The following is a 47,236-nucleotide window of genomic DNA, read 5'->3' as shown; positions in this document are numbered from 1 at the left end:
TCTGAAGTTTTTTCCCGCTGCTGCTCACGGGGTATGTGCTATTGACCGCATTACTTCTCTGGAGCGAGGTTCGGCCTCTTGTTCAACTGAAAAAAACCGTATACGCAGCGTATACGGGTGTGGCTTTGCTATTAATCACCTATAACATACTCAACCTGTCTTCGCGTGAAGCTTTTACGTCCGGCTTGTGTAGAATTGCTGTTCGTTTCGACTTGCTTTATCCGAGCGCCTCCATGTAGAAAACCGACAAAAACTTTCTGACGTTGATCCGGCATTTCGTTGATTTCACATCGGCTTCCAGCTCATGCATGCGTAAGCGGATCTCCTGGAAATCGAACAGCCGAGGCGCAAAATGCTCGAAGGTCGGATTCGCATAATCCGCCAGCCCCATCGACGACAGATGCGTGAAGGCTTGCAGCACCATGCGGCGAATTCGCTGCTCCATCGCGCGCACCTCGCGCTGCACGACCGGGTCGTCTTCCTTGTGACCGTGCAGTTTGTGCAGCACCTGGATGTAAATTTCCTTGAGCTGCAGCTCGAACAGCAGCTCCTCCCCCCGTTCGTCCTGATGCAGCCACTGCATCATCAGCAGCAGGTCCGGGGCCCCGGCTTCCCCGGCGATGCCGAGCTGCAGCAGCATCTGACGAACCTTCTGCTCAAGCTTGTTTTGCTCGTAGGTGCCGTAGCCGAGGCCCGATTCGCTTCTGCCGCCTCCGGGCTCCGTCTGTTCTTTGCCCTTCTCATCCAGCAGCTGCAGCGACTTGCGTATCGAATGGAGCGATACCGCGAGCGTAATATGATTGGCCACCCGCTTCAAGACCGACAGCACTTCCAGGCGGTTGATCGGCTTCTGGATGAACGTATCGATGCCCTGCTGGTAAGCCTCCCCGATCATTTCTTTGTTTTCCACCTGGGAAATCATAATAAACCGGCCGGCAAATCCCCCCGACTGCAATTTCCGGATCGTTCGAATGCCGTCCAGTCCTGGGAGCAGCAGATCGATCAGGACGACATCTATCCCGTATAGCTGATCCGCCGAAACGTGAAGACCATCCTCCGCCTGACCCGCAATCTCTCCCAGCCCGCTTTCGTTTATGATGCGCTCGAGCATTCTTCGTACGACCGCATCGTCTTCAATCAGGTAGAAACGGAGCATGCGACCACCTCCTTACTGAGCAATTGATCGATAGGAATCCTTACCTCGAAACGCGTCCCTCTGGAGCTCGGGAGCAGCCTTAGCGTTCCGTTCAAGCTATGTACAATCCCGAGCGCATGCGTCAGCCCGATTCCCGTCGAGGCATTCCCTTCCGTATCGTATTTCGTCGTGTATCCGGATTGAAACACCCATTCCTGCTCCTCCTGCGGGATGCCGGGACCGGTATCGGCAACGAGAAATACGAGATCCCGCCCGTCCACATGAACCGCAAGCTCGATCCGGCCCGCATGCCCGATAGCCTCCACGGCGTTGGCGACCAGATTGTTCAATACCGACAGCAGCGCGTAAATTTGCGACGTGACCAATGGAATACCGCACGATTCATGAAAAGCGATCGGCTTGCCTAACATTTCCGCATACTTCCGATTCGTGCGAATGACCAGGCCGCACAGTTCCATGACGGTGATTCGGGAAGCCAGCTCCTCTTGATGCATCAGCTTGGATAAGCCTGCCAAGATCCGCTGCGAGTCTTTCTTGACTTCATGCACATTTTCCGTAACGTGCAGGGCTGTAGAAGCGTCCTGATGATCCGTCTCGCACAACCGCTTATACAACTGATAGCTTTTACGCGTAATTTCCTCGAGGTGGGCCATCGATTTGCGCAAATAAAAGGTTTCTTCATAGAGATTCGTATTAATCATCCGAAGCCGTTCCAATTCCTGCTGACGAACCTTGCCTACGGCGCGCAATTGGCGAATGGAGAAATTGTTATACAGCCCTACAACGAACATGCTGCGCAGGGACGCGAAGAGCAGCAGAAGCGAGATGCTTTGCCAGGTCGGCGAGATATGATCGCCCAGCGAGTAGCGGACCAGCAGTTCGACCATGTTGGAAGTAAAATCGACCGCCGTGCCGATTAACCCGACCCGAAACGGAAATTCCAGGTGCCGTCGCGCCCGGCTCATATGGATCAACAGCGTAAAACTGACGTAATAAACGGCCGACGGCAAGTGGGCTTGTAAACTGTCCGTATAGGCGATACCGTAAAAAAATTGATCGAAACTGAGACGAAAGCACAAGATGAACGCGCCGGTCAGCAAGCCGGTGGGGATAACGGGAACGGAACGAAACCACAGTAAGCCGAAGAAGAAGGCGGCGATGCCTAACGAGAACCGGAACGAGCCTCCGAACGGATTTACTTTCATTTCCCCGAAGAACGCCGTCGCGAACATAATGATGGTTAAGATGGCAAGTCGCTCGCGCACATGCTCCCTCTTTTCGATAAAAAATAAGACCCCCATTCCTATATTACTAAGAAATGGCGATCTTTAACACCAATGAAATTTAGGAAACGCGTCGCTCGAGCCGCCTGGACAGCACCGACAAAGCATAGTTAACGGCAAAATACATGACCGCTACGCATACAAAGATCGGAATCACATAGTTTACATTGCGGCCGTTAATGATTTGCGCATGGTTCATCAGTTCCGGCAGGGCAATGACGACCGCCAGCGAGGTGTCCTTGAGCAAGGAGATGAACTGGCTGACGATCGGCGGCACCATGCGCCGCAGCGCTTGCGGCAGTACGATATGCCACAGCGTCTGGACATTGTTCAGCCCCGACGACCGGGCCGCTTCGATCTGCCCCTTCTCGACCGACTTCAGCCCGCTTCGCACGATCTCGGAGATCATCGCCGACTCGAAAATAACGAGGGCCAGCACGGCGGCGAACATCTTATCCAGCTTAAAGCCGATTTCCGGCAATGCGAAGTACGTGAAGAAGATGATCAACAGCAGCGGCAGGTTCCGTACGGTTTCCACAGCCAATACCACCGCCTGCGAGAGGACGGGAATTTTGGCGTAACGCACAACGCCGAGCACGGTCCCGACGATAAAACTAAGCACGATCGAGTAGAAGGCTACTTCCAGCGTGACCCCAAATCCTTGGAGCAAGAACGACAGATGCTCGGGAGAGTACGCTCCTGTAAAATCCATGGATCTCCCCCCTTAGCGGTTCGTCTCTAAACGCCGCTCCAGGTACCCGACCATCAGGCTGAGCGGAACGGTTAGAACGAGATAGAATAAGCCGACAATGATGTAGACGTCAAACGTAATGAACGTCCTTGTAGAGATAAGATCGCCGAAGTACATCAAGTCGAGACCGGCGATGACGCCGAGAATCGAGGAGTTCTTCACCAGGTTAATAAACTGGTTGCCGATCGGAGGAATCACGATTTTGATGGCCTGCGGCAAAATGACATGAAGCATCGCTTGGATGTACGTCAGGCCCGACGATCGGGCCGCTTCCATCTGGCCTTTGGACACGGAGAGAATCCCCGCGCGAACCGTCTCGGCGATGAAGGCCGCCGTGTATACGGTAAGCCCGAGCGTTCCGGCTGTGAACGAATCAAGCCGGACGCCTACGGCGGGCAAGCCGACGAAGAATACGAATACGACGAGAATGAGCGGGATGTTTCGAACAAATTCCACATAAGCGGTACCCGCCCAATTCAACACACGGTAAGGCGCTATGCGGAATACGGCGAACACCGTTCCGAGAACGAAGCTGCCGATCAGCGCCAGGACGCTTGCCTTGACCGTGTTGCCGAACCCTTCCGCGTACATCCCCCAATGCTCTGTCAGCACGGTAAGATCAAGCATTCGTCAAGCTCCCTTCTCCTTCTGCATCACATCTTTACATTATTTCGCAGGCTTCGATCCGATCCATTTCTCATAGATCTTGTCGTATTCGCCGTTATTCTTCAGCTCTTTCAACGTATCGTTGACGAGCGTGACGAACTCCTGATCGCCTTTCTTGATTGCAATGCCATACGGTTCTTCGGTAAATGCGCCTTCCGTGACACGGTAGTTCGGATCTTGCTTGGCCATCCCGTAGAGCAGCGCGTTATCGGTCGTCAGCGCGTCGCCTTGCCCGGCCTTGAGCGCCGTGAACGCTTCCGCATAGTTTTCGAACTCAAGCACCGTGGCGTCAGGCGCCTTGGCGCGAACATTCACAGCGGATGTCGAGCCTTTAGCCGTCACAACCTTCGTGCCTTTCTTGATATCGGCGATTCCGTTGATCGGGCTGTCCTTCTTCACGAGGAACGACTGGCCGGCCATGAAGTAAATGTCGGAGAAGTCGACCTCTTGCTTGCGTTCTTCCGTAACCGTCATCGTCGCGATGATCGCATCGATCTCGCCGTTGCGCAGCATCGGAATCCGCGTCTTGGACGTTACTTCCTTCAGCTCGATTTTGTTCTCGTCGCCGAGCACCTTCTTCGCGATCGCCTTGGCGATGTCGATATCGAAGCCTTCGACCTTGCCGGTGCCCGGATCCTTCAGCCCGAACAAGTTCAGATCGTACTTGACCCCGACGACGAATTTGTCGCGCTTCTTCATTTCAGCGAGCGTGCCTGCCGCAGGCGTAACCTGCGCTTTGTCTTCCGGTTTCGCGCTTGGCGCCGGCTCCACCCGCGTACATGCGGCTAATGCCGTCGCGCTTAAGACAACAGCCAAACTGAGACCTACCATGCTTTTCCACGTTTTTTTCATCGTTCATCCACCCTTTTCTCATGAAATTAGTGATTGAGGATACGGCTAAGAAATAAACGCGCCCGTTCTTCCCGAGGTTGGGAGAAGAAATCGCGCGGATGCGCTTCCTCCAAAATTCGCCCTTGATCCATGAAGACGATGCGGTCGGCCACTTCGCGGGCAAAGCCCATTTCATGCGTCACGACAACCATGGTCATCCCTTCCTTGGCCAGCGTCTTCATAATATCGAGCACTTCTCCGATCGTCTCGGGATCGAGTGCCGAGGTGGGCTCGTCGAACAGCATGATCTTCGGCTTCATCGCCAGTCCCCGGGCGATCGCCACCCGCTGCTGCTGGCCGCCCGACAGCTGCGCCGGATAACTGCCGGCCTTCTCGGCGATGCCGACCTTCTGCAGATAGAACATCGCCGTTTCTTTCGCTTCGGTCTCCGATACCCCAAGCACCTTGACGGGTGCCAGCGTAATGTTCTGCAGAACCGTTTTGTGCGGGTACAAATTAAAGTGTTGAAACACCATGCCGATCTCCCGGCGCAGCTTGTTCAAGTCGGTGCCCCTGCCGTTCACTTTCACGTTATCGACAATCAGGTCGCCGCTCGTAATCTTCTCCAACTGGTTGATGCATCGAACCAATGTGCTTTTGCCGGAGCCCGAGGGACCGATGACGACCACGACTTCCCCTAGGTTGACGCGCAGATTAATATCCTTTAAGACGTGAAAGCTGCCGTAATGCTTCTGAACCTGATGAAAACTGATCAACCGGATCCCCCCCCTCTTGGATGAATCGACTTTCTGATTATTTAACCTCTTGTAAAGCTAGTGTAAACACCAGCCTACCAGTTTCTACCGGAAACGACGAAGAAAATCGGAATCGCATGTTATCCGCATCACCTTTCATATAATGGAGAAGACGATCAACTGCGAACGTATGCGATGCTGATTGGCGCGATTGGTTCAAGGGGAACGAGGGGACAAGGGAGGGTGGATGCTCGGATGGATACGATGAGCGAGACAAACTCGGAAATCCAGCGCCTGACGGAAGAGCTTTTGCGGCTGCAGAAGGAAGACGGGTCATGGCGCTTTTGCTTTGAGAACGGAACGGTAACAGATGCCTATATGATCGTTGTCCTGCGAACCTTGCAGGAGCCCGACGAAAGCCTGATCCGGCAGCTGCACGACCGGATTGCAGCTGCCCAGCAAGCCGACGGTTCCTGGAAATTGTTTCACGATGAAGAGGAAGGGAACTTGTCCGCCACGGTGGAAGCTTACTATGCGCTTTTGTATTCGGGATACAGTGCCACATCGGACGAGTCGATGAGGAAAGCCAAGCAGTACATCTTGTCAAAAGGCGGGGTCCGCAGCATCGACAGCCTGCTGACCATCGTGCTGCTCGCGGCCACCGGTCAATATCCATGGCCGGCTTCACTCTTCATTCCTCTTGAATTTTTGCTGCTCCCTCCGTCTTTCCCGCTTAACTTTTTCGATTTTTCCGCTTATGCGAGAGTGCATCTTGCTCCCATTCTTCTCATGGCCGATCGCCGATTCGCTATGAAAACGCAAGCCTCCCCCGATTTGTCCGACTTGTCCGACTTGTCCGACTTGTCGGCCGCCCGGTCAGGCAGCCTGGACCCGTCGGGCCCGGCCGGTCAACGACAGCCCGCAGACGGCTTTCAAGCCTTGCTTGATGAAATCAGGGCGGGCCTGGGGAAGCTCGTCGGCATCCCTGGCAAGCTGCATATGGCCGCTGCCAAACGGGCGGAGCAATACATGCTGGAGAGGATCGAGCCGGACGGAACGCTCTACAGCTATGCAAGCTGCACATTTCTGATGATCTTCGCACTGCTCGCGCTCGGCTATGACAAGCAGCATCCGGTCATTACCCGTGCGGTTCGGGGCTTAACGGCCATGGTCTGCAGCTCGGACGGGAAGATGTTTCTGCAAAACTCGCCATCGGCCGTCTGGGATACCGCATTACTGTCCCACGCGCTGCAGGAAGCCGGGGTTGCCCCCGAAAGCAAGGCGATCCGGAGCGCCGCCTCTTATATCGTTTCCAAGCAACAGCGGACTTTGGGCGATTGGAGCCTGCATAACCGGAATCCCGTACCGGGTGGTTGGGGGTTTTCGGACTCCAATACGATCAATCCCGATGTGGACGATACGACAGCAGCGTTAAGAGCGATCAAGCGGTTGGTGCAGAGCGATCCCCCCAGCCGGGATGCATGGAACCGCGGACTGAATTGGCTGTTGTCGATGCAAAATCGCGATGGAGGATGGCCCGCATTCGAACGAGACACGGATAACAAGCTGCTCGCTTGGCTGCCGATCGACGGAGCCCAAGCGGCGGCTATCGACCCTTCGTCAGCCGATTTGACGGGACGAACCTTGGAATTTTTGGGGAATACGGCAGGGCTCGGCCTAAAGCACCCTTTCGTTCGCCGCGGAACGGATTGGCTGATCGATCATCAGGAAGAGGACGGCTCGTGGTACGGACGTTGGGGGATTTGCTATATATATGGCACATGGGCCGCGATGACGGGAATGATCTCGGCGGGGGTAGACACGGGCCATCCCGCTGTGCAAAGAGGCGTCAGCTGGCTAAGCAGCATCCAGAATCCCGACGGCGGCTGGGGAGAATCCTGCAGAAGCGATCGGCTTATGCGGTATGTGCCGCTCGGGGCCAGTACGCCGTCGCAAACCGCATGGGCGCTGGACGCCCTGATCGCCTTTCATCCGAAGCCGGTTCCCGAAGTGGAGAAAGGCATGCAAAGGCTCCTCGCCCTATTGAGCGAGGACGGTTGGGCCGCCGCTTATCCTACCGGGGCGGGCCTTCCGGGTGCATTTTATATGCATTACCACAGCTATCGGTACATTTGGCCGCTTCTGGCCTTAAGCCATTACAGGAAAAAATACAGCGGTTAGGAGGCCGGCGACAGCCATTTTACACGCGCTGAGCCGGTCGTTTGCCGGGTGGCGCATCGGAGTTGCCCCGGGCCATATAAATCCCCCTGGTTCTTCGGCTTTTAACGCTTCCGGCCCGAATAAACGATGGGTAAAAGGCCTGCCGCGATGACGCTGTGCCCGTTATCGTTCGGATGCACCGCTGTGATTCCGCGGGGAACCTCCTCGACGCTGCCGCTCCGGTAGCCGTCAATCAAATGCGGCTCGTTACCGGAGAACCATTGATCCACACGGGCAACGCAGCAGCCGGTTCGGGCAGCCGTTCCGCTGATGACCTGATTCAGCAAGTTTATGCCGGTCACGGCGATCGGACTGTTCGGAAACGGGTTATACTGGGTGCAGCAGACCACGTCGCACGATCCGGCCGTGCGGATGTGGCGGAGTATGGCACCGAGTCTTCTTTCATATTGGCGAATCATCGCTTCCAAACCAGACTTGCCGGAGCCTTGAAGCATTTGCAAGCCGCCGCTAATGAGATCAACCCCGCCGATCCATACCGTCACCGTATCGACGAAACGAAACGGATAAGGATCCGTATCCAATGCATCTACCAGATCAGCGCTTGTCCATCCCGGACGAGCGAGCACGATTCGTTTGGCTTGTATGCCTTTGGAACGCAGCATGGAAATGATCAGGCTGGGATACATTCGCTCGACGGAACTTGCATTTTGACCAAACGTAATGGAATCGCCTAATGCCGCATATACGAACATGCCGTTCCTCCCTCTCTTATTGTGATGTACTATCTTACGCAATAATGGGAGTATTTGCATATGCGGCCGCCCCTTTGCCGCCAACGAATCAAAGCCGGGATCAAGATTTCCCGGACACATTTTACACGGAGTCCAAGAAAAGAGCACGCCTCCCGCCAACCACTTCCTAAGGAAAGGAGGCGTTATCTAGGGGATTTTTAGGCGGCGGTTCTTGCGGAGGGTTCACTAGCACGGGCGTCATCCTTGTTCTGTTCATTCTGCTTGTTATTGTTCTTCGCGGCTGGCTCTTATAATCGATCCGAAGAAAGGATCTTGTTGACGGCAAGGTCCTTTCTTCACCTGCCATGCCTTTCAGGTTAGGGAAACGGGTGCGGATGCGGGTTCAGCTGATCGATAGCCAAACGCTGCTTCCTAAACCCCAGCTCTGCCGGTACGGTCAGTACTCTTTCCAGTCCCGCCAAGCGGGTCAGGTGATGCCCGAACGTCATCGGCAGCATCCCCGGAATCAGCACCTTGACACAATATAATCCGTTTCGTAACGTTTCCGGCGTGGACTGGTCGATGACAATCACCTCGAGGTTCAACCGGCCGAACGTCTGAATGACGTCCTTCAGATCATCGGTCAAATCCGCACGCCTGTCTTTCAGCTTGAACTCCTCATCAAACGTGCGCAGAGGGCGGCTGCCATCCAGTAAAAAATGCAGGCGCTCCTCGGCTTCAGGCAAGCTGTACAGCATGGAATGGTCTTCCATCTGGCGCACCAGGGACGCATCGTGCAGCATAGGTACATAATCTTCCCGGTTTGTCTCCAATTTCTCGCCTAGCATCGGCAGGATGCCGGCCAGCTCATGAATCGCACTCTTCGCGGCTCTTACCGGGTCCAAATGAGCCCCGGCCGCGCAGATGAGATTCACTCCCGCCGGTTTGCTGTTTTTGGCGATGGCCACTACGCTCGGAATTCCATTCTCCATCGTTGTGTTAAACAAATGCAGCTTATACCCGGTCACCGCCTGCAGACGGTCGACCATCAGCCGCAATTGCCGATCGCCCGCTGAATAAGGATCCAGGCGCGGTACAGGCAGCTGCGCGTACCAGGTCATCAGAAACGAGTCGCGTTCCACCACTTCCAATATGCCGTATAACACGGCCTCTTCCAAACTTCCACCCAGCGCGCAACCGCTGGATGCTTCGTTCACAAACCCTTCCCCAAAACCTACGCTGTAATAGGCAAGCAGCTCCGGAACCAGAATCGGACGTTCCCGCAGGAACGAATAGCCCCAAACCCAATCGATGGGCCGGTCCGGATCAAACGGCTGGAACGGAAAATCGGGCTGCGCATACTGTTCCTTCGTATATACCCCTACCGTGACCGGATTGAGCGCTTGCTCCGCCACATGGCGGTAGCTGTCATTCATCACGGTCCGCTTGCCGCGGGGAGCCATCCCGCAGTTTCGTTCCAAGCCCTCTAATATAGCAGTCAGCTCGCTCTCCACATACGAATGCGTTCGGCCGGCCGTTATCTCATCTTGCGCGAACAACGGCAAGCTCACGCAAACATCGGCAAACGGCGACACGAGATCAATCCTCTTCCCTTTCAGAAGACCGGTCCGGTCATCCAGATAGTCTTTAACGAGAACTTTCTTCAGGTCGTCCAGCGGACGGCAGCGATAACTGGAGGCGCTGATCTTAGGATTAGGCTGCAGCGAAATTCGGGATGCCGCCGGTGTATCGTCGGGTATCCGCCCACAAACCGGACACAACGGGTCGGGCAGAAAGAAGTGAAGCGAGCTCTCCAGCGTGTTCATGTTCATGAGATAGACCCGTCCTTCCGAGCGGGCCCGGCCGCCCTGCAGCACCCTCCGGGCCTCCGCTGCAAGCAGGCGGCTCAGCTGCCAAAGCGCTGTTCGGGACGCCCGCCGATGACGCGGCATTCCCCCGTTCACCAGCAGCATCATCTGCAGCTCCGACATCTCCTGACCGCGTCCCGCCATTTGCCGGCGCATGTCCGCACACTGGGAGCATCCCGGCGTACCCGGTCGAACCAGTGGTCCGACTACGCCCTCGTCCGATGAAGCGAAGCCGCTAAGCCAAATCTTGCCGCTGGGCTGCAGTGCCGCTTCCGCTTCCTGATTGACGGAAGCGTTCCAATCATCCTGCAGCACCAGCACCAATTCCGCCGCTTCCGGTACAATTGCCTTGAAATCCGTCTGACGAAAGACTTGGTGCGGGCCGGACAAGGCTTCGCACACGAAGTCCGCCAGCAGCCCTTCTCCTACAATTGCCACAACAGCGCCCACCGAGATTCCTCCTTCCGCAGCCTTGCAGGAACTGCTCCGAATACATTACAAGTATGATGAACGATCCGCTTTTGTTACGCTTTCCGATTACGGTAACGAGGTTGCGAAACATCAGCAGCAGCAAGGCCGGATGACTGATTTCCATCATTTATGTATTGAACACAAATTTTATTAATTTATAATGGGTGAAGGAAAGGGGAGGATCATCCATGATGCGAATGAGAGCATTCGCCTTTCTTGTCGCGGTACTGCTCATAAGTGCCGGCACATTTCATGAAGGGCACGCCCAGGCGGCAACGAAGCCTGCGGTATTAACCAAAGGGACGTCAAACGGGGATGTGTGGGACTTACAGTTCCGTTTAAAAACATTAGGATATTATCAAACGGCGTTAGATGGACAGTTCGGAACCCAAACCTTAACGGCGGTTCGTAAATTCCAAAAAGATTACGGCTTGGCGCCAGACGGCGTCGTTGGCCCAAATACCTGGAAAGCCTTAAAAAAGTATTCGCTGAACCGAAGCGAACTGGACGTTATGGCCAAAATTATTAATAGCGAGGCCCGCGGAGAACCTTATAAAGGACAAGTTGCCGTTGGGGCTGTAGTCATGAACCGGATTCAATCCGCCCAATTCCCGGACAATATCCGCGATGTCGTGTTTCAGCCGGGAGCGTTCACAGCAGTCGATGACGGCCAATATTGGTTAACGCCTAACAAAACCGCTTATTTGGCGGCACAGGACGCTGTTCGCGGCTGGGACCCTACAAACAATTCGCTTTATTATTTCAATCCGGATACGGCGACCAGCGCGTGGATTTGGTCCCGCCCGCAAACCGTAAAAATCGGCAAGCACATTTTTGCCAAGTAAAAATAAGAACGGCTATGATTGATCCTATATAAAAAAACAGCTCCGTTACCGTTGCAGGTAGCGGGGCTGTTTGCGTTCCGTTCGAAACGCTAGTGCGCGACAGGCCGTTCGCAAGGGACTGCCTGTCTTCAATTACTTAAAGCGGTCAGGGGTTAAACGACCGGAAACCAGCCCGGCGTATGCATGATGGCCTGCCACAGCGGATCCGGGATGACCAGACGCTCCTGATCGTCTTTCGTTAAGGTAGTTTGGATATCCGACTCCCGGCCTTCGGCTACTTTCACAACCCAATCGGGCTCGATAATGAGCTCGCGGCCCAGAGCAATGAGCGGAATTCCCGTTTGCAAAGCTTTCAGCGCATCATCCGCACTGTGAAGCGAGCCTACGCCGATGACAGGCACACGGTTACCGGCACGCTCGCGGATCCATTCGATCCGAGACTTGCTTTCGTCTGCGCCACGTCTAGGTTTGGACCAGAAATCCATTAACGATACATGGATGTAGTCGAGATCCCGGTCCGCTAACGCATCGACCAATTGCAGCGTATCCTCCATCGTGATCCCGGGAGTTTCCGCTTCTTCCGGGGAAAAGCGGTAGCCCACCAGAAACGGTTGCTTCGCGTGCTTGGCCACAACCCGCTTCACTTCCTCCACAACAGCTAACGGGAAGGTCATGCGCTTCTCCAAGCTTCCTCCCCAGCGGTCTTCGCGGCGGTTGGAATGCGGGGAGAAAAACTGTTGGATCAAGTAACCGTTGGCTCCATGAATTTCGACGCCATCGTATCCGGCTTCGATAGCCCGGCGGGTAGCTTCTCCAAAATCGCGAACAATCGCCTCGATCTCCGAATCAGACAAAGCTCTCGGCACGACGCTTCCTTCCTGTTCCGAAGCAACGGCACTGGCGCTTACGACATCGCCGTCAACCAGTTCCGGGGGACACATCCGGCCGCCGTGAAAAATTTGCAGGACAGCCTTGGCACCTTGTTCCTTAATCGTTTCAGCCAGACGACGTAAACTTGGAATCATCTCGTCGCGGTCGCCGGCAAACTCACCTTGAAATCCTTTGCCGTTGGGGGTTACATAGGTGCAGGCGGTAATCACCATGCCGACCCCGTTCGACCGGCGGGCATAGTAGCTGACTTCCGCGTCGCTGACTGTGCCATCCTCGTGCGATGAGAAGTTGGTCATTGGCGCCATCACGATGCGATTTTTCAGTTGAATGCCGCTTTTAAACTTGAAAGTTTCGAATAAAGGCTTGTATTTTGTGTCCAAAGGTATGATTCCTCCCCAATTTATAAACAATATCTGTAGCTAGTTTGTTCTGGTTTCATGCTTTTTAGCATTTCATCAGGACCCGCTCCGATTTTTTGGAGCCGTTCCAAACAGCCTTGAAGCAGGCGCATGATGGGTGTGCTGCCGGCCAGCCGATCCGGTTGCGGAGGCTGCAGACTGCCTGGCTCTCAGTTCTTCGAACCATTCTTTATCATGCGTCATCAGAGCAAGTTCAATCAAACTGCGCACTTCTTCCGGAGCTGACGGTGTGTAGGCCGGCAACTTCTTTACTCTGGCAAGCTTGGTTTCGATGGTCGTACCCACCGTTTCCTGAAGGTCGCATTGTGTCACCACAACCTTCAGTTCGCCATTTTCGTTCATCGACTCGACGTATCCGATAAATTTTTCATCCTTAACGGATGTGCCGCTTACCCAATCGCCTTCTCTAATCAACGCATCGTTTGCTGGATTCATACCCGGTCACCTCTTTCTTTTTACTAAGCCAACCTATCTGAGATCGTTTTAGTAACAGTTCGCTTACTGTCATTATATTTGTAACAGTTTAAAGTGTCAACTGTCTTCTTTCATTTTGAAAACCACGACAAAAAGGGAACCGTAATTAAACGAATCCCCTTGTGCTTCTAACTAAACTCATGATTGTCAATTGCCTTTTGAAAGTCGCTGACCCGTGTAAATTTTTTATATGCAGCCAGGTTTAACGAAGGTGTATATACTTTAACGGTGCGTTTACCGGAAATTTTCGCATCATACATGGCGATGGCGGCGTTTTTCATCAGATCTTTAAGAATGGGAGCATCCTCGGGGGTAACTGCTTATACCGACACTTGCCGATACAACCAGCTCATATTTGTCTATTGAGCAAGGCAGACTTGCCTCTGCCCTTTTTACTTTTCTTCTTTGCCTTGTACAACGCAATATCCGCATGTTTAAAAAGCTTCATCATGTTGGTTCCATGCTCCGAATATATAGAGTACCCTATACTTGAATTTACGATGATGCCGTCATTTAAATCCGGCACAGGAAAGGGGTCCCCCAGCGATTGCAGGAACAGGTGTATAAAAGCGGTTATTTCCTGTTTGCCATGAATGTTTTTCATGATAACGGTAAATTCGTCTCCGCTTAATCGGCCTACAAAGTCACCTTCCCGCTTGCAGTTCAGCAAGCGATTGGAAAACTCCTTCAAAACCATGTCGCCTACATCATGGCCATACGTGTCATTGATGGTTTTAAATTGGTCGATGTCCATAATCAGCAAAGCAAAATCTTCATTTTGGCGAACCGCCTCCTCCAGCGTCTCATCCAAAATGAGTTTGATCTTCCGGCGGTTATAAAGCCCTGTTAAATAATCGTGATACGCCATAAATTCCAATTCTTGCATGGTTTGTTTTCTAACGGTGATATCCCTCGAAACGATTAAAATTTGATGGACTTCGCCTTCGTCCGAAAAGATCGGGGAACATGCGGCTTCATACCAGACCCATTGACCGTTCCTGATCTTGTTCCGAATTTCCAGCACATACGAGTCTTTCGTTTGTATCATCTCTCGATACGTTTCTTTCAATTTAATTACATCATCTTCGTGTAAGTAATGGAAGATGTCGAATTCATCGTTACAATGTCCGGTCTGGTGCTGATGGGATGGAGATACATACTCGATCTTGCCGTGAATATCTGTGATTTTGATCATATCTTGCGAGTGTTCTTCAATGAGCCGGTATTGCTCTTCTTTTTTTCTTAACGTTTGCTCCAATTTTTTTTGATTTGTAATATTAAAATAAATCATGAAAATGCCCAAAATCCCGGTTCCATGATCCTCGATAGGCGTTGCCTTCATTAAAAAATATTGTTTATCCTCATTGATTTGCACAGCAAACTCATGTTTGTAAGACGGCAGACCTGCAGACATTACACGGGCGATCCCTTGCTTAAGATCGTCGTCGCCATCATATAAATTCAAATAACGTATACCGAGATAGGCATCTAATTTCTCGCCGCTATGGATCGGAAAGTTAATCCATGATTGATTTACAAAATGAATAGCGCCCTGTTTGTTTATAAATACGGCAGGTTCGGACAACGATTCTATAATCAATGAATTCAACGGGGCAGGTTCGTAATAAAGCGTCCAGCATGTTCACCTTCTTTATCCGTTAATTTCCCAAGCAACACGATCTTCACCACAATGGTTTGTTCCAAAATCAAACGCTTACACAACTTTTCTCTTCATCTTATTCCATGATTGGATACTTATCAATCTATTTTCCGTCAATATACTACATTTTGAAACAAATTTCGACAAAATTCCTCCAGAGCGGTACCGTTCATCTCCGGCACATAAAAAAAGAAGGCTCCTATACGGAGCCCTTTCGAAACAGATACATTCGTGCCTGATATTTGACAAAGCAAATTCGCCTAGAACGCCGAGTTGCCTTGTACCGATTCTTGAAAAGCCGATAGTCGTACAGGGTTACGATTTAACCGTCATTTGCTCGCCCGGTTTGAGCACCCGGCCTTGTATACCTTTTTCCTCCAGCCTGCGAACGAACGCTTCAGCGTCCTGCCGAATAGCCGGGAACGTATCATAGTGGACCGGTACGACCAGCTTGGCCCCGAACCATTCCGCCGCTTGGACGGCATCTTCAGGTCCCATCGTATAATGGTCGCCCATGGGAATGAAGGCAACGTCAATCGAATGACGGTCTCCAATCATCTTCATATCGCCGTAAAGCGCCGTGTCACCCGCATGAAGTACGGTAATGCCCTCCGCGGTAACGATAAAGCCGCCCGGCATGCCGCCGTACACAATTCGCTGCTCGTCCTCCAGCACGATCCCCGAGCTATGGAACGCTTGAATCATTTTTGCCTTCGCAAAACCCAGATCGACGGTTCCCCCCGTATTCATGCCAATCGTCCGGAGTCCCTTCCAGGACATGTAGGCTGCAAGCTCAAACGTGGCTACGACCGGCACATCATTGGCTTTGGCGATCGGCTCCGCATCCAATATATGATCCATATGCGCATGTGTCAGAAGAACCGCGTCCGTCTTAATGTCCTCAGGTTTGGTTACCGCCAGGGCGTTGCCCCGCAGGAACGGATCGATGATGAGCGATTTGTCCCCGGTTACGATTTGAACGCAAGAATGTCCATGGTATATAATTTCCATTTTCTCGATTCCTCCTTATTTGCCCAACAGTTGGTTATCGTTATTCAAAATCATGTTACCGATTAATTTTCCCCATGTCAAAAAAAGGATTTCCTCAAAACAATGAACGCCTCCATCAAACCCGGTAAAGGTTCTGATGAAGGCGTTTCTTCTATTTCTCTATCCGTTACGCTTCACTTTGCAGTCGCTTGATGCTCAGAAGCTCTTTCATCACTTGACAGCCGCCCCGGCCAAATAGATCATGCAGCCGGTTGTAAGCCGCGTACAGCTCGTCGTAAACAGCCTTGTTCGCAGCATTCGGGAGATACGTTTCCTCACGTACATGCGCCATCTTCGCAGCAGCCTCGGCTATACTGTCGTAGCCGCCGCGTTCGGCCCCCGCAGCCACGGCTCCGAACATCGCCGCCCCAAGCGCAGGGGTTTGGGTCGACGCGGCAATCTTGATCTCACGGCCGGTCACGTCTGCATAAATTTGCATCAGCAGACGGTTGCGCTGCGGCAAGCCTCCGCAGGCGAACAGTTCGTTCACCTCGACGCCCGCCGCCTCGAACGTATCGATAATCTTACGTGTGCCGAAGGCGGTTGCTTCCAATAAGGAACGGTAAATTTCCTCCGGCTTCGTCTGGAGCGTCAATCCGACGATCATGCCGCTTAAATCGGCATCCACCAGCACGGAACGGTTGCCGTTCCACCAATCGAGCGCCAGCAAGCCGTGCTCGCCGGGCTTCAGCTCCGCTGCCCGTCGTTCCAACCAGCCGTGAACGCTGAGCCCTTCGCTTGCCGCCGCTTCCAGCACGTAGCCGGGCACCTGGTGGTCAACAAACCAGCCGAACAGATCCCCTACCGCGGGCTGACCCGCCTCATACCCGTAAAGCCCGGGAATGATGCCGTCTTCCACGACACCGCTGATGCCTTCGGCATGAATTTCTTTGTCGCTCAGCAGCATATGACACAATGAGGTGCCCATGGCCATGACCATTTGACCCGAGCGAACGGCCCCGGTACCCGGAACGCCCGCGTGCGCGTCGATGATGCTGGCGGCAACTGCCGTTCCGGCACGCAGCCCCAGCATATCAGCCGCTTCCGCCGTCAATTCGCCGGCTTTCGTTCCAAGCGACACGACGTCGCCCGCCAGCTTCGTTTCCACGAATCGTTCAAGCTTCGGATCCAAAGCTTTGAAGAAGTCGGGCGAAGGATAGCCGTCCGCTTTATGCCAGAATGCTTTGTAGCCTGCGCCGCAGCTGCTGCGGACCGGATTGCCGGTTAGTTGAAGAACCGTCCAGTCCGCAGCCTCCATAAACCGGTCGGCCGCCTCATACACTTCAGGAGCCTCATTCATGATTTGCCACGCTTTGGCGACCATCCATTCCGACGAGGTTTTACCGCCGTACCGGCTTAAGAACAGCTCGCCCCGCGCCTCGGCCGTTTCATTAATCCGGTTGGCTTCGTCCTGCGCCGCATGATGCTTCCACAGCTTGACATACGCATGCGGCTCATCGCGGTAAGCCTCTTGATCGCATAGAGGATTGCCGTCCTCATCGACAGGGAGCATGGTGCACGCCGTAAAATCAATCCCGATGCCGATCACTTGCGCCGGATCAACCCCCGAAATGCGCAGCACCTCGGGAACCGACCGTCTTAGGACCTCCATGTAATCGTCCGGATGCTGAAGCGCCCAGTTCGGCTCCAGCGGCTTGCCGGACCCCGGCAAGCGTTCATCGATCACACCGTGAGGATACGGCGTCACGTGGACGGCAAGCTCCTCACCGTTGTCGACGTCAACGATGACGGCTCTGCCGGACTCCGTCCCGTAATCGACTCCTATCGCATATCGTTTTCCCATCGCATGTTCCTCCGTTCTAACGGTACAACGGGCCGAAGGTCGAGCATGCCCGATAATCGGCTCCCACCGGCTCATTCACACCGAACGCCGACCATGCGCTAGGACGGAATATTTGATCTTCGGGAACGTTGTGCATGCACACCGGAATCCGCAGCATCGAAGCTAACGTAATTAAATCTCCGCCGACATGACCGTAGCTGACGGCGCAATGATTCGAGCCCCAGTTATTCATGACCGTATAGACGTCTTTGAATGCGCCTTTCCCGGTAAGCTTCGGCACGAACCAGGTCGTCGGCCAAGTCGGGTTGGAGCGCTGGTCAAGCACATCGTGAACGTCCTCGGGAAGCTCGACCGAATAGCCCTCTGCAAGCTGCAGGACCGGGCCGACGCCTTTAATCAGATTAATCCGTGCGATCGTCATCGGCATGCCGCCACGCGTCGTGAAGTCTGTCGAATACCCGCCTCCGCGGAAGAAATCGACTGCCGGACACCACTTCGTCGCATCCAGGCATTTCTTCACTTCATCGTCCGTAATGTCCCAGAATGGCTTCATGGCCGGCTGTCCGTTGATTGTTTGCTCGCCAGTCGCATCCAGTGCCGCAGGTCCGGAGTTGATCAAGTGAATGATCCCGCCGGCAGCAGGCCCGGTCAGCTCATGTCCCGTCACGCGCTTGACCGCTTCCGGACTCCAATACGTACGCACATCGGCGAATATTTGCGCGCTGTTCGTCAACAAGTGACCGAAGAGCATCGTGACCGCATTGAGGTTATCGTTCTCGGTAGCCATTATGAACGGTTCGCGAATGCCGTTCCAATCGAACGAGCTGGTCAATATCGCTTCCATAAAGTCGCCGTTCGGAAAGTGATCGGTCCAGGCGCGCTGTCCTTGGAAACCGGCGGCGATCGCGTTATGTCCGAGCGCCTCTTCCTCGTAGCCCATCTCCGCGAGCTTCGGATTCCCGATCATCAGGTCGCGGGCGATCAGCGTCATTTTGACAACCGTCTCCAGATCTTGCTCCTTCTGTTCGTCGGTTCTCTTCAGCTCAGGAGGATTCACATCTGCGCCGATATGACAATTTTCTTTGGTCCATGCCAAAGCGCGTTCGAATTCTTCCTTATCGTAAATTCCCCGTTCCATCCGCCGGACAAATTCCGTCATATCCACATACTCATTGCGCATGCCCAAATAGTCTTGGAAGAACGATTCGTCCACGATGCAGCCTGCGATCCCCATGGACACAGTGCCGAGCGCCAAATATGACTTGCCCCGCATCGTAGCGACGGCAAGGCCCGCCTTGGCAAAGCGCAGCAGCTTCTCTTGAACGTCCTCCGGAATCGAGCTGTCGCCCATATCCTGAACATCCTTGCCGTAAATGCTGAAGGCCGGCAGCCCTTTCTGATTATGCGCCCCCAGCGCCGATGCCAAGTATACGGCACCCGGTCTTTCCGTCCCGTTAAAGCCCCAGATGGCTTTAGGCATGAAAGGATCCGTATCGATCGTCTCAAGCGGGTAGCACCAGGACGGCGTCACCGAGATCGTAACGCCTACGCCTTCCTTGCGGAATTTCTCGGCTGCTCTCGCCGCTTCCGCTACGCCGCCAATCGTCGTATCGGCAATGACGCATTCGACCGGCAGCCCGTTCGAATGACGCAAATTTTCGCTCAAAAATTTGGCGCAAGCGATGGCCATATTCATCGTCGGCTCTTCCAGCGATTCACGGATACCGCCTCGGCGGCCGTCAATAATAGGGCGAATTCCGATCTTAGGCATATCTCCTTGCAAACGGTTTACGAATCGGGACGAGTTCATGGTTTTCCTCCTTGGTTTTAAACAAACGTTTATTTTTAAATTCCGTATGTCTTGGCAACCGTCTTGGACAAGCGATGCAGCTGCTCGATCTCAAGCCGGTTGGTAGCCGTAAAGTCCAGATGGTTCTTGGAGCGGCAATGATAGTTGGAGAGAACCCCTTCCAGCATCAAATAATATTTGGCGTTAACCGGATACAATTGTTTCTCGATGAAGGAAGCGATACTTACGAAATTGCTCAGATGATCCGCTTCCTCCGGCTTCTGCTGCCAGTTTTGCATGAGCCAGACATACAGCTCCGGGTGGAAGTTGGCCATGACGCCGCTGTACCCGGTGACGCCGAGCTTCAACGTCTCGAGCAGCGTGGCCGTGTTCGCGTTATATATATTCAAGCCGGTCCCTTGAACGGCTTCCAATTTCAATCTTATATTCTCGGCATCGCAGCTGGTGTCTTTCAGAAACAGAAAACGGCCGGTTTCAGCGCACCATTTCAGCGCTTCCGGGGAAATGATTTTTTTGTAAGGGAACGGACACTCGTAGAATCCGAGCGGTGTTTCTTCCGGAAGCTCCTTCAGCAGCTTCTCCAAATTTCGCTTCCAGGTCGCGTCCGGTTCTCCTTCCGAGGACAGCCGGTTTGTAATTAACACAAGCGCATCGATTCCCGTATCGGCAAGCGCCTTCAGTTCCTCGACCTGATCCTCGTACTTATCCGATATGTGCCCCGATGCAATAACAGGAACTCGGCCCGCAGCCTTTTCCTTCACGAATGCCGCAAGCTTCACTCGCTCTTCCTTGCTTAAGAAGAACATCTCACTCGACTGGCATACCGCAAACAATCCGTCAACGCCATGCCCGATATACCAATCGATCAATCGTTCCAAAGCGTCATAATCAATCTCGTTCGATTCTGTGAACGGGGTGATCATTGTAGGCCACACACCCGCAGGAATTTGTTTCATCATCCGGTTCTCCCTCACGATCCGTAGTAGGTTTCCATATCTATATTCCGCTTCATCCCACGGATATTTGTCTAAAAGCTATACTTTCTCTTTTCCACGTATACGTCATATACAAGTTGTTTCCTTCGGCAATAATGGCGGGATAGGAATATTCCCCGGCCTCGTTCTCCAACACAAACTCGCTTCCCCACGTCAAACCGTTGTCCTCGGAAGCGCGCAGCACGAGGGGCGACCTCGGTCCCCAATTGTCGCCGACCGGGTTAAACGCGAGTACCAGCGTACCGTTATCCAGCTTCACCACATCGATGCCGCTGTTGTTGTTCGGAAGCGATGTCGGGTATGCGCCGCACCAGGAACGGCCGCCATCGTCGGAATCACTTCTATAGATGAAGCCTTCCGTACTGCGCAGCAGCATATGAACCTTCCCGGGCTCCGATTCCCATAACGTAGGTTGAATGACGCCCCGGCCGATAAACGATTGCTTGGAAACCGGAATATCGCTGTCCGTCACTTCCTGAATGTTCCCGTAGTCCAGCTCTTCGATGCGAATGTCTCCGCTCTTGGTCCAGCTCTTCCCCTCGTCCTCGGACCGATCCGCGAACGACTGCCAAATGCCGTCTTCCGTCGAAGCGGGAGCAAGCCAAGTTCCGTCCTTCAGCACGATCAGCTTGTTGCGCACCGGCCCCCGGCCTCCGCGGTCTCCTGCAACCAATTCGACCGGCGCCGACCAGCTTCGGCCTTCATCCCGGGACGTCTTGACCATGGTGTACCATTCCTTCAGCAAACGACCGACCTTATAGAAGAGAACGAGTTCGCCGTCCGCTTTCCTGTGAAACACCGGATTCCAATGCGGTTCGTTCACCTCATCCGCGAGCTGGACCGGCTTCGTCCAAATTCCGCCTTCGCGCCGCGAACCCCAGATGGAGATATCGTCCGCCCCTTCCTCGCTTCCGGCGAACCAGGCGGCAAGAATGTCACCGTTCGGCAGCAGCGTCAGATGAGAGGCATGACAGCTTGCAAACGGCTTATTTGTGTCAAAAATAAGCTCTTTGACAACGGGTGTAAATTCCATGCTGATTTCCTCCTGTGAACAATCTATCCCTTAATCCCGGTATTGGCTATGCCCTCAACAAAATACCGCTGAAGGGAAAGAAAAACGATGATGGACGGAATAATCGCCATACAAGCCCCTGCCAGCGAAGTCCCATACTGAAACTGCGCGGTCGAGTTGGCGCCGCCCATGAACTGTGCGATACCGACCGCTAGCGGCTTCAAGGAATTTTCGCGAATCGCTATCAACGGCCACAGGAAGTTGTTCCAGTTCGTAATGAACATGAGAATGGTGACGGTGGATACGGCAGGCTTCGCAAGCGGAAGCATGATTTTACCGAAAATCCCGAAATCCTGGCAGCCGTCAATCCGAGCCGCTTCCTCCAGCTCTTTAGGAATACTCTTGAAGAAGCTGGTAAGAATAAAGACACTCGTAACGTTGGCGCCCGCCACAAGAACAATGGCATAATAGCTGTTCAGAAGGCCTAACTTGGATACCAAGAGAAATAACGGAACGATGTACGCTTGAATCGGAATTAAAAGCATCGATACGACGAGCGTGAAGATCACTTTCTTGCCCGTAAAATGCAAGCGGCCGAACGCATAGGCGGCGAGTGTCGTCAAGGCGAGAACAAACAAAGTCGAAGCGACGGTCATCCCGACACTGTTCATCATCCAGCTAAGGTAGGGATAGTTTTTCAAAACCATCGTGTAGTTTTCCAGTGTAATGACTTCCGGCACCCATTTCGGCGGGTAGCTTACGATCTGGGCCTCCGGCTTGAGCGACGATAGGAATGACCAGAGCAAAGGGAACAAGAATATGATGCTCACGACAATCATGACAAGGTATACCGGTAACTTTTTCGCATTCATGCTAACATTCACTCCTAGTCATCCAGCTTCAGCAATTTGGATTGGATTTGAACCATCACGATCAAGATAGCCAAGATGGCAACACCGAGCGCCGATCCGTAACCCAAGTTGTAATTTTGGAAAGCGGTGCCGTACAAGTATTGAACAAGCGTCAGGGTCGCCGTGCCTGGTCCGCCGTTGGTCATGACGAAAATTTGGTCAAACACTTGAATCGTGTTAATGAGCGTTAGCGTGATGATCATTGAGGTGATCGGCTTCAATAACGGGAACGTGATTTTCAGAAACGTCTGGTACTTGTTCGCTCCGTCAATCTCCGACGCTTCATACAAGTCTTTGGAAATGTCCTGCAAACCGGCCAAATAAAGAATCATGTTATAGCCCAGGAAAGACCACACGGTCACGATCGCTACGGAGAACAGCGCGTATTTTTCATTCGTCAGCCATTCAACCGGGTTCAGCCCGACCAGCTTCAAATAATAGTTCAAAATCCCGAAGTTGTTGTCATACAGCCAGTTCCAGATAATCCCGACGACAGCCGGAATCAAGACGTACGGAATGATCGAAATGGTCCGTACCGCATTGCGAAACCGCAATTTTTGGTTAAGCAGGATCGCCAGCAGCAAGCTGAATACAACGAGCGGCGGCAGTGTCATAAGCAGAAAAACCAATGTGTTTTTTAACGATGTGTAAAAAATCGGATCGCGAAACAGCTTAATAAAGTTGTTCAAGCCTGCGAAGGATGCCGTGCCTACGATGTTCCACTTCATAAAGCCGACGAATAAGCCGGCCACACTCGGTCCGAAACGGAATACGAGAAAGACCAACAAGTAAGGCAAGAGAAACAGCGCCGCAACCTTTCCTTGTTTTTTCATAGATTCTACAACCCTTCCGCTAAAATAACATGTAGTTGATAAGTGAATCGGATACGGCCGAACGGACGATCGATCGAACGTTCATTCGGCCGTATCCTTGGTGGGATCGGGATTATTCCGCGAGCAAGGCGTCCATATCTTTCTGCAGCTTCTTCACGATTTCAAGCGGATCCTTGTTGTTCAACACAGCATCCTGCGCAGCCGTCAAGATCGGGCTTGGCGCCGTGCTGGAGAACAACTGAGCGGCTTTCGGATGCGCCGGCAAGAGAACCGCGTTGTTCAGGCTGTTCACAAATGCATCGCGGCCCGGCATTTTCTTGGCGACTTCCATACCTGCGTTGCTGGAAGGAAGCTGTCCGGATTTGGCCCAATCGCCCGAGTTTTTGTCCAGCCATTTCACGAATTCAACGGCAGCGGCTTTCTCTTCCGCGCTTGCCTTCGAGTTCACCGGGAAGGTCAGAACTTCTGCTGCGCCCCATGCGGCCTGCTTATCGAACACTTTCGGGTATGGCGCGCTGCCCCACTGGATGCCGGAAGCTTCCAGCTTCGGCATTTGCCACGGGCCGTCCACGATCATTGCCACTTTGCCGGACGTAAAGTCATCGACAGGAGATTTTTGGCCTTTAGGCACCACTTTGTATTTAAAGATCAGATCCTCCAGGAAGCCTAAAGCTTTAGCCGCTTTTTGCTCGTCGAGCACCAGCTTCTTCATATCTTCCTTGAACGGATTGTCTCCTTGTTGGTTGAGCAAAGCGTAGAACTGATAGAACGCGTGATGGTTCATGCTGAACCCTAAGCCGTACTGTGTAATGTTGTTCTCGTCAAAGCCCGCTTCGTTCGGATGCTTGCCGTTCTTGTCTACCGTCAGCTTCTGGGCGGCGGCGATAAGTTCTTCTCCCGTTGTCGGTGGAGCGCTTACACCGGCTTTAGCGAACAGATCTTTGTTATAGAAAACACCGTGCATATGCACATCAAGCGGCACCGCATATTGCGTTCCTTTATACAGCGTACCGCCCCAGGCAAATTCGGAGTAATCCGCTTTATTCATCTTGACCGACTCAACGGTTTTCGCATCCAATACGCCCATCTCGGCAAATTGTCCGATTTCGAACGGATGCATAGCCAGAACCTCCGGCGGTTCTCCGCCCTTCATTTCGGTCAAAAATTTCGTAAACAACGGCGTCCACTGCATCGAGCTGAATTCAACATGAATTTTGCTCTGCTCGGCATTGAACTTTTCAACCAAGCCTTTCATCGTTTCCAGGTCGGGACCCGTCCAGCCGCCCCAATAATCGATCTTGACCGGTCCGCTCTGCGAAGCCGTTCCGCCGCTCGCGGCCGGCTGTCCGGCGCCAGGCTGGTCGCTATTGTTCGAACAACCTGCAAATACTGTAAATAACGCGGTTGATGCAAGAATCGCCGACACCCTTTTGAATTTCATTCGTGAAACCCTCCCGTAGTTGTTGGTTATATCTTAAAGCGTTCCAGCGTCGATCCTGCTATGTGACGTCCGAATCCGCATTTAAGCTGCTTGTTCTTCCTTGAAAATCGCCGCAGGACCGGCGAATGACCAGATGCGTCTCAAACACTTTACTGACGGATTGCTGATACCGATGCTGCATCATCCCGGCCAGCAAATGGAAGCAGGCGTCCGCCATTTGTTCAACGGGCAGATGAACCGTCGTCAGCGTCGGCACTGTGTATTGCGTAATTTCATCATCGTCATGACCCACGATTTCCACATCTTGCGGAACCGCTTTCCCCGCTTCGTTTAATGCCATCAACGCGCCGACCGCCATTTGGTCGCTCGCGGAGAACAACGCCGTAGGAAGAGCGCTCCCATGAGCGAGCAGACGCTGCACGGCTTGATAACCGCCTCTTTCGGAAAAATCTTCAAACACCAGATGCTGCTCCTGAATTTCCATGCCCAGCTCGCGTCCTTTATTCAGAAACCCTTCCATACGCAGCCGGATCGCGCTGGAAGAAACGTCCGGTACAATCACTCCCACCTGACGATGGCCGCGGCTCGCAAACAACTCCGCCACTTTCTCGCCGGTCAAATAACTGTCGACATTGACATACGAGTATTTGTTGGAACTGCGTTGGTACATTACAATCGGCACCATCGGGGTTACTTCTTCCAAGTACGCTTCATCCTGCTCTGTCGGGTTCGCAATGATCGCCCCGTTAAATCGCGTGCCCGTTAGCAGACTGTGAACTTCATTCAGCTTGGTGCCAACGTAAGGCTGAATCAATATCTCGTATTCTTGCTCATCCGCTATGGCATTGATGGATTGTTGAAGCCCTTTCAAAAACCGGTTGATGAGCGCGGCTCGGGTATCGATCGACCAAAATAACGCAATGATCGGAAGAACGGTTTCTCCGCCGCTTCGCAAGCGTCTGGCCGAGATGTTCGGTTGATAGTTTAACCGCCTGGCCGCCTCCATAATCTTCTCCTGCGTAGCGGCCGATATCCGATAATGATCGCCCTTGCCGTTCAGTACCATGGATGCCGTTCCTTGAGATACGTTTGCTAATTGAGCGATCTCCTTAATACTGGCCATGCTTCACCTCCTTGCAAGCAATGCGGTCTGACGCTTCTTGCTAATACGTTTTGCTAAATCGTATTGCTAATACGTTTTTATTATATTTTACAAACGCTTTCACGTCAATCCTTTTTGTAAAAACGTTTTAGCAAGAAAAAAAGCACCTGATCGGAGCCCCTTTCGACGGCTAAAAAAGGACCGGGCGCTTCAACCGATTCCCATCGGTTGAGCGCCCGGCCCGTCTTCCTTCGCTTTCGCTTGATTCAATTGGCCCCGCACGACTGGCGAACGACGATATGCGCATCGAAGATTTTTGATGACGGCCCCGTCGTTTTGTGATGCATTAAATCCGTCAGCATACGGACGCACTCGCCGGCCATTTCTTCTACAGGCAAGTGTACGGTTGACAAGGATGGGATCGTAAACCGGGTCACTTCATCGTCGTCATAGCCGATCATTTCGATGTCCTGCGGGACGCGCTTTCCATAGGTGTGCAGCGCCGACAATGCACCGACCGCCATTTGATCGCTGATGACAAACAATGCGGACGGCAGCTGCCCGTCGGTCTCAACCATCCGCTGAATCGCCTCATACCCTCCGCGTTCCGAGAAATCGGAGAATAGGATATGCTCCGGCTCCACATGCAGACCGAGCTCTGCGGCTTTCGCCAAGAAGCCTTCCTTGCGAAGCCGTATCGCCTTGGACGAAACGTTCGGCACGAGCGCCCCTACTTTACGGTGTCCCCGCGCGGCAAACATGGCGGCAACGTCTTTCCCCGTTCCGTAGCTGTCAACGTACACCGAAGCATATTTTGCCGAACTTCTCTGATACAGCACGATAGGCACATTCAATTGAGCCTGCTCCAAAAATTCCTCGTCTTCTTCCGTAGGAATAGCGATAATTGCACCGTTAAACCTTGTGCCCGTAATCAAGCTTCGCATTTCTTTCAATTTGGTGCCGACATAAGGCTGAATGAGCAGCTCGTACTCACTTTCTATGGAAGCAAGCTCCTTCTGCAGCCCGTGCAAAAACCGGCTGATTAACACGGTTCGGGTATCCAGCGCCCAGAAGAGAGCGATGATCGGCAGTACCGTTTCGCCTCCGCTTCGAAGACGTCTGGCCGAAATATTGGGCCGATAGTTGAGCTGCCTGGCAACCTCATATATTTTTTGCTGCGTGAGGGCGGAAATGCGGTATTGATCTCCTTTGCCGTTTAGCACAATAGAGGCGGTTCCCTGGGAAACGTTAGCCAATTGGGCGATATCTTTAATGCTTGCCATAAAAATTGCACCCCGATAATTGATAAAAATGGACGTCGCATCGTCATGCTTACAAGTATTGTATAAGGTTTCAAATCAACTGTGCGAATCCGTTAATTTATCTTACTTGGCAAATCCTGCTATGTCAACGGATGACAAGCCGGGGACACTTGGACACTTGCTTGCCTCGACCGGACTCGCTCCCGTTAGTTGTGCCCCTACTGGCTGGGCGCGAGGCGCGCGAACGAAGAAAAACCTGGCGGAAGATCACCGCCAGGTCCTTATGGGCTAATCCTCTGCGATTGAGCGCGGGAAGGAGACTGTATTTGACGAACTTTCGATCTGATCAGGTCATGCTTCTTGATACCTTGCAAAGGAATGCGTATAAAGTGCGGCATCCAGCAATCGGAACCTTCTTTTCCGATAGGATGTCCGTTTTTACAAAAAATATTAAAAACCGATGCATCAGGACCGCAGCATCCGCCCGCTGTCTTTCGGATTGTCGTCGTATCCAGACTTTCGATATGGACGATAAGTTCAGCATCCGTTATTTCATTCGCACCCTGGTAGGGAAGAAGATCGGCCCTAATGATTTCATGCCCATAAACATAGGAAAATCGCGGTACATAACTTTCTTTTTCTTTTAAAGAAATTTCTCTCAAATCCCCCAGGTGCCTTAGCGTCCTTGTAACCTGCGTACCGCAAGCTTTACAAGCCAGAGAACTTCTGTACACATCAACCGTTCTCCAGCTTTGATCAAAGCTTATATGATCCTGCCTGTACAGATCCATCAAATCGGATATGACTTGTTCAGCCAAACCTTTTACTTTCATCATATAAGGAACTAATTCCCTTTGTTGATAATATCCGGTTTCATGACGCTTAGGCAGCGGCTTGATGACCGCATGTAATTCAGGGGTTTCCCGCAAATGAATGAGATGATCGACTCTGTTGGCTTCAACCCATTGCTGTATATAAAGCAACTCCGCTTTCACTTCATCATCCATGCTTTTCAGATACGCTTTGAAATCAACAGCGTTATTATCAAATACACAAGATCTGGCGATTTCAATACAGGTATGCATGACCTCCATCATAGCTGCAAACTCGCTCACGCATACATGGAAACGATCAGGCGTCAATGCGTTAGCCGCATTTGCCGCTTGACTATAATGAAATTCCAAACATTTTCTTTTAAATTCCAATGTCTTTATCCGATTTTGCATCCTGTAATCCTTCTCCGTTTATACGATTATCGTCACCCTTCCAAATTCAGACGAGATCGCGGGCCTATTTGTTTCACTGCCTGCCCTTGCGCTCATCGGCGACTTGATCCGGGTTCGTCCCTTTTGTTTCCTTTCCGAAGAATAACACGGCAAGCGCTCCGATAATAATGGCAACGAAAAATATTATAAATATCGAACTAAGCGCAACGTTTTGTGCTATCAGTATGCCTACAAGGTAGGGACCCATTACACCGCCGATCCGTCCGAAGGCAGCCGCAAGCCCGACACCCGTGGAGCGGACTGCCGTCGGGTACAACTCCGGTGTGTAGGCATACATGGCTCCCCAGGCCCCAAGGTTAAAGAAGGAGAGGGAAGCCCCGGCCGCGATCAGCATCGCTTCCGTACCGGCGTTACCGAACCATACAGCGCTGGCAGCCGTAAGCAGCAGGTAGGTGACGAGCACGAACTTTCGGCCGAACTTTTCAATCAAGTAAGCGGCGGTAAAATATCCGGGCAGCTGTGCAAGCGTCATGATGAAGACGTACTGAAAGCTTTTCACGAGACTAAAGCCCTTCATCACCATAACGGACGGAAGCCACAGAAACATGCCGTAATAGGAGAATACGACCATCAACCACAAGATCCAGAGCGTGATCGTGGATCTGCGGTGCGACGATGACCATACGGAAGCCAGCCGCTCCCCAAACGACAGCTTTCGGTCTTGCTGCGCGGTATAACGAGGCGAATCCTGTATCGCCCGTCTTAGGTACAAAGCGTATAATGCCGGTAAAGCGCCGATGATAAAGGCAGTCTTCCAGCCATAATGAGGAATGATGAAATAGGCGATCAGTGCGGAGACGATCCATCCGCCGGCCCAGAAGCTCTCGAGCAGCACAACGGCACGCCCCCTCTCATGGGCAGGCACCGACTCGGAGACAAGCGTTGAAGCGACCGGAAGCTCCCCGCCTAATCCGAAGCCTGCGATGAAGCGAAGCGCGCACAATACGGCAAAGCTGGTCGCCAGGGCGGACAGCCCGCTTGCGGCAGAGAAAATGAGAAGCGTCCAGAGCAACACGGCCCGGCGTCCGTACCGATCCGCAAACGAGCCCGCCACTGCCGCTCCGACGGCCATTCCGATTGAATTAACCGCTGTCAGAAATCCAACCTGCTGCGCGTCTAAATGCCAATCGACAGCTAGCGCGGCAACGATAAATGAGATCATCCCGACTTCCATCGCATCGAATAACCAGCTAAGTCCAGCGCTGAACAGCAGCTTCCGTTGTTTCGGTTCACGCAGCAAACCCGCTTTATTCATGTTCAGGCCCCTTTTCCCCGTCTTTTAGTGCTTTTAGTATCTCATTTTTGACAAGAATACGCATCCCTAAACGGAAATACCCGCATGGAATGTTTTAGATCAGCTCCATGAGCGGAATGTCCTTGACATCCTTGTTTATAGGTACCGGTTGTCCATGTTGACGAACCAGGGTGAAGTATTCATAAGGTCCGATGACCGATAAGTCGCCCTCCATGACGCCGGGGTAAGCGCGATTAACCGAGTAAACCTGGCTTTGGTGGGCTTGCAGCGCCTGTCCCTTGATCGCGCGGAATTCACGAATATCGACCTTGCCGGTAATCGGAAATAACCGGTCCGGGCCTTTGTCCGCGCAGTGCTTATAGTAATGAGGAATCGACGAATAATAGAACGCCGGGAGCCGGTTCCGTGCAAGCAGCTCCTCCGCCAGCAGCATCGCCTGCTCCGCAGCTTCCGAGATCGCGATATGGTCGGGATGTCCCGTAACCCCGTCCGGCGGAAAAGTAACGACAACGTCAGGCTGCTGATCGACAATCGTGTCTTTCAATTTCCCGATCAGTTCCGTGCGGTCCTGGTCCTTCAAATATCCGTCCGGATACCGGTAAAGAATCAAGCTCGAGACGCCAAGAATATGACAGGCCTGCCTCAGCTCCCCTTCCCGATGGGCAACCAATTGCTCACGCGTTTGGAAGGAAAACGGGCCGCATCTGCCTTTACAACCCGATGTGGCGCATACCAGAACGAGCTCATGACCCATGCTGGAGCATTTGGCCATCGTCCCCCCGCAGGCAAACGATTCATCGTCGGGATGCGCAAAAATAAAGAGCAGTTTCTTTTTGTTTTCCATGCCATTCACCTCCATAAGATTGGAGCTACGATTCGTGCAGCCCTATTTGGCGTATATGAGCCAGTCCCATGGAAATAACGCCGTAAATCGGTTCTTTCTTGGCGGAATCCCACTGAGCCGAAGGAAAATCGGAACGGATCCGCCTGCAAATCAGCCCTCGCAAGTACGGCGCGTTTTGCAGTACGCCTCCCTGCAAAATAACGGAAAATTTCTCGTTCTCCATACTCAAATTGCGGATGACGGCAGACGCTCCCCGGTACAGTTCATCAGCCGCCTCTTCAACTAACAAGCGGCTGGCCTCATCCCCGTCGTTCAAGGCTTGGCTGACGACTTCCCACAGCTGGGCTACCCGTTCAACCGAATATTCGGGAGAGAAGGTCCAATTGTACAGCTCTTCGGCATTATTCAAGCCGAGATGGGAGAGGAGCCGTTCCGTTAACCGGGTCGGGCGCCCCCGGCCGTCTTCGGCTTTCATAACCGCCGTGATGGCTTTTTTGCCGATCCAGTAGCCGCTGCCTTCGTCGCCTACGAGGTGTCCCCAGCCCCCCGCCCGGCAGTTCATCCCTTCCTTATTCACGCCGTACACGATCGATCCGGTGCCGGCGATAACGAGAACGCCGGGTGCCCCATCGGTTGCTCCCAGCAGAGCGGCGAAGCCGTCATTCTCAATGATTAACCGGTCAACCTGAATGTCCAGCCCGTGAAGAACTTCCACTACCAATGCCGTCAGCACAGTCCGATCCTGTTCCGTATCCAGCCCCGCCAAAGCAAATACCGCACAGCCGAGCTTGACGCCGCCGCTTCCGTCCCGCTCCGGCGCATAACCCGCGTCTGTCAAAGCCGCCTTCACGGCAAAGGAAACTTCCCGCGCGGCCGCGTCTTGGCCGACGCTTTGATAATTGCTGGAGCCGGCCCGACCTTCACCGAGCCAACCGCCCCGAACATCCGCAACGACCGCACGGCACTTCGTGCCTCCGCCATCGACGGCCAGCAGAGAGAATGTCCGCGCGCCCACTAAGACCGGCTCCAGTCTTGAATGACCGTGTCCAAATGTTGAAGCGCCTGACGGGATCTTTCTTCGGACGCATAAGTCCACTCCAAATGGCTGATATGCCGCTCCCTCCGGTCTGCGATCATGCGCTCCATCTCAAGGGGACTCGGCCCGCCCGGCAGCGAACGGATTGTGACGAAATGAACGGGATCCAGGGCTTGCCTCAGCTGTTCCTCATTCAAAGAAACGCTGCGGCCGATCACGTCTTGCGCCGCTTCATTCACCAGTCCAAGCGTAATGTCGTTAGCCGCCAAGCCCTGCGCAAGCGCCTTGTTTACGATGCCGCTTACGATATGGTGGGACTTGCGGAAGGACAGCCCGTCCGTTCGCACCAAGGTGTCGGCAAGCTCGGTTACGGTAGCGAAGCTGCCCTCGGTTCGTTTGCGCAGCACCTCTTTATTGACCTCCATGGTGCCAATTACAGAAGCCAACAGCCGATAGATGTTATCCAGAATCGCCAGCGCTTTCCAGGCATACGGCTGCAGGTCGTCCTCCGTATCGACAATATCGCCGAAAGGCGTATTATGAATCATCGTCAGTACCGTATTCGCGCTGCCCACGCAGGAGGACAGCAGGGAGCGCATATGCTCTAGAGAAACCGGATTGCGCTTTTGCGGCATGATCGATGAAATTTGCACATATGGAGCGGATACTTGAAGCACGGCGAATTCCTGCGTGCACCAGAGCAGCAGATCCTGCACGACACGGCCCAGATTTATCGCAGCCAGCTGAGCCGCCGTGCAGATCTCGGCCACATAATCGGCTCCTCCGATCGCGTCATAAGAATTTTCGACCAAGCCGTCAAACCCGAGCAATTCACGCATTCTTTCCCGGGAAATAGCAAAACCGGATGTCGTCAAAGCCGCCGCGCCCATGGAACTGCGGTTGCAGTTTGCGTAGGCGCGAAACATCCTTTCTACGTCCCGGCTTAAGGAATCGACGACGGCCATGGTGTAATGAGCCATAGTAGTAGGCTGAGCCTGCTGCGTATGCGTGTAGCCGATCATGATCGTATGGACATGCTCCTCGGCGAAAGCGAGCAGGTTTTCCTTTAAGTACAAGGCGGAGGATACCGTAACCAGCAGCTTCTCCCGCAGCGTCATCCTGTAGATGGCGATGCCCATGTCGTTGCGGCTTCTGGCCAGATGCAAATTGCCGGCGATATCCCCGGCTTTGTCCAGCAGCTCATGTTCGACCTGGAAGAACAGGTCTTCAAATTGTCCCGTGTACGAGCATTGCCTGAGTTTATCCAGATCGATCCCGTGAAGAGCCTTGGCGATCGCCCCCGCTTCTTCGGGGGATACAAGCTTTTGCTCCGCAAGCATGATGAGATGGGCTTTGTTAATCGCCATCATCGGACCCAGCAGATGCTTCTTGGCTTCGTTAAAGGCGGGCTCCAATACGCATTCGGCATAGGTTTTCCCAGGAAACAGATGACCTTCCGACTGGATAATCTGATCTTTGCAGCTCATACGGCTATTCCTCCCGTTTATTTTCTACTCATTTCAGCCAGTTCCGGATCAGCATGTTCATCTGGCGCGAGGCTTCCTCCACAATGACTTTGCCGGCCTCCAGCGAAGTTTGCTTGATTCTGCCTGTATAGCCGTCCCAGCCTTGAGGTTTGCCTTCTACAAGCACATAAGGCAGCGGCGATAAAGGAGGACATGAATCTAACTCCACGTCGGAATCGGACACTTCGACCAAGCCGGGATGCATCGCTTTGACCGCGGACATTTCATAAGGACCTCCGTGCCCGCGTCCGGCCGTTCCGTGGAACAATCCCTTCCGCTCCATGAGCCCCGTCTCCACCATCTGCCACCAATTGACCAATAAAAAGCCGGCGTCAGGGTACTGGGCCGTCACGGCTTCCGCGACGGTTCTGGAAGGCCCCATGTTGGCATCATGAGCGTTAAGCAGCAGAATGCGGCGAATTCCCGAGGAACAGATGCCCTCGGTTAAGTCCGTCAAATACTCGATGAATACGGACGGTCGAATGGAAATCGTCCCGGGGTAATCACGAGTTTTACCGGGGCAGGCCGTATAGGGTATGGGAGGATAGACCAACGGCTGCAGGTCCGGATCGATCCTCTCGGCAAAGCCTTGAGCCAGCAGGACATCCGTTCCCAGCGGGGAATGCGGCCCGTGATACTCAATCGACCCTAAAGGCACAACGGCAAATCGTGCCTGTGCCATAAGCTTCCCGGCATCTCTTCCGTGGATCGTCATTACATTCATGGATTCCTGTTGCCTCGCTTCACCTGAAATTTTCGAATGCCGGAGGACCCGGGAAGGTCCTCCGGTTCGCGCCTTTACTGATGCTGGGAGATCATGTTAACGAACAACCGGATCGAGCCTGGAACAAGACTCGGAATTTCGCGATACCAGACCAAAGAGCTGTACGTATAGATGCCCTTGCCGTATGGAGCCGTCAGGAACGTGCCGGTAAACTCCTTCTCTCCAGGATCGCCGTTGGAAATTAAAGCCGTGTACTCCTTACCCCATTCCGCCGGGTTATAAGCGGAACGATCCTGAATCCAGTTATTCCAGTCGGCATCCGTAATTTTGTTCGGATAGTTGAACATCGGATGATCCGGCGCCAGCAGGGTCACTTTGGAATTTTCGTCCGTAACGCGCCATTTAATCAACGGTTCTCCGATTTTAATCGGATACGGAGCCAAGCCCGGGGACCACTTGTCTTCCGGCTTATGGTACTGTACGACGAGATTGCCGCCGTTTTCCACGTAGCTTAAGAGCCGCTGATTGCTTGGAATCAATTCCGGCCGGAAAGCATAGGCGCGAATGCCCAGAACGATGGTGTCATAGGAAGACAAATCGCCGAACTGGATGTCCTTCTCCTCCAGCTTCGTTACGTCGACTCCGACCTGCTGCAGGTATTGGTCAATGTTGTCGAACCCGCTGGATACGTAGCCGACCTTCAAGCCTTTCGGCACTTCCAGATCGAAGGCCTCCACCTTCACCTCCGCAGGCTGCAGCATATAGGTTTTGCCGATATGAGCGTATTGAATCACCTGTGCGCCTCTCGAGGTTTGGCTGCTTCCGCTCGTAGCCACGGCTTGAATCGTGTAGCTGCCGTTCGCCACTTGCGCAGCAGGGACGACCGAGAAGCCTACGGACTTCACTTCCCCTTTGGCCGCGAAGCTCAGTTCCTGCGCCGCATCCGTCTTCCAGCCTTCCGGCAGCTTCAGCGAAATGGATGCCTTGGCTGCGCCCGGGTTGTAGTTGCGCACGGTCACTTTCACAGGAATCGGCTCATCGGTCTTCAATGTATTCAAGATCGCCGCGCTTGGGCTGAGAGACATGGAGAACGGAGGAAGCACGGCGACCGCATTGGGCGGCACAACCTGAACCTTGTTCTTCACTCCATTCACTTCGTATTCGACATCGCTGGTAATAATCGGTTTGTCATAAGGCTTAAATTCCGCCGCGTCCTCCGGCACGTTTACTTCAAAAACCGTTGAAGCCGTCTGGTTATAAGCGAGAAGCCCGACAACGTTGCTGTCCGCCGCCTTGGCCGTCCATCCTTCCGGAACGTTCAGCTTCAGCGTAACGTTCTTCAGCAGCACCTTCCCGCCGTTATAGGCGGTCACCGTTATTTTCGTCGTTTGGCCCGGCACGAGCTCACCGGTCTCCGGCTTCACCTTGGCCACCAAAGATGCAGCTTCCATGCTTGCTTTGTTCAACTGTTCTTCCTTCACGTGCAGACGGTAAGTCAGATCATATTTCGTCGCCTGATCCAAAGCGGATTTCGCTACATCCGTCAAAGCGTTCTGAACGCCGGCTTTCATGGCCTCCACTTTCCCGGCAACTTCGGAAAACGCGGGATAAGCGGCAATCACCTGATCGGCATCGGTTTGCAGCCTGCGCAAATCCTTGACAACTTGAGCATCCTTTCCTTTCGCTTCCAGCTCTTTGGCCAAATCTTCAAACGTAAAAGCGATCCCTTCGAAGAAGTCCTTTTCCTTCTCCTTACCGGGTACGGTGGATTGCAATAACGTATAATAGCTGTTGATCGGACCTTCATCCACATGGCGGCCCATGCCCTGGCTCTTATGCATGAAGCGGGATTCTTCCCCGAGCTGCGTGTAGGAGGCGCCGTAAATTTCATCGTAATCTCCCACGGGAACGGCTACGCTGTATGTCTTGTCGTTTGCCGGCACGTACAGTTTTTTAATTTGCCAAGGCTGCAGCCCGTTCTGTAAATGTTCAGGGAACACTTTCGGGTCTGCGGCATCTTGATAAGCTCTCACCGTGATCACATTAATAGCCCGGTGGTGCCCGTGGGTCGAATCTTCGTTCAGAAAGGCAGGCACGACCACGTCGGGACGCAGCTCGCGAATTTGCCTGATCAGCCGTTCGTAGACAACCGAATCTCCCCATTTCAGCAAAGTTTCATCCGGGCTTTTGGAGAAACCGAAATCATAGATCGGGTCGTTGATGGTTTCACTCAGCATACGGAGCGAGACATTCGTAATTTTGGAGGCTTCCTGCAATTCACGGGTCCGTATGATGCCGAGAGCGTTGCCCAGCTCGCTGCCGATTTCGTTCTGTCCGCCCTCGCCGCGATTCGCGATGATACTGTAAGTGTTCACTCCTTTGCCCAAAGAAAGGTAAGCCAGCGTCGCGCTGTGCTCATCGTCCGGGTGGGCGCCTGTGTTCATGGCGGAAGCGACGGTCGTTAACGGCTTGATCGACTTCCACAGATCCACGACTCCACGATCCGCATTCGCCGGCGCGGGTGCCATCGACAGAACTAGTGTGCCTGCCACGGCAAGACCGGTAACGGCGGATACATATTTCTTCGTAACGCGTGCACGTAGACTCATCCTGTTCCTCCTTATATCCCTTCCTAATTAAGCGGAAACGGCCGTTTCCCGCCCTATATCACAACGCGGCATTCGAACCCTAGGAATTCACCGCGAGATGATCGAACGAATGGTTGGCGAACAAGGGTGCCTCCGGGAGCCCCTTAGATGGCGGACCCGGCATTGCCTCCGGTCATTTTACGGGTGACGAACAGAACGATAACGATCAGTACAATTTGCAGCACCCCATAGGCGCATGCCGTACCAAAGTCAAAGGCGTACATACGCTGGAAAATCTCTACCGAAATCGGCGACGTTCTGCTCGTAAACAGAAGGATCGAAGAAACGAACTCCCCGATGCCCTGCACGAAAGCGAGCAGCGTTCCCGCGAGAATACCGCTTAAAGCCATCGGAAACACAACGCGCCGAAAGCTGTACCACCACGTAGCGCCCAAATTCCGGGCCGCTTCCTCTACCGAACTGTCCATCTGCATCAGCGTCGCCGAGGTAGAGCGGAAGACCAGCGGCAAATGCCGGACGAAATAAGCCATCGGCAAAATCCAGAACGTCCCGATCAGCACCTGATTGAAGGAGAAAACAGACGGTTCGCTGAACGCGGAAATCAGATTGACCGCTACGACCGTACCGGGCAGCGCCCAAGGCAGCATGATCAGCAGGTCGAGCAGAAATTTACCTTTAAATTTCAGACGAACCATCGCATACGCAGCCGCTACGCCGAACAGGACGTTGCCGAGGGTGGCAATCGCGCTCATCTCGAACGAATTCGCTATCGGTCTCCACGTTTTGCTGTCGGTAAACAGCTCTACATAGTGTCTGGTCGTATATTCCGGCGGCAGGATTTGGTACGTCCACGTCCCGTCCACGGAAAAGGAAATAAGCACGAGCACGAGAATGGGCAGCAGCAGGATCGTCACGCCGAGCGTCGAAAGCGCCATAGCGGTATACTTGCCTAGCGCGCTCTTGACTTCGGTCCGGTGAATGCTGACCCCCTTGCTCGCATTCTGGTAGCTGCGAAGCCCTTGATACCAGCGCATCAGCAGCAGGAAGAGGATCGATACGATCGATAGGATCGTGGATTGCGTCGCCGCCATATCCAGAGAGCCGTTCGTCCGCGACAAATAAATTTGCATGGTCATCGTACGGTCGATGCCGAAAATAAGCGGAGCCGTATACGAAGCCATCGAGATCATGAATACCAGCAAGGAGGAGGCAACCATCGCCGGCGTCAGCATCGGCAGGATGACGCGTCTCCATACGTACAAGCGTCCTGCGCCTAACGAGGCGGCCGCTTCCTCCAGAGAAGGGTCCAGACCTTTAATCGCCGTGGAGGCGGTCATGTAGAAATACGTGTACATCGTGAACGTATGAACCATAATAACGCCCCAGAAACCTTTTAACGAAAAAGGAACCTGCTCCAGATCGAACCACAGCTTCAATGTGCGGGGAATAATTCCGCTTTCGCTGTATAAAAAGGTAAACGACAGCACCCCGATTAAAGGAGGCAGCGCCATCGGCACCATAGCCAGCACCGTTAACATTTTGCGGCCCGGAAATTCGTACCGCTCCAGCAGAAAAGCCATCGTGACGCCGACGATCGCACAGGTGATGACGCTAATCACGGAAATGTAAACGGAGGTCCAAAGCGCCTCCAGGTTCGCGGAATGCTTCAGGCTGAAAAACTTGGCGTAATTTTGCATCGAGAATTGCCCTTGAATCCTAAAGCTGTCGACAAACGTTTGAAAAAACGGAAACACCACATAAGCAAGCAGCACCAGGAACAAGGGGGCGACAAGCACATAAATGAAATAACGGGACGAAGTGAGCAGCGTCCAGCGGTTGACGGGCGGGGCTGCCGGCTCCAACGGCGTCTTCATCAGTCACTCCCTCCCGTCATTTAAGAAATAGACGCTCTCTTTCGGGATGATCAAGAAAACCCGGTCGCCGCTTGCCTTCAGATTGTGTCCTTGACCCAGGAACATCGCCTTCAACGGGCCGAAGCCGGTTTCCGTTATATAATTCATACTGACTCCGGTAAACTCGGAGATCACCACATCGCCTTGAACCGTATTCGTCTCACCCGCGGAACCGGCATCCGCTTCGCGAATTCGTTCCGGGCGGACGGAAACGGTAATCCGGGAGCCCGGTCGGATGACGTTCCCGGAGGATGCGTTCCGGCAGTAACCCCGGATGACCGTATCCGGAGTCAAGCGCACGCAGGCTTCTCCGTCCTCCACCCGTTCCACCGTTCCCTCCCATAGATTGGTCTCGCCGATAAACGAAGCGACAAACCGGTTGACGGGCTTGTTATATATGTCTTGAGGGCTTCCGATCTGCTGCACGACTCCGCCTTGCATGACCATAATGCGGTCCGACATGGACATCGCTTCGGATTGGTCGTGCGTGACGTATATCGTCGTGATGCCGAGCTCCAGCTGAAGCCTCTTGATTTCGAGTCTGGTTTCTTCCCTTAGCTTGGCGTCCAAATTGGACAAGGGTTCGTCAAGCAGCAAGATTTGCGGCTCGATGACTAATGCGCGCGCTAAAGCGACACGCTGCTGCTGGCCCCCCGACAGCTGGTCGATTCGGCGGCTGCCGTATCCTTCAAGATGAACCAATCTTTGAGCTTGTTCCACTTTTTCCTTAATTTCGGCTTTCGATTTTTTGCGGACTTGCAGACCGAAGGCAATATTCTCAAACACCGTCAAATGGGGGAATAGCGCGTAGTTTTGAAACACCATGCCGGTATTGCGTTTGTGGGGAGGCAGCCCCGTGACCTCGCGGTTGCCGAACAAAATTCGGCCCGAGCTGGGGATGTAGAAGCCCGCGATCATACGCAGCGTCGTCGTTTTGCCGCAGCCGCTCGGTCCCAGAAACGTGAAAAATTCCCCCGGCTTAATTTGGATATGGACGTCGTCCACGCCCTTGACCGTGCCGAACAGCTTGCCTACATGCTCCAAAGTCACATCAATCAAAACGGTAACCCCCCGGCTGGAATGTTGGGGCGGAGCTTTCACTCCGCCCGCATGCCCTTTATTTTGCGCCTTTGCCTTTAATGTTTTGATCCCAATAGTCCATCCATTCCTTTTCCTTGGCGGCCATCGTTGCCCAGTCCAGTTCCATCGGCTTGAGTTCAATGCCTTTCAGCCACGCCGGGAGCGTATCTTTACTGATATCACTGCGTGTAGGAATTTGGAACAGCTTCTCCGCAAGCTCCGAACGAAGCTTCGGTTCGAACAGGAACTCATAGAACTTCTTGGCAATTTCTTCGTTTTTGCTGCCCTTGATGATGCCTACGCCATCCACCAGGATCGGAGCTCCGCTGGCCGGATAGATGAAGTCAAACGGCTGATTTTTCGTCTCCTTTTGAATCATGATGTCCTGCAGATTCCACAACGAAAGCGAGCCTTCCTGGCGAGCCATTTTCAAGTAAAGATTCGTAGGGTCCTGGGTATATTCTTTCGTGTTGACATCCAGCTTCTTCAGCCATTCGTAGCCTTTGGCCGGGTCGCCGGCACCCTGTCTGAAAATCATCGCGGAGTAAATCGTACGCATCGTTCCGGAGGCGAGCACGCCGCGAATCAAAATTTTTCCTTTATATTTGGGATCGAGCAGGTCATCCCAATCTTTCGGCGCATCTTCTTTTTTCAACATTTGCGGGTTGTACATGATGACTTCCGGAAGCAGCATCTCGCCGTACCAGCGGTCTTTGCCGTCCTTGTACTGAGCCGGAACCGTACCCGCAAAGGTTGGCTTGTAGGCCGCCAACAAATCTTCGTCGGCCGCTGTCATAAACATGGATTGCGTACCGCCCCACCAGAAATCGCCCTGCGGGTTCGCTTTTTCTCCACGAACGCGCTCCAGAACCTGCTGCGCGCCCATCGTCAACACTTCCACCTCGACGCCCGGGTTCTGCTCTTTGAATTTGGGGACGATTTCATCCACGACCGTTTTATCCCTGGCCGTATAAATAACCAGCTTCTTCGCTTCAGCCGGCTTCGGCGGATCGGCCGGTTTCTCGGCGGGCTTCTCCGCCGGTTTTTCTGCCGGCTGTACGCTTGCCCCGCCCCCGCTGCAGGCGGCTAAAGCAAGAACGAGCGAGCTGACAAGCATGCCGTTAAACCATTTTGCTGCTTTTCCTACTCCAAAATTCAATTCGAATTCCCCCTTAAGTTTTATTCACTCCAGGACCTATGGTTCGGAAACGATTCAAGCACGCAATGGACCGCGCCGATAATGCCCGCCTGATCGCCAAGCGATGCCGTCTTGATTACCGGCACGACGGGAATGAGACGGGACAATAGCTCTTGAATCGTTTGGAGCCCTTGTTCATCGAGATGGATCATTTCTCCGCCGAGAACCAGCAGTTCCGGATCCATAATGCTGGCCACATTGGCCATGCCGAACGCCCAGTGCCGGTAGGTATCTTGCAGAAGGGCGCGCGCCTCCGGATGGCCTTCCGCAGCCGCCGCCTGAAGCTGAGGAAGAATAGGCGCTCCTTCCTCCCATGAAGGCAGCAAGGGCTGTGCCTTGGACAAGATGCCAGGTACGCCGAAATTGCTCTCGAACACGCCGTATTCTCTTTGGCTGCGGTTGCGGAATGGGCCAATCATCATGTACCCGATCTCGCCGGCGGCCTCCTTGCTTCCCCTGTACAGCTGCCCGTTAATGACGATGCCTGCGCCGATGCCCGAGCCGACATAAATCTGGATGAGGTTCTTCGCTCCCCGACCGGCGCCTTGATAAAATTCACCTATGGTCATCATATTAACGTCATTGTCAATAAATACGGGAAGTCCCAATCTCTCCTCCAATGCCTGCCGGACTGGCTGCCCCATCCACCCTGTGCTGGGCGCGAAGGAAATCGTGCCTTTGTTGCGCTCGGTTATGCCAGGCAGCCCGATCCCGATGCCGTGCAGTTGGCTCCTCTCAAAAGAACATTGCCCCAGCAGCTTCGTCAGTCCGGCTTCCAAAGCGGCAAGCGCCTTTTCCCCGTCGGCAGGCGGCTTCAAGCGGGCTTGATAACGGGACAGGATGTGCCCATGCAGATCGGCAATCGCCATGTGGATGCAGTTGCCCTCATACACAGCGCCAACGACCGCATACGCCTGCGAATTGTATTCCAGCAGAACGGGCTTGCGGCCTCCCCGAGACTGTCCCGTCCCAATTTCCCGGATCAGTCCTTCGCCGATCATCTCATCCACCAGAGAAGAGATGCACGGACGGCTCAATTTCGTCTCCGCAGCGAGCTCCGCTCGGGACATTCTTTTCTGCTTCAGCTGATAAAGAATGCCTTCACGATTCATCTGTTTCACGAATTTGGTATTTCCCGTTTGACCTCTCGTTCTCAATGCAGCTTGGTTCACCGCCTTTCGTCGGCAGAACTTACTTAGTTAAAATGACTAACTAAGTATGATGGGTTTAATTGTAAATGAAAGCACTTACATGTTCAATGATAAATTGTATCTTTTTCTTTTATTTGTATATCCTTCCATATGTACTTGCTCAAATTTCGGCAATTCTCACAAACATCTTTTTACGCGGTCCCGCATAGCTTCACCGCCAACTCACGTGACGCCCGGAGCCGGTCCGCCTGACTGGACGCAGTCTCGGCTTGCCTATACATAGGACGAAGTGATCGCCGCATATACTTACAGACAACTAATCACGGGGTGATCCACATGAGTAAAGAGACAATGACACTAGGACAGTTCATGGATAGACCGCAAAAACGAAACCGGCCTCGTCGATCCGTATTACTTATCAGGATTCCCGGAGGCCGAAAAACAGCTCGACTTATTCGATATATGTTCACCTGAACGCTCCCAACCAAACAAAGGCTAATTCCAAGCAGCCGCAGCTGCCGGAAATTAGCCTTCTTCATCCGCCTCATGGCGGCGCAAGCCATCCTGCTGCGATTCCCGGGACTGGCCGTTACGGTGTGGACATCATTTGGGCCTGCATTGTAAAGTATTCCCGGATACGTGTCAACGTAAGGTTATCGATTCCGAATTGATTCGCCGCTCCGATAACGGTAATTCTTGTAATCCGATTGAAACCGGCGTTGACACCCAGAGGGGAGAACACATTAAACGGCGGTGCGTTTGAAGGCCCCGTTGCGGTGGCAACAAGATTATTGTTGGCGTCAAAGGCGTTAATCGTAAGCGGAGTGGCCGATGTGTAGAAAAAGTTAACCTCAGATAGGGGATTGCCGAATGTGATGTCTGCTTGGTTGCTAGCCGGAGTAAAAATGATGGTTACGGGCGAAGGCTCATTCGAAAAATTCCCTGTCCCTCCGGCCCCGGCTTCAATCAATGTCAACCATTGCGGTGAAAAGAGCGCCGTGGTGAAACACGCCGGAACCGGTACGGGAAGTGGCTGCACATTCCCTCCGCCTTCAAACGTAATGAGCGCGGTTTCTGTGACGGGAGTCGAGGAACAAATCACTTGAATAGGACCGTTCTGACTGACCGAAAATTGTGGCGGCTCTGTCTGATTCGAGATGCCGTGAGTTATCAATAACTATCACCCTTCTCTTTAGTTTATGCTGCATGTTATCTATATGTAGATAGTCTTAAGGGTGCCTGGATTGTTTTAACGTTGTCATAACCGCACAGCAGAAATAAATGATTGACGAGGTGGTGTTGGCTTATGTACTATAATCAACCGTTGTCTCCAGCTCCTCCGGCGCCTGCTTCCTTGTATCGCAATAACCGCCATATTATTGAAGTCTCTGGCGAAGGAACGGTTTCTGCCGCTCCCGACAGAGCCGTTATAGAACTTGGCGCAATCACCGAAAACACAAGCTTGCGGATTGCCCAAAGGGAAAATGCAGCCACCGTTACAGATGTTATAAACTCCCTGCTGCAGCTAAACATTCCGAAGGAACGTATACAAACCGTCGCTTACAGGATCGAGATGCAGTATTCCTATGAGGATGGGAAGCAAATCTTTACCGGTTATCGCGTGACACATCTGCTTCAAATTACCCTGGATCAAATAGACCGGACAGGACTTGTTGTCGATACGGCTGTTGAACATGGCGCTAATTCCGTCTTAAACATTCAATTTTCAATGGCGCACCCGGCCGCTTATTATCATCAGGCCCTGTCGTTAGCCGTTAAAAATGCCGAAAGCAAGGCCATGACCATTGCGACAACGTTAGCCGTCACGCTTGTGAAATATCCGGACAACATTCAAGAAGAAGCTCGTACACGGGAACCGGTCCCTTATCAGGCCTTACATTACGCGGCAACCGCACCTACGCCGATCCAACCCGGACAATTGAAAATTACCGCTTCTGTAAGGGCCCAATATAGTTACGTCTAAGCTTTGACGGTATCCAATAAAAAAAACGAGGCAGCCCTTATCGGGCTGCCTGCCTGTTTAGCGCATACCAGCGCTGTGCGAGTGAGTACACCGATCCGTCCCGATCCGTCCTGCGAACCGCTAGAAATAAGCTTTGATCGCTTTCTCGGTGGACTCTTTAGCCACACGAATCGTTTTTTCGATATCCCACTCCCAGTATTCCGGTCTGAACAGCTCGACGGAAACCATCTCACTGTAGCCGATATCCTTCAAAGTGCGCAGGAGTAAGTCCAGGTTTACCGCGCCTTCCCCAGGCATCACCCGGTGATGGTCGCGCAGCGCGCCAACCGGCAAATCTTCGCAATCGTCAATATGAAACACAAAAATTTTGGAAGGCTCCGCCCGCTGCAAATCTTCGATTTTGGAATTCATCGCATGAAAGTGAAAGCAGTCCAGCACCACGCCGACATCGTTCCGGTTGACGGCTTCCACGATGTCGTACGCTTGACCGAACGTATTAACCGAGCAGTTCGGATACCCTACAAATTCCAGCGCGAGCCTCGTATCGTAGGCTTGCGCGATATCGGCCAATTCATGGAGGACTTTCACGGTTTCCTCTTTAATTTGACTCTTCGTATAGTCCCCGATATCAAAGGTCGGAACGACGATAATCGTCTTGCAATCGATGACCTTGCCCACTTCGCAAAGAAACTTCAGATCGTCCTTGATTTGCCGATATCCCGGTTCGTCTCTATGGTTGATATACTCCAACGCGTTGAAGGCATACGGTTTAATGCGATTCCGCTCAAAAAACTGCTTGAGCTCCTCTACCGTATGATTCTCCAAGTACGCCTTCAGTTTATCCAAGCGGATTTCGATCAGATCGTATCCGTATTTCTCGCAAACCTCCAAGTCCTGCTGCAATGTCGAATACTTCATCGTTGTCGCTTGATTAAAAGCTATTTTCACAGGAGCCACCGCTTTCTACAAGTATCTGTCTTCTTCAATCGTTAACTGTACGCCAATTCCATAATTTTTTCCTGATTCGCTTCCGCGCGGCTGAGCTCGCCCTTCTTGCGCCCTTCATGCATAACGACGACTCTGTCGCTCATGCCCAACACTTCCGGGAGCTCGGAAGAAATCATGATAATCGCTTTTCCCGTCTGCGCCAATCTGGACATCAGCTTATGAATTTCGGATTTAGCTCCGACGTCGATCCCCCGTGTCGGTTCATCCAGAATGAGAATGTCCGGGTTGTTCAACAGCCATCTTGCGAGCAGCACTTTTTGCTGGTTGCCTCCGCTTAAATTCATGATGAGCTGATCCAGACTCGGCGTTTTGATGCTCAGCCGTTCAACGAACAAGTTGCACATGTCGGTGACGAGCTTTCTCTTAATAAAACCGCCTCTATTCAAATAGCTGTCGATGCTGGAGATGATCATATTATCCCGGATCGAGATAGGCAGGAAGGCTCCCGTAATTTTGCGGTCCTCCGTCAATAAGCCGATCTTGTGTTTAATCGCATCCCGGGGAGAACGGATGCTCACCTTGACCCCGTTGATGTAGATTTCGCCGGCATCAGGCGGGTGAATGCCGAAGATGCTCTCGATGACCTCGGTCCTTCCTGCGCCCATCAATCCGGCAATACCCAGAATCTCTCCTTTTCTTACATCAAAGCTGATGTTGTTAAACTTGCCTTCGCGCGACAGGTTTTTGACGGACAGCACAACTTCCCCGATATCCGCATCTTCCTTATGAAACACCTGCTTGATCTCCCGACCGACCATCATTTGGATCAGCGATTCCTGGTCCAGCTCTTTCGCCGCTTTGGTGCCGACATATTGACCGTCTCTGAACACGGTAATGTCGTCGCAAATCCGGAAAATTTCATCCATCTTGTGCGAAATATAGATAATGGAAACTCCTTTGGCCTTGAGCGATCCGATAATGGCGAACAGCTGTTCAACCTCTTTATCGGTAATAGCGGACGTCGGTTCGTCCATAATGATCAAATCCGCGTTGTAAGAAACCGCCGTGGCAATCTCCACCATTTGCGTGTTGGCGATGCTGAGATCAATCATTTTGGCGTTCGGATCGATATCGATTTTCAACGTTTCAAACAGCTTGCGGGTATCCTCCACCATTTTTTTCTTGTCGAGCCATCCGAATCCTGTCGTCGTTTCCCGCCCCAAATAAATATTTTCCGCTACCGTCATCTGCGGGATCGGGCTCAGTTCCTGATGAATCATCGAAATGCCCCGGCTCAGCGCATCCTTCGATCCGGACAGCTTGATTTCCTGACCTTTGAATTTCACCGTTCCCTGATCGGGCGTATAAATGCCGAAGATGATTTTCATCAGCGTCGATTTGCCCGCACCGTTCTCTCCCATCAAGGCATGAACCGTGCCTTTTCGGACTTTCAACTGGATGTCGTCCAGCGCTTTCACACCAGGGAACGTTTTGGTAATATGCTCCAGTTCCAATATGTAATCGTTGGCCATCATAATCACCTCGTTTGGATTTCAGACTCTGAATTGATGAACCGTTCGGTGCAGTTTCTCGGCCATGGCATACAGCGTGTTTGCATGGGCCGTATTTTGCTGAAGAAATGCCAGCTGTTCCTCCGTAACCGCCGTTACACTTTGTGTCCCGGTTGCTATCGTCTCCGAGAAGCCCGATATTTGCTCCACCGATTGGACGATTTTCTCCGAATGGTTCGATAAGTGGCGCAGCGATTCCGAGACGTCGCGGATTTGTTCCGTCGTATCCTGAACCAAATCTCGGATTCCGCCGAACAGGTCTCCGACGGCCGTCGAGGCGTTGATCCCTCTGGAAACCTCCACGACCATCTCTTCAACGGATTGGACCGCGAACATCGTCTCCGTTTGAATGCCGGTCACAAGCTCGGTTACCCGTCCCGCCGAATCATTCGTCTGCTGCGACAGTTTGCGGATTTCCGAGGTGATGACCGCGAATCCACGCCCGTGCTCTCCCGCTCTTGCCGCTTCAATCCCCGCATTTAATGAAAGCAGATTCGTTTGCGTCGCAATCGAAGAAATCACTTTATTAATATCGTCGATTTCGCGCGATCTGGCCCTCAACGTTTGCATGGTATGCTCTAACTGACTCATCAGCTTCTGAATCGTTTCCATCTGGTTCGTGATTCCGTTGATCTCACGGTCACCCTCCACGGCCTTCTCCAGCGCGTTTCCGGCAATTCCCATGGCGTGCTGGCTGCTTTGATCGATCCGGCGAATGTCCGAGGCCATATCGTAAACAGCTTGCAAGCTGCTTTCCACGCTCTGTACTTGATTTTCCGTGCTCTCCGATAAATGCGTCATGATTTCGGCGACATGCTCGGCAGCTTTCCCCGTCTGCTCCGTCCCTTCGGACACTTCTTTAGATACAGCGATGACTTCACCGGCGCCCTGGTTGATTTCTACGACCAA

General features: G+C 53.0%; 39 protein-coding genes and 1 pseudogene (1 of these 40 running past the window's edge). 4 read left to right on the top strand and 36 right to left on the bottom strand.

Going from position 1 to position 47,236, the window contains the following annotated elements; translation table 11 throughout:
- Positions 1 to 217: 217 nt before the first annotated feature.
- From FKP33_RS09265 to FKP33_RS09240, 6 genes are all read right to left on the bottom strand, one after another.
- Complete coding sequence (locus FKP33_RS09265) at positions 218 to 1,156, bottom strand: response regulator (protein WP_054797256.1); 939 nt, start codon at positions 1,154 to 1,156, stop codon at positions 218 to 220.
- Positions 1,138 to 2,421 (bottom strand): sensor histidine kinase, encoded by a 1,284-nt coding sequence (locus tag FKP33_RS09260; RefSeq protein ID WP_127606376.1) that lies wholly within the window; start codon positions 2,419 to 2,421, stop codon positions 1,138 to 1,140. Before FKP33_RS09260 ends, FKP33_RS09265 begins: the two co-directional genes overlap by 19 nt.
- 79 nt (positions 2,422 to 2,500) lie before the next feature.
- Entirely contained in the window at positions 2,501 to 3,151 is a 651-nt protein-coding gene (locus FKP33_RS09255; RefSeq protein WP_054797255.1) for an amino acid ABC transporter permease, read from the bottom strand.
- 12 nt (positions 3,152 to 3,163) lie between these two features.
- On the bottom strand, positions 3,164 to 3,817 hold the full coding sequence (locus FKP33_RS09250) for an amino acid ABC transporter permease (RefSeq protein WP_054799779.1): 654 nt from the start codon (positions 3,815 to 3,817) through the stop codon (positions 3,164 to 3,166).
- A 39-nt stretch (positions 3,818 to 3,856) separates the two neighbouring features.
- Positions 3,857 to 4,708 carry a transporter substrate-binding domain-containing protein gene (locus FKP33_RS09245; RefSeq protein ID WP_127606378.1) on the bottom strand — a complete coding sequence of 284 codons (852 nt, stop codon included), beginning with the start codon at positions 4,706 to 4,708 and terminating at the stop codon, positions 3,857 to 3,859.
- Positions 4,709 to 4,734: 26 nt separating this feature from the next.
- A complete protein-coding gene (locus FKP33_RS09240; RefSeq protein WP_141334658.1) occupies positions 4,735 to 5,463 on the bottom strand; it encodes an amino acid ABC transporter ATP-binding protein in 729 nt (242 codons plus the stop codon).
- Positions 5,464 to 5,697: 234 nt separating this feature from the next.
- Here FKP33_RS09240 and shc point away from each other — a divergent pair, with 234 nt between their 5' ends.
- On the top strand, positions 5,698 to 7,623 hold the full coding sequence (gene shc, locus FKP33_RS09235) for a squalene--hopene cyclase (protein ID WP_373423855.1): 1,926 nt from the start codon (positions 5,698 to 5,700) through the stop codon (positions 7,621 to 7,623).
- A 101-nt stretch (positions 7,624 to 7,724) separates the two neighbouring features.
- Here shc and FKP33_RS09230 read toward each other — a convergent pair whose 3' ends face one another.
- Entirely contained in the window at positions 7,725 to 8,375 is a 651-nt protein-coding gene (locus tag FKP33_RS09230) for an SGNH/GDSL hydrolase family protein (protein WP_181410095.1), read from the bottom strand.
- 200 nt (positions 8,376 to 8,575) lie between these two features.
- On the opposite strand from FKP33_RS09230, the pseudogene FKP33_RS27645 reads away from it, so the two are divergent.
- Positions 8,576 to 8,668: pseudogene (locus tag FKP33_RS27645) on the top strand (sporulation protein YjcZ); the annotation flags it as partial.
- 63 nt (positions 8,669 to 8,731) lie between these two features.
- Here the strand turns inward: FKP33_RS27645 and FKP33_RS09220 are convergent.
- Entirely contained in the window at positions 8,732 to 10,672 is a 1,941-nt protein-coding gene (locus FKP33_RS09220; protein ID WP_141334654.1) for a TOMM precursor leader peptide-binding protein, read from the bottom strand.
- Between the two features lie 209 nt (positions 10,673 to 10,881).
- On the opposite strand from FKP33_RS09220, the gene sleB reads away from it, so the two are divergent.
- Complete coding sequence (gene sleB, locus FKP33_RS09215; RefSeq protein WP_141334652.1) at positions 10,882 to 11,538, top strand: spore cortex-lytic enzyme; 657 nt, start codon at positions 10,882 to 10,884, stop codon at positions 11,536 to 11,538.
- Between the two features lie 152 nt (positions 11,539 to 11,690).
- On the opposite strand, the gene FKP33_RS09210 is transcribed toward sleB, so the two are convergent.
- The 25 genes from FKP33_RS09210 to FKP33_RS09090 form a co-directional block, all read right to left on the bottom strand.
- Positions 11,691 to 12,809: an NADH-dependent flavin oxidoreductase gene (locus FKP33_RS09210; protein ID WP_127606386.1), complete on the bottom strand. Its 1,119-nt coding sequence runs from the start codon at positions 12,807 to 12,809 to the stop codon at positions 11,691 to 11,693.
- A gap of 75 nt (positions 12,810 to 12,884) precedes the next feature.
- The gene (locus FKP33_RS09205) at positions 12,885 to 13,283 is read right to left on the bottom strand and encodes a hypothetical protein (protein ID WP_141334651.1); all 399 of its coding nucleotides are present in this window, start codon (positions 13,281 to 13,283) and stop codon (positions 12,885 to 12,887) included.
- Positions 13,284 to 13,671: 388 nt separating this feature from the next.
- Complete coding sequence (locus tag FKP33_RS09200; protein WP_141334649.1) at positions 13,672 to 14,931, bottom strand: diguanylate cyclase domain-containing protein; 1,260 nt, start codon at positions 14,929 to 14,931, stop codon at positions 13,672 to 13,674.
- A 366-nt stretch (positions 14,932 to 15,297) separates the two neighbouring features.
- A complete protein-coding gene (locus tag FKP33_RS09195) occupies positions 15,298 to 15,993 on the bottom strand; it encodes a metal-dependent hydrolase (protein WP_054797247.1) in 696 nt (231 codons plus the stop codon).
- Between the two features lie 166 nt (positions 15,994 to 16,159).
- Positions 16,160 to 17,836, bottom strand: coding sequence for a ribulokinase (locus FKP33_RS09190; RefSeq protein ID WP_141334647.1), 1,677 nt, complete (start codon positions 17,834 to 17,836; stop codon positions 16,160 to 16,162).
- Positions 17,837 to 17,852: 16 nt separating this feature from the next.
- Entirely contained in the window at positions 17,853 to 19,646 is a 1,794-nt protein-coding gene (locus FKP33_RS09185) for an L-fucose isomerase (protein WP_141334645.1), read from the bottom strand.
- A gap of 35 nt (positions 19,647 to 19,681) precedes the next feature.
- A complete protein-coding gene (locus FKP33_RS09180) occupies positions 19,682 to 20,605 on the bottom strand; it encodes a dihydrodipicolinate synthase family protein (protein ID WP_127606399.1) in 924 nt (307 codons plus the stop codon).
- 49 nt (positions 20,606 to 20,654) lie between these two features.
- Positions 20,655 to 21,674, bottom strand: a complete 1,020-nt coding sequence (locus FKP33_RS09175; RefSeq protein ID WP_127606401.1) for a sialidase family protein — start codon at positions 21,672 to 21,674, stop codon at positions 20,655 to 20,657.
- Positions 21,675 to 21,697: 23 nt separating this feature from the next.
- Positions 21,698 to 22,525: a carbohydrate ABC transporter permease gene (locus tag FKP33_RS09170; RefSeq protein ID WP_054799787.1), complete on the bottom strand. Its 828-nt coding sequence runs from the start codon at positions 22,523 to 22,525 to the stop codon at positions 21,698 to 21,700.
- Positions 22,526 to 22,539: 14 nt separating this feature from the next.
- Entirely contained in the window at positions 22,540 to 23,397 is an 858-nt protein-coding gene (locus tag FKP33_RS09165; protein WP_127606403.1) for a carbohydrate ABC transporter permease, read from the bottom strand.
- Between the two features lie 112 nt (positions 23,398 to 23,509).
- On the bottom strand, positions 23,510 to 24,838 hold the full coding sequence (locus FKP33_RS09160) for an ABC transporter substrate-binding protein (RefSeq protein WP_127606405.1): 1,329 nt from the start codon (positions 24,836 to 24,838) through the stop codon (positions 23,510 to 23,512).
- 58 nt (positions 24,839 to 24,896) lie between these two features.
- The gene (locus tag FKP33_RS09155; RefSeq protein ID WP_141334643.1) at positions 24,897 to 25,961 is read right to left on the bottom strand and encodes a LacI family DNA-binding transcriptional regulator; all 1,065 of its coding nucleotides are present in this window, start codon (positions 25,959 to 25,961) and stop codon (positions 24,897 to 24,899) included.
- A gap of 245 nt (positions 25,962 to 26,206) precedes the next feature.
- Entirely contained in the window at positions 26,207 to 27,223 is a 1,017-nt protein-coding gene (locus tag FKP33_RS09150; protein ID WP_141334641.1) for a LacI family DNA-binding transcriptional regulator, read from the bottom strand.
- 260 nt (positions 27,224 to 27,483) lie between these two features.
- Positions 27,484 to 28,428: a hypothetical protein gene (locus FKP33_RS09145; protein ID WP_127606411.1), complete on the bottom strand. Its 945-nt coding sequence runs from the start codon at positions 28,426 to 28,428 to the stop codon at positions 27,484 to 27,486.
- A gap of 73 nt (positions 28,429 to 28,501) precedes the next feature.
- Complete coding sequence (locus FKP33_RS09140; RefSeq protein ID WP_141334639.1) at positions 28,502 to 29,743, bottom strand: MFS transporter; 1,242 nt, start codon at positions 29,741 to 29,743, stop codon at positions 28,502 to 28,504.
- Between the two features lie 94 nt (positions 29,744 to 29,837).
- Complete coding sequence (locus tag FKP33_RS09135) at positions 29,838 to 30,587, bottom strand: PIG-L deacetylase family protein (RefSeq protein WP_127606415.1); 750 nt, start codon at positions 30,585 to 30,587, stop codon at positions 29,838 to 29,840.
- Between the two features lie 25 nt (positions 30,588 to 30,612).
- Complete coding sequence (locus FKP33_RS09130) at positions 30,613 to 31,602, bottom strand: N-acetylglucosamine kinase (protein ID WP_141334637.1); 990 nt, start codon at positions 31,600 to 31,602, stop codon at positions 30,613 to 30,615.
- On the bottom strand, positions 31,602 to 33,110 hold the full coding sequence (gene argH, locus FKP33_RS09125) for an argininosuccinate lyase (protein ID WP_141334635.1): 1,509 nt from the start codon (positions 33,108 to 33,110) through the stop codon (positions 31,602 to 31,604). The genes FKP33_RS09130 and argH overlap by 1 nt, the downstream gene beginning before the upstream one ends.
- Before the next feature lie 28 nt (positions 33,111 to 33,138).
- Positions 33,139 to 33,873 carry a creatininase family protein gene (locus FKP33_RS09120; protein WP_127606421.1) on the bottom strand — a complete coding sequence of 245 codons (735 nt, stop codon included), beginning with the start codon at positions 33,871 to 33,873 and terminating at the stop codon, positions 33,139 to 33,141.
- Positions 33,874 to 33,947: 74 nt separating this feature from the next.
- Positions 33,948 to 36,482, bottom strand: coding sequence for an NEW3 domain-containing protein (locus FKP33_RS09115; RefSeq protein WP_141334633.1), 2,535 nt, complete (start codon positions 36,480 to 36,482; stop codon positions 33,948 to 33,950).
- 143 nt (positions 36,483 to 36,625) lie between these two features.
- Positions 36,626 to 38,356: an ABC transporter permease gene (locus tag FKP33_RS09110; protein WP_141334631.1), complete on the bottom strand. Its 1,731-nt coding sequence runs from the start codon at positions 38,354 to 38,356 to the stop codon at positions 36,626 to 36,628.
- A gap of 3 nt (positions 38,357 to 38,359) precedes the next feature.
- Entirely contained in the window at positions 38,360 to 39,454 is a 1,095-nt protein-coding gene (locus FKP33_RS09105) for an ABC transporter ATP-binding protein (protein WP_141334629.1), read from the bottom strand.
- Between the two features lie 58 nt (positions 39,455 to 39,512).
- A complete protein-coding gene (locus FKP33_RS09100) occupies positions 39,513 to 40,634 on the bottom strand; it encodes an extracellular solute-binding protein (RefSeq protein WP_461752155.1) in 1,122 nt (373 codons plus the stop codon).
- A 20-nt stretch (positions 40,635 to 40,654) separates the two neighbouring features.
- A complete protein-coding gene (locus FKP33_RS09095) occupies positions 40,655 to 41,785 on the bottom strand; it encodes an ROK family transcriptional regulator (protein ID WP_372813946.1) in 1,131 nt (376 codons plus the stop codon).
- A gap of 628 nt (positions 41,786 to 42,413) precedes the next feature.
- Positions 42,414 to 42,998, bottom strand: coding sequence for a hypothetical protein (locus FKP33_RS09090; protein ID WP_127606431.1), 585 nt, complete (start codon positions 42,996 to 42,998; stop codon positions 42,414 to 42,416).
- 132 nt (positions 42,999 to 43,130) lie between these two features.
- Here FKP33_RS09090 and FKP33_RS09085 point away from each other — a divergent pair, with 132 nt between their 5' ends.
- Positions 43,131 to 43,808, top strand: coding sequence for an SIMPL domain-containing protein (locus FKP33_RS09085; protein ID WP_127606433.1), 678 nt, complete (start codon positions 43,131 to 43,133; stop codon positions 43,806 to 43,808).
- A gap of 120 nt (positions 43,809 to 43,928) precedes the next feature.
- Here the strand turns inward: FKP33_RS09085 and FKP33_RS09080 are convergent, their stop codons facing one another.
- The 3 genes in view from FKP33_RS09080 to FKP33_RS09070 are tightly spaced (at most 41 nt apart) and all read right to left on the bottom strand, a layout consistent with a single transcriptional unit that may run on beyond the window.
- Positions 43,929 to 44,756 carry a sugar phosphate isomerase/epimerase family protein gene (locus tag FKP33_RS09080; protein WP_127606435.1) on the bottom strand — a complete coding sequence of 276 codons (828 nt, stop codon included), beginning with the start codon at positions 44,754 to 44,756 and terminating at the stop codon, positions 43,929 to 43,931.
- Between the two features lie 41 nt (positions 44,757 to 44,797).
- A complete protein-coding gene (locus FKP33_RS09075) occupies positions 44,798 to 46,288 on the bottom strand; it encodes a sugar ABC transporter ATP-binding protein (RefSeq protein ID WP_127606437.1) in 1,491 nt (496 codons plus the stop codon).
- 21 nt (positions 46,289 to 46,309) lie between these two features.
- Positions 46,310 to 47,236 carry the 3' portion of a methyl-accepting chemotaxis protein gene (locus FKP33_RS09070; RefSeq protein ID WP_127606439.1) on the bottom strand. Its footprint extends 762 nt past the window's final position, so the window shows 927 of its 1,689 coding nt (coding positions 763–1,689); its start codon lies beyond the right edge, outside the window; it ends in the stop codon at positions 46,310 to 46,312.

Source organism: Paenibacillus sp. tmac-D7, from assembly GCF_006519665.1.
Taxonomy (GTDB): Bacteria; Bacillota; Bacilli; order Paenibacillales; family NBRC-103111; genus Paenibacillus_G; species Paenibacillus_G validus.
This window is presented reverse-complemented; position numbering and strand designations above follow the sequence as displayed.

Coding starts and splice junctions, on each gene's coding strand:
- FKP33_RS09265 (WP_054797256.1), bottom strand. CDS start 1,156: ATGCTCCGTTTCTACCTGATTGAAGACGATGCGGTCGTACGAAGAATG.
- FKP33_RS09255 (WP_054797255.1), bottom strand. CDS start 3,151: ATGGATTTTACAGGAGCGTACTCTCCCGAGCATCTGTCGTTCTTGCTC.
- FKP33_RS09250 (WP_054799779.1), bottom strand. CDS start 3,817: ATGCTTGATCTTACCGTGCTGACAGAGCATTGGGGGATGTACGCGGAA.
- FKP33_RS09245 (WP_127606378.1), bottom strand. CDS start 4,708: ATGAAAAAAACGTGGAAAAGCATGGTAGGTCTCAGTTTGGCTGTTGTC.
- shc (WP_373423855.1), top strand. CDS start 5,698: ATGGATACGATGAGCGAGACAAACTCGGAAATCCAGCGCCTGACGGAA.
- FKP33_RS09230 (WP_181410095.1), bottom strand. CDS start 8,375: ATGTTCGTATATGCGGCATTAGGCGATTCCATTACGTTTGGTCAAAAT.
- sleB (WP_141334652.1), top strand. CDS start 10,882: ATGATGCGAATGAGAGCATTCGCCTTTCTTGTCGCGGTACTGCTCATA.
- FKP33_RS09205 (WP_141334651.1), bottom strand. CDS start 13,283: ATGAATCCAGCAAACGATGCGTTGATTAGAGAAGGCGATTGGGTAAGC.
- FKP33_RS09195 (WP_054797247.1), bottom strand. CDS start 15,993: ATGGAAATTATATACCATGGACATTCTTGCGTTCAAATCGTAACCGGG.
- FKP33_RS09190 (WP_141334647.1), bottom strand. CDS start 17,836: ATGGGAAAACGATATGCGATAGGAGTCGATTACGGGACGGAGTCCGGC.
- FKP33_RS09185 (WP_141334645.1), bottom strand. CDS start 19,646: ATGAACTCGTCCCGATTCGTAAACCGTTTGCAAGGAGATATGCCTAAG.
- FKP33_RS09180 (WP_127606399.1), bottom strand. CDS start 20,605: ATGATGAAACAAATTCCTGCGGGTGTGTGGCCTACAATGATCACCCCG.
- FKP33_RS09175 (WP_127606401.1), bottom strand. CDS start 21,674: ATGGAATTTACACCCGTTGTCAAAGAGCTTATTTTTGACACAAATAAG.
- FKP33_RS09170 (WP_054799787.1), bottom strand. CDS start 22,525: ATGAATGCGAAAAAGTTACCGGTATACCTTGTCATGATTGTCGTGAGC.
- FKP33_RS09165 (WP_127606403.1), bottom strand. CDS start 23,397: ATGAAAAAACAAGGAAAGGTTGCGGCGCTGTTTCTCTTGCCTTACTTG.
- FKP33_RS09160 (WP_127606405.1), bottom strand. CDS start 24,838: ATGAAATTCAAAAGGGTGTCGGCGATTCTTGCATCAACCGCGTTATTT.
- FKP33_RS09155 (WP_141334643.1), bottom strand. CDS start 25,961: ATGGCCAGTATTAAGGAGATCGCTCAATTAGCAAACGTATCTCAAGGA.
- FKP33_RS09150 (WP_141334641.1), bottom strand. CDS start 27,223: ATGGCAAGCATTAAAGATATCGCCCAATTGGCTAACGTTTCCCAGGGA.
- FKP33_RS09145 (WP_127606411.1), bottom strand. CDS start 28,428: ATGCAAAATCGGATAAAGACATTGGAATTTAAAAGAAAATGTTTGGAA.
- FKP33_RS09140 (WP_141334639.1), bottom strand. CDS start 29,743: ATGAATAAAGCGGGTTTGCTGCGTGAACCGAAACAACGGAAGCTGCTG.
- FKP33_RS09135 (WP_127606415.1), bottom strand. CDS start 30,587: ATGGAAAACAAAAAGAAACTGCTCTTTATTTTTGCGCATCCCGACGAT.
- argH (WP_141334635.1), bottom strand. CDS start 33,110: ATGAGCTGCAAAGATCAGATTATCCAGTCGGAAGGTCATCTGTTTCCT.
- FKP33_RS09120 (WP_127606421.1), bottom strand. CDS start 33,873: ATGAATGTAATGACGATCCACGGAAGAGATGCCGGGAAGCTTATGGCA.
- FKP33_RS09115 (WP_141334633.1), bottom strand. CDS start 36,482: ATGAGTCTACGTGCACGCGTTACGAAGAAATATGTATCCGCCGTTACC.
- FKP33_RS09110 (WP_141334631.1), bottom strand. CDS start 38,356: ATGAAGACGCCGTTGGAGCCGGCAGCCCCGCCCGTCAACCGCTGGACG.
- FKP33_RS09095 (WP_372813946.1), bottom strand. CDS start 41,785: ATGAATCGTGAAGGCATTCTTTATCAGCTGAAGCAGAAAAGAATGTCC.
- FKP33_RS09085 (WP_127606433.1), top strand. CDS start 43,131: ATGTACTATAATCAACCGTTGTCTCCAGCTCCTCCGGCGCCTGCTTCC.
- FKP33_RS09075 (WP_127606437.1), bottom strand. CDS start 46,288: ATGGCCAACGATTACATATTGGAACTGGAGCATATTACCAAAACGTTC.